Raw genomic sequence first — 57122 nt, forward strand, 5'->3', positions numbered from 1 at the left:
CACAGTCATCACCCGGAAGGCCTATGGTGGTGCCTATTGCGTCATGGCCTCCAAGCACATTCGCACCGATGTGAACTATGCCTGGCCCACCGCCGAAATCGCGGTCATGGGGCCCGAAGGCGCAGTCAACATCGTGTACAAGCGCGAGCTCGATAAGTCACAAAATTACGCGGAAAACCGTGCGGGGAAGGTCGAAGAGTTTCGCGAGCGCTTTGCCAATCCCTACATCGCGGCAGAACGGGGCTTTGTCGATGCCGTAATTCGTCCCCGCGACACGCGTAAAAAGTTGATCCAGGCGTTGGAGATGCTCGACACCAAACGCGACAAAAACCCCAGCAAAAAGCACGGCAACATCCCGCTGTAACCTATCTGAATTCGGGCTCTAGAACTTCGTAATCCGATGCAGGGTTGCCTCACATCTCTCGCGGTGCGAGGTGCGGATGTGTGCACCCGTGGCAACCTGCGCTTCATGGATCCGCTCCAACCGTTGAGCATCAACAGGGAGGATGTACCTATGCAATCTCTTCGAAAATCATGGCGCATGGCCCCGGCAATTGCTGCCATGGGAGCCATGTTCTTATTCGCTGGCGTCCCGCAGCTTCGTGCGGACGACGACCATCACGAGTGCCGCGAGCGTATTGAAAGGGCACAGTCAAAGCTCGACCGCGCCGTTTCCCGCCATGGCGAGGGCAGCCGGCAAGCCGAGCACGCACGGCGTGACTTAAACGCCCAGCGCGACCGTTGCTGGAGTCGCTACCACGGCTACTGGGGCCACGATGCGCGCTGGCACGATCAGCGTGATTGGGACGACCACGACCGTCACTAAACTGTGCTGAAGCAAGGTACGCTGGGCCGCCTGCGGGCGGCTCCGTCTTTTGCAGCGAGAATCCGGACCGCCGGCTATGGCGACGGGTTGCCCCCAATGATTGCGTGCTCACCAATTCAAGTGGCAACCGCCTCTCTGCCAGAACCACTCTAATATTCGAAACGCCATTGAGAGGAGCGTGTTATGACTTCACAGAGTAAAGCTCTGCGGGCGGCGCCTGCCTTGGTCGCCTTGGGTGCGATGTTCTTCTTCGCCACCCCCCACCTGCGGGCCCAGGATGACGAAGCTCGCCACGACTGTCACGAGCGGGTCGAACATGCACAAGCAAAATTGGATCAGGAAGTGGCCGAACACGGGGACGACAGCTTGCAGGCGCGTTACGCCCAGCACCAGTTGCATGAGGCGCGCGAGCACTGCACGAATGAACAGAACGGCTATTACGACAACCGCTCGTCCGATAACGGCGCTTATCGCGATCGCCGCGATCAGGATCAGTACGATAACCGTCAGAACAACCCTGATTACAACAATCCTAACTACAACAACAACCCTAATTACAACAACAATGATAACGGGCAGTACCAGCCGCCACCGGATGATCAGCGACCCCGTTAAGAGTTTCGGGGTGAATTGGAACGGGCCTCGCGCGTGGGTGGCCCGTTCATTTGCGCCAGGCACTTCAGCACATTGAACTCGTCGCCGCCCGATACTGATACCCTTCTTAGGTGATCTCCAGCGCACTGGTTGGCTATATTGCCGGGACGCTCACCACCGCGTCCTTCCTGCCGCAGGTGTGGCAGTCCTTCCGATCGCGCTCCTGTCGCGATCTCTCGTACCTCATGCTCTTCGTCATGGGCAGCGGCACAGCGCTATGGACGGTCTATGGCGTGATGCTGCGCCGTCTGCCGATCATCCTGCCCAACGCCATCAGCGTCTGTCTTATCCTGTCGCTGATCCTGATGAAATCTGCCTACCAGTCCCGGAGCAAGAAGCCGTGAAAGCGTCCCCCGCAGTTTGTGTCTTCAGTTCGTCGAGCGACGCCATCGACCGTGAGTTCTTCGGCCCTGCCCTGGAAGTTGGGATGGAAATCGGACTCCGAGCCGGAACCCTGGTTTTCGGAGGTACGAGTGTAGGCCTTATGGGCGCGGTGGCGCGCTCCACTCAAAAGCATGGCGGCCGCGTGGTGGGTGTGCTCCCGGGCTTTATGCGCGCCCGCGGCATTGCCTACACGAGCGCCGACGAGCTCATCATTACTGCCGATATGCGCGAACGCAAAGCCACCATGGAATCGCGCAGCGACGCATTTCTCGCGCTGCCCGGCGGCTTCGGCACGCTTGAAGAAATGATCGAGATCATTACCCTGAAGCAGTTGCGCCAGCACGCTAAGCCCATCGTCTTCCTCGACATCAACAACTTCTACCGGCCACTGCAGCGGCTGTTTGAGCACATGATCACCAACCACTTCGCCAAGGAAGCGATGCGGCAGATCTACCACTTTGCCGACGATGTGCCGGCGGCGTTTCGCTATCTCGACGAGTACGAACCGCCGAAGATCGATGAGAAGTGGACGCTATCGGCTGAGATGGGAGAGATCAGTACGGATCGGGAGTGAATGTGGGTGCCCCACCCTTCCCGCAGGGATGGGTGGGATTGTCGACTCAAATGGTCTCGATCTAGTTCGGCGTCATAAACGCAAACGCCCGCGCTACGTACGCCTTTAGATTCTTGCGATCCACCACCGCATCCAGCATGCCGTGCTTCAGCAAAAATTCCGAACGCTGGAAACCCTCGGGCAGCTTTTGCCGGATTGTCTGCTCAATCACGCGTGGGCCGGCAAAGCCGATCAGCGCGCCCGGCTCAGCGATGTTCAGGTCTCCCAGCATGGCAAATGAAGCGGTCACGCCGCCGGTCGTGGGGTCGGTTAGCAACGAAATGTACGGCACCTTGGCGGCTTCCATGCGCGCCAGCGCCGAGGAAATTTTTGCCAGCTGCATCAGGCTGATCACACCTTCCATCATGCGGGCTCCGCCCGACGCGGAGACGATCAATAGCGGAGTGCGCTCGTCCGTCGCACGTTCAACAGCACGGGTGATCACTTCACCCACCACCGATCCCATGCTGCCGCCGATGAAGTTGTACTCCATCACGCTGCTGATCACCGTCTGGCCGTAGATCTCGCCCTTCGCGTTGATGACGGCGTCCTTCAGTCCGGTGTCGTGCTGTGCGCGCTTCAGTCGCGTGGCGTAAGGCTTCAGGTCGGTGAACTTCAGCGGATCGGTCGACTGCAGGTTGTTATCGAAGGTCTCGTATTTGCCGTCATCGTAGAGATAACCGAGTCGGGTGCGTGCATCGATGCGGAAGTGTTTTTCGCACTTCGGGCAGACGTACAGGTTCTCTTCGAGGTCCTTCTTCCAGATGATCTGGCGGCACTGCTCGCACTTAACCCAGAGACCTTCGGTCTTAACCTTCTTCTCGCCCGATGTGTCGAGCTCAACGCTTTCCCGCTTGAACCAACTCATAGTTGCTTCCCATCCGCTCCCGCTGGAGCGAGTCGCATTCTAGTATTCGATGCCGCGTTGTGCCAGGATGCCCTTCTGATACGCGTGCTTTACCTCGCGCATTTCGGTCACTGTATCGGCGAGTTCCACGATTGTCGGATGCGCGTTGCGCCCCGTCAATATTACGTGCACCATCTCCGGTTTACGCTTCAGGACCTCGGCGACCTTCTCCGGATCGAGCATCTTGTAGCTGATGGCGTAATTGATCTCGTCGAGGACAACCAGGTCCCACGTGCCGGACAAAATGGCGTCGGCCGCTTCCTGCCAAGCCTCTTCCACCATCCGAATATCTTCCGGATCGGTCTCGGCGCCACCGACCTTCACGAACCCGCGGCCCATCTGCTTCATCACGAACTTGTCGCCGAAGGCCTGCACGGCATCGAGCTCGCCATAGTGCCACGAGCCCTTCAAAAACTGCAGCATCAAGACCTTCATTCCGTTGCCGACCGCGCGCAGTGCCGTGCCCATGGCGGCCGTGGTCTTGCCCTTGCCCGGGCCGGTGTTAACGATGATCAATCCCTTGCGAACGTCTGTCATATCCGTTTCCCACACGGGGCGAATGCTTGATTGTAATTCGCCCAGCTCTGTCGTGCCTACCGGACCCGCGCTACCATATCGGCATGGCACATCGCTTCATGACCTCCTACCTCGAAGATTCCATCGCCGTCTTCCGCCTCTACAAGCGACTCGGCGAAGGCGCGATCTCACAGGTGAACGACGAGCATCTCTGCACCGTGCTCGATCCGGAGATGAACTCGATCGCGCTCATCGTGAAGCACATGGCCGGCAACATGCGCTCTCGCTGGACCAACTTCCTCACCAGCGACGGCGAAAAACCCAATCGCAACCGCGATACCGAGTTTGAAGCGCCTCCCGAATCTCGCGAGGCATTGATGAAGCTTTGGGAGCAAGGGTGGGGATATGTGTTCGCAGCGCTGGAGCCGCTCAGCGACGCCGATCTAACTCGCGAAGTTACGATCCGCGGCGAGCCACACTCGGTAATGCAGGCCATCAATCGGCAGATCGCGCACTACTCCTATCACGTAGGCCAGATCGTCTTTCTAGCCAAGCACTTTCAGTCGGAGCAGTGGAAGTCGCTCACCGTGCCTAGAAAAGGCTCCGCGGAATTCAACGAGCGGGTGCGCAAGGGCGAAGCGAGCCAGCGCTGAACCCAAGGAAAAAGGCAGGGCGCACCCTGCCTTACTTCTGCTCTGTCATTCTTGCGTTTCGATTTATCTCGATTTATTCACGGCCTTCTTTAGTTCCACTCCCGGCGTGAACTTCGCCACTTTCCGTGCTGCAATCTTGATCACTGAACCGGTCTGCGGGTTCCGTCCATTACGTGCGCGGCGCTGCGAAACCGCGAAGGTTCCGAAGCCCACCAGCGTAACGCGCTCGCCCTTTTTTAATGCACCGGTGATGCCGTCGACCAAAGCGTCGATCGCTTCCGCCGCACTCGTCTTGCTGATGCTCGAAGCTGCCGAGATCTTGTCCACCAAGTCCGCTTTGTTCATGAAGCCTCCTTGCAGGCTATAGGTCGTCCACCCTGTCGAACCGGATGCGATCGCGAGGGACCTAGTCCCATGCCGTCAGGGACTGGCACGCAAGGGAAAGGTCGAAGCCATGCGCGGAGGGTTTTATCCCGCAGAGTTGGCGAAGTCAATAGCCCAACACTATTTTATTTTTCGGCGGACGTCCTGCACGGGATCTACGGCCGATTCCCCGGCTCAGGCCACCATTGGCTCTCCGTCCGGAGCGCCATTGTGCGCCAATGCCCCCCTGGAACACGCCCACATAGAGCCCGAGTCGTTCCCCAATCGAAGTCAGGTGATGTTGCGCCTCTTCGTTCTGGAACTCCTCAATTTGCGGCGCCCGCTGCAGCAGTTCGAAAAACAGGTTCTGCGTCCGCCACAAGTCCACTTCAAAAGGCAGCATCTTCAGCAAGCTGAGGGCATCATCAAAACGTGAAAGGTTCTTCAGACTCAAATCGCTCTCCAGCTCCTCGGCAATTCGATTGATCGATTTCTTCAGGACAAACGAAAGCCCCGCCGAATCGAGTTCAATGCCCTCGCGACGTACCGTGTTGAGCAGGTCCTGGATCTCGGGAATGTTCATGTTCTCGGCCGAGAACTCCGCCCGCAACCGTGAATTCAACACGAACTCGGCGGTCACGCGCAGGATGTGCGGCAACGGCGCACGAATGCTGGCCAGGAACTGCATCAGCGACGCATGGTGCTCGTAAATCTGGCGGTAGGCGGCATCCGCCTCGTTCAGTGTCGAGCGCAAAACCTGGTCAACAATGCGCCGCTGTTCGTCGCGGAACAGCGACTTCAGGTTGTAGGTCGTGTTGTCGAAGTGCTTATTGAAGACGCGCAGGATCTCGGCAATGTCGCCCGCCCCGGCTGCCTGCTCGGTTTCGCGTTGCAATTCGTCATAATCTTCCTGGCCGCGGAAGTACCGCACTCCCGCGTTCACATTGTGATCGCCAAAGTGCAAAACTCCGAATGTCATGTCAGCCTGCTCCAGCGTAATCCGCGAGCAGATCACGGCACGGCCTACGGCAGTCCTTGTGCGGCCCGCCGCCCGCTGTTCATGCTGCCGCAGGTTCACGTCGTAGCAATAAATTGAGCTTCGGTCCGTGTATCCATCGAACAATGACGCAATTGCATAGTGCGCGCCGACGCTGAGCAGGTTCACCTGCGCAGGTTTCACCCAGCGCTGGTAGATATCCGCCCCATTGCCAAGCTCTTTCAAATTGCTGTGCGCCTGCCTCAGACCATCGAGGAAGTGCTGCTCAAATCCATTGCCAAACAGGTCCTGTGCCAACTGTAGCGCCCGTCCGGCGTACATGATGACCTGCACCGTCTCGATCCCCGAGAGCTCATCGAAGAACCAGCCGCAACTGGTGTACATCAGCATGGCGTGCCGCTGCATCTCCAGCAGTTTCAGGGCCTGCACGCGTTCTTCGCGCCCAAGTTCGTGCTTCTGATGCGCGGCAAAGAAACTGTCGAGACTCTTCTTAGAGCGGTCAAGGATCACGTCGATATATCGATCGCGCGCCGCTCCTGGATCTTTCAAGAGCTTCGCTGCCGCCTCCTGGTATGGTTTCTCGAGTCCCTCGCGTAGCCGGTCCAGGCCAGTGCGCAGCGGCGCACGCCAATCCTGCGTCCAGCCCGGCTTCATACCAGAGTTGCAGCCGCAGTTGCTGCGCCAGCGCTCAATGCCATGTGCGCAACTCCATGACGTGTTATTGACGATCTCCACTTCGTGCGTGGGGGGATGCTTTTCCAGATACTCTCCGTAATTCGTGATCGTCGCCAGGTTGTTCTGTTCGATATAGTGCAGCGCGTACGCCAATGCCATTTCGCCATATCGATGATGGTGTCCGTATGTCTCACCATGGGTAGCGATGTGCATCAACTGCGGCCAGTTACGACCGTCGCTAAAGCCGCTAATCAAGCGCTTCGCAAAAGTCTCACCATTCGACAGCAGCCCTTCGAAAGCCACTGCGCGCGAGATTGGCCCGTCGTAGAAAAATAGATTGATGTGCTTTCCGCTTGGCAGTCGGCAGAGATATGCGCGTGTGGGATCGATCTGCCCGCCTGCAATATTTTTCCAGCGTCCGCCGGGGCCGAGTTTACGCACCTCGCCGGCCTGGTGCGGCGCGAGAATCGTGAACTTGATTCCCTGGTCAGCGAGCACTTCGAGGCTCTCAACATCGGCCGCTGCCTCCGGCAACCACATGCCTTCAGGCCGGCGCCGAAAGCGCTTCTCGAAGTCGCGTAGTCCCCAAATCACCTGCGTCTGCTTATCGCGGCGCGTCGCCAAGGGCAAGATCATGTGGTTGTAGGCCTGCGCAATGGCGTTGCCGTGTCCCGAAAACCGCTCAGCGCTTTGGCGATCGGAATCGAGAACGCGCTGATAAATGTTCGGCGCCTTCTCCTCCATCCACGACAGCAACGTGGGACCGAAGTTGAAGCTTATATGTGCGTAGTTACTGTAGATCTCGTGGATTCTGCCATTGGGACCGAGGATACGGGCCGCCGAATTCGGCGCATAACACTCCGCGGTAATCCTTTCGTTCCAGTCGTGAAAGGGATAAGCAGAATCTTGTTGTTCGATTGCTTCCAGCCACGGATTTTCACGGGGGGGCTGGTAAAAATGGGCATGAATACAGATATATCGTTCCATGGGAGGCGGAGCAGTACAGAGTTTTTGATGCAGTTTCTAAGGCCAGCAACTCTGGAAGATGTAAAAACTAGAATCGGCGGGGTTTGCGCCCCGCCGATCCAAGGTTTGTAGCTACCGTTAGTTTGCAGCCAGCGTTGATGTTGCCTCGCCACCGATCGTAGCTTCAGGCGACTGAAACTGTTCGGCTTCCGTGGAGTGCTCCAGCGCGGTGGTCGACGCCTGTCCGCTCGTCACCACGTTCTGCACCGCATCGAAATAGCCGGTGCCCACAAAACGCTGGTGCTTCACCGCTTCGTAACCTTCCTTCTCCAACCGGAACTCCTCTTCCTGCAGCGCCGAGTAGGCCGTCATGCCGGCGTGCTGATAGCCCTTTGCCAGTTCGTACATACTCAGGTTCAAAGCATGGAACCCGGCGAGCGTGATGAACTGGAACTTGTAGCCCATCTCTGCCAGTGCCGGCTGGAAGCGAGCGATGTCGGCGTCGCTCAGTTTCTTCTTCCAGTTGAAAGACGGCGAACAGTTGTAAGCCAGCAGCTTGCCCGGGAACTTCGCATGAATGGCATCGGCGAAACGTCGCGCCTCCTCAATGTTCGGCTCCGAAGTTTCGCACCAGATCATATCGGCATAGGGCGCGTAAGCAAGGCCGCGCGCGATTGCCGAATCGAGCCCACCCTGGATGCAGAAGAAGCCTTCGTTGGTGCGATTGCCGGTAAGGAACTGCCGATCGTACGGATCCACATCGCTGGTCAGCAAATGTGCACTGTTCGCGTCGGTGCGCGCCAGGATCAATGTCGGGACGCCGCAAATATCGGCCGCCAGACGTGCCGCCACCAGCTTCTGCACCGCTTCGGTTGTCGACACCAATACTTTGCCCCCGAGATGTCCGCACTTCTTCGCCGAAGAAAGCTGATCTTCGAAGTGCACGCAGGCGGCACCGGCATCGATCATTGCCTTCATCAGTTCGAAGGCATTGAGATTGCCACCGAAGCCCGCCTCAGCGTCCGCAATCATTGGGGCAAGGAAGTGGAATCCGTTGCGCCCTTCGGAATGATGGATCTGGTCGGCGCGCAGCAGAGCGTTGTTCAGACGACGCACCAGGTTCGGCACGCTGTCTGCCGGGTAAAGGCTCTGGTCCGGATACATTTGACCCGCGTCATTGGCGTCTCCTGCAACCTGCCAGCCGGAGACATAGACTGCCTTCAATCCGGCCTTCACCATCTGCACCGCTTGGTTACCGGTCAGGGCTCCGAGGGCGGGCACATATTTTTCTTCGTGCAGAAGCTTCCAAAGGCGCTCGGCGCCGAGACGAGCGAGGGTGTAGTCGATGCGTATGGTGCCGCGAAGACGCTCAACCTCTTCAGGGGTATAAGGCCGGGTTATGCCTTTCCAGCGCGGGTTGGAATTCCAGTCATGCAGCAGTTCTGCAGCGAATTGGTTCGTTGCCATGGGTGGTCCTCTCAGTACGAATTTGTATTCTGTGCATCCGCCTGCCCGGTTAGGCCTCGACGAACACGCACAACGTTCGGGTTATAGGGGTCGCACTCCGCATGACGGATGTACGCGCCCAAAGACTTAACGGCACGCCGGTCTTCGCCGCACCGTAAGTCACCGCAGGACCTTTCGCCTATTGAACGGTCGCAAGGTGTTTCCCGCGGTCCCCGCCAAATCCGCACCACCAGGGTCGAACGGAGGGGGGCTGTCACTGCATTCGGGTCGCCCTATGTTGGACGCCCTGTTGATTTAAAACGGATCGAACTCGCCGTTCTTTACCATCGCTTCCGCAATGCGTCTCGCCTCACGGAAGGTTTCGGGAGAACCCAGGTCTTTACCTGGATTCGCGATTAATTTGTCCAACTCTTCATTGAAAAGCTGGGTTATGAATTCAGGCGTGTGCTCAACAGATTTGCCCGTGTCGTCGGTAATCGGCACGGTCTTGGAATGCTTCATTCGCTGCGCAATCATCAGGCGATAAATACGGTCCGTCGCCAGATCTTCCATGTAGCCATCGAGCAGGCTCGCGCCTTTGCCGTTGAGGACACCGTTGCGGTAACGAATCACAGTGCGAACCGCCGCGCGCGTTCCCGTCAGCGTCTTCTTGCCCACTCCGGTCGGCGCCGGACGCAAATCCGGATACCGCGGCGCATTCGCGCGACGCGCATGCATCTGGTTGGGATTCGGGAATTGGTCCACCGCGATCTGGTTCTGATCGGGATGCCCGGTCCACGCTCCGTCCATCAGGCAATTGGCTTCGTTCTTCTTGTCTTTCGCCAGCACATCCAGCGCACGCGCATTCAGTTCGGCATCTTCGCGGCTCGGATACAGCGCGGTCATGCCGCCGATCGCCAGGCAGCCACGCTTGTGGCAGATCTCAGGAATCAACTCGCGCAGGTTCTGAAAGAACTGCACGTCGTGCGGGATCGTGTTGCGGTCGGGCAGCACCCACTCCGGATCGTCGAGATTGAAATGGATCAGACTGGCCATGTAATCCCAGCGGCTAAGGTTCAATCCCAGGATGTGATCGCGCAGGTTGTAGAGGAACTCTTCCATCTGGTAGGCCTCGGGATGCGACTCCACCAGCGCCATGCATTTGATGTAATCCTTCGGCCAGCCGCGCATTTCCGCGATCTTCTGGAAGAGATCTCGCCACCACAGCGCTTCTTCCGCGCTCTCGCTCTTTGGAATATAGATACAGAGATTGTGCTTTAATTTCGCAGGATCGACTTGGAACGCCAGAGAGCCTACATCGAACACCGAGGCCGACATCACCTCCGGCATCACCCCCGCCTGGTTCAAGTGCAGCCCGCGGGAGCGCGTCCAGATCACCGTGTTGCTGTCTTTGATATCAACTTCGCGATCACGCTTTTTGTCGAAGTACGTCAGCTCTCCAGCCAGCGCCTTGAGAACATTCTGCATTCCGAGCATCTCGTGGTCCCACTGGTTCACAATGGAATCTTCCAGGTCGAGCATCACTCCGGGCGCGCCGGAGTTGAGCATCTTCACCACCAGTTCCGCTTCGTCGGCCGGCCCGGTCATCTGGTTGCGCTGGTCTTCGCACCACTTCGGAAAAGCGATGCGCCACTCTCCCTGCGTCGCCTCCGACGGTCGCAGATGATCGGGACGGTCGCCTTCCAGCGACGCCTCCAGCACTCGCTTGCGCTTGGCCACGAGTTCCTGCTGACGCGGCGTGAACAACTGATGCAGCGTTTGCAGAAATTCGAAGAGCCCTGGGGCCAGGTCGCGTCGCGCATTGAATCCCGCCGGAGCGCTATTGAGTTGAAAGCCAGTTGCGGTTGGATAATTTGCCGTGCTGCTCATATGTCCTCTCAAAAACGATGCCCGCTCGAGGAATCGGATAACGAATCGGCTACGCCCGCTCGAGTCCATGGGCTGGATGCGCCTGGCGAGAGCAATTCTGATGCTTTCGCCTGAGTGACGGTTGTCCTAAGGGAGCTCAGCCCCCGCAGGGGTTTCCCTTCGGCGGTCCTATTTAGTACTCGTGGAGTACGCGGAAGCTCAAGCTTTAGCGGTTACTCCCGCTAAAGCAGAGAACAACTCTGGGTCCGTTTGGCGCAGTCTCAAAAGCAAGTCTGCCCACAACGGTTGCAAAAATGGGATTTTGGCAATTTCGCGTTTGGCGGTCAGTGCCGCTTCCATCGCGATTGGTTTCGGCTCGATTCCGAGAGCTCGGGCGCTAGCGGCTACCGACAAATTGCGCTGCACCATGCCTTCCAGCAACAGCATGGTCACCGTCGCCAGCTGCACGTTCGGCCCACGCGTGATGGCGCCATGGTTCGGGAGCAGGATCGCGTGGTGGTCACGCAGCGCGTCCGCCATGGGACGCACCCGCTCTTCGCTTGATGCCAGCCCGCTATATTCCTCTTCCACAATTGCCACATCACCAGCCAGAATGCAGCTCTCCTGGTCGTAAATCTCCGGTTGTTTGCGAAACGCACTGAACGTCACCGTTGCTGGCGGATGGGTATGTACCAGCGCCACAATGTCCGGCACGTGCTGGTGAATCACCCCGTGCAGCAGGATCGTGTCGTTGACCCAGCCTTCGCCATTTACGATCTTCCCTTCGAAATCGCAGGTGAGGATATCCGCCGGCTGCAAAGTCGCAAACGATGGCCCAAATCGGTTCACCAGCATTCGGTTCTCGCCTATCGCAATGCTGATGTGCCCCGCATTCGCCACACTGAGCCCGGCGCGATAGAGCACACGCGCGGCACAGCAAATGTCGAATTTGAGATTTTCGGGCAAGCGTTTCCTCAACCGGGGTGACGATAATAAGCAACTTTTGGGCGCACGCAAAGCAAAAAATGAATGGCGGTTCATTTATCTTGGTTGCGAATTTCTAGCTTGGGTTGTCGGTCCTGCGCCAACTGTGGTTTGAGATGTCCGAGCCTCAGGATTCGATGCAGATTGCGAGCCGGATCTCGCGCTGGAATTCCCGTTTTGGCAATTTGGCTGCTCGTTTACAGACTGCGAACAAGTGACTGACTACTGTAACCGCTCACCCGCCAGTAACTGCGCATAAGTAGTTTGGGATTGTATTCAGAGTAGCGCGAGGCTAGCTTTAGGTTTACTCCATTCGTGAGGCGATACTTTGAAAGGCCATTCTATAGTTCTCCTGGCATTCTTGAGCTCGTTGATGCTTTGTACCTTGGTCGCTGGCCAGGGAGACCCTCTGCCGCTGGGCGGCAATAATGATCAGAGCCTCGGGCAAGTGGCAAAGCAGAAGCCAAGCAGCGCAGTACATGCCAAGAAGGTGCTGACCGATGACGATCCGAGTATTCACCGCCTGGGGATTCCGCAGATTTCCTTGGATAACATTTCGAACGCCGAAGAGATCGCGCAAGCGATCCTTGCTCATTCCTCGCACCACACCCCACAGGAAACCGAGAGTGTGGTGAAAGACTGGTACGACGACGAGATGGATGAGATCGCGCATGCCCGGTCCGAAATCGGTCGGGCTACCTCGAAGCCCAAGCCTGTGATGATCGATAATCCTGACGATTACGAAAAATCGATGCGTCAGTACCGCGAGCAGCAGGAGGTTGAAGCCCAGAGAACGGCGACGCGGGAGCTGGTCGTGCGATCCCGAAATGATGTGATCCACAAAATTCACGACCGCCTCGCGGCGGTACGAACCAGTATTCAAACGCGCGGACTGTCCTACAAATGGTTCGATACCAATTTCCCTTACGTTATCTACTACGGTCCTGCGGAATAGAGAAAGTTTGGTGCGCAAAGCTAAGGGAGGCAGTGAGTCTGCCTCCCTCTTTGGGTTTGGTTGGCTTAGTTACTCCAGCGTCGGTTTCTTTTCGGCAATCAGCTTTTCAATGCGTTCGACGAACTGATCAAGCGGCACCGTTTCCGTCTTTTCGTTGCCGCGCGTGCGAACGTTGACCGAGTTTGCCTCGGCTTCCTTGTCGCCCACCACGAGGATGAACGGCACCTTTTGCAGAGCGTGCTCACGGATCTTGGCGTTCATCTTTTCGTTGCGACCGTCCACCTCGACGCGCACGCCCTTGGATTTCAGTACCTCGGCTACCTTATTTGCATAGTCGAGGTGCTTTTCGCCGATCGGCACGAGGACCGTCTGCACTGGCGAGAGCCACACCGGGAATGCTCCGGCGTAGTGCTCGATCAGCACGCCAAAGAAGCGTTCTACCGAACCATAGAGCGCGCGGTGCACCATCAGCGGCTGGTGACGCTTACCATCTTCGCCCACATACTCAAGTTCGAAGCGTTGCGGCAGCGTAAAGTCGAACTGCACCGTCGAAAGCTGCCACAGTCGCCCGATGGCATCGACCAGCTTGATATCGATCTTGGGCCCATAGAATGCCGCTTCGCCGGGGATGCGCTTATAAGGGATGCCGCGCCCATCGAGCACTTTCGTTAGAGTGCCTTGCGCGAGGTTCCACTGGTCATCGGTTCCGATGAAGCTCTTGCGATCGTTAGGGTCCCACTCGCTCAGTTCGACCTGAAACTTGTCGAAGCCAAACGTATGCAGAACCGAAATCGCGAAATCGATACACCCGCTGATCTCGCCTTCAATCTGCTCCGGAGTGCAGAAGATGTGCGCATCATCCTGGGTGAAGCCGCGCACGCGCAGCAGGCCATGCATCACGCCCGAGCGCTCGTAGCGATACACGGTGCCGAGTTCGCCCAACCGGACCGGCAGGTCGCGGTACGACCGCAGCGAGTCCTTATATATCAGGATGTGGAACGGACAGTTCATCGGCTTCATGCGATATTCCGCATCGTCCAGTTCCATGGTGTCGAACATGTTCTGCGCGTAGTAGCCCTCGTGGCCCGAGGTCTGCCACAACTGGCGTCGCGCCACGTGTGGCGTGTAGACGAGCGAGTAACCGCGCTTCAGATACTCGTCGCGCATCCAGTCTTCCATCAGCTTGCGCATCATTCCGCCCTTGGGATGCCAGAAGATCAGCCCCGGCCCGGCGAGTTCCTGGATGGAGAACAGATCGAGTTGCTTGCCCAGGAGGCGATGATCGCGCCGCTTCGCCTCTTCCACCTGCTTCAGCCACTCGTCCATGTCTTTCTTCGAGAAGAACGAGGTGCCGTAGATGCGCTGCAGCTGCGGATTCTTCTCGTCGCCGAGCCAGTATGCGCCGGCGATGTTCAGCAACTTGAACGCCTTGATCTTGCCCGTGGAAGGAATGTGCGGCCCGCGACAGAAGTCGACGAACTTCCCGGTCTTGTAAAGTGAGATTTTTTCATCGGGCTTGGTGAACTGCTCGATGAAGTGGCACTTCATGAAGTCGCCCTCGCCCTTGAACTTATCCAGGCCCTCGGTGCGGGGCAGCCATTCGCGCGCATAGGGCTCGTTTCGCTGCACGATCTCCTGCATCTTGGCTTCGATCTTCTGCAGGTCTTCGGGCGTGAACGGAGTCGGACGATAAAAATCGTAAAAGAAACCGCTCTCGGTTGCCGGGCCGTGACCGAGCTTGGTCTCGGGAAAGAGTTCGAGCACCGCCGCCGCCATCAGGTGCGCGGACGAGTGACGGAAGACTTCGAGCGACTCGGGATCTTTCTCGGTGAGAATACGGATCGAACTGTCGTGCTCAAGCGGCTTGGTGAGATCGACCAGTTGCCATCCGTTGCCGCCCTCGCCGTGACCGGAGGCGCAGCCGGATTCCTCGGAACCGTTCAGTGGACCGACCTTGGCGACCAGCGCGGCGTCAGCCAAACGAGGGCTGATCGATCGCGCCACGTCCAAAGCGGTAGAACCCTTCGGCAGTTCCTGCACGTTGCCGTCGGGAAGTTTGATCTTAATATTGTCTGCCATGACATACCCCTCGGAACCGATTGGTCGTGCGCACAAGTGCCCAATCCACATCGGTTCGGAAACTATCAGTGTAAAGAGAGCGGAAGAGGGAAGCAAACCCGCGCCGCACGAAAGCACCGAGTAGCGCCCGCGCGAGCTTGGTGCCCATATCTGCCGGAGTTAGCAGATGTGGGTTCAGCGCGGACGCGGTGCTGTTCGTCTCTCGAGGAAGAGTTGGTAGAGCAGGGCGCAGACACCAAAGCCGATAGCCACGTAGATAGCGATGTTGCGGTAGGCCAGCGCCATGTTCGGATGAACGCCTCGGACGGCGCCCCCAATTGCATACCACAGAATGCCAGTCATCAAACCGACTCCCATGCCGAGCATGGTGAAGATGAGCGTCACGAACAAGGTTCGAAACGTCTTCACGAAGAGTCGGCCGAGCCAGGTTGGTTGAGGTGCGCCTGCCATGGAAATAGGGTACAAGGTCCAAGGCACGAGGTTCAAGATGGGCAAAACGGCAGCCGGCCATTCTTTCACCTCGCACCTTGTTACAATAGCCCTTCGATGTCCACAACCCAAGCCATCACGCACTCGCCATCGGAAGTCCTGCGCATGGCGCCGGTTCAGCAAGGGCCGAATGGCATCTGCTTTGCCTTTACTGGCCAAGTCAGCGTGCCTCCGGCCGAACTGGAGCGAATGGTCGCCGCCGTCCCGCCCAGCATTGCCGCCGCGATGAGCCGCAAGGCTTTCTACTTCGTTCCGCTCACGGTGGTCGAGAACGACGAAGTGGTCATCGCCGACCGCTACGACGTCAGGCTCAGCGACAACGCTGTCTGCCACCGCAATCTCACGCTGGGCGATGCACAGTGCGTCTTCATCTCCACGCGCTTGATGGATGACCGCTTCGCCGTGGCGTTTGAGTTCTTCATCAACATCGGGCACGCGTTCGTGGAGTCGGTTGGCTTCTCGCAGGAGTTCGCCGAACTGGCCTGGAAGCAGGTGCAGGACAAGGTGAAGGGTGAAACCTCGCTCGACGCTTTCGAATTGCGCAAAGTAGCGACTTCGAACCTTCCGGACGCCGAGCGCGCCAAGACCGAGTACTTCGAGGCGGCCTTCAGCGACGCTATCGCCGTCTACATGCTTTCGCTCTATCTCGACGTGGACTACTACGATCTCCGCGAGCGCGATTACCCTCTGCTCGCCCCCGCAGCTCTGGCCGAGCGCCTGCGCAAGGTGGCTGAACTCTTCCCGGCGCCGCCCGGATTCGAGTTCGCCGTCTACTATCGCCGCAGGGCTTAAGCAGAGCGCCGAGCCAGGAAAGCCCTACGCCGCCCGAATTTCTTCGGCCCGCCCGGTCGCTTCCCAATCTGTCGCCGAGATCACCAGCGTCTCGATCATCGCTTGTGCTTCGAAGACTGTTGCCGCACCCTGGTTCGCGAATCCCATGATCACCGGGAGCCCCGAGGCCATGCTCGCCTGCGCCATGTCGATTTTCCCGTGCATGGGAAACGAGATCGGCCTTTTACCGTCGCCGTCGTAATCGGTCAGCAGGGTTGCGGCTAAAACCGCCGTGCCATTGATGAGCGCCGTTGCCGTCGCCCTCTTGTGTTTACCCCAGAATGCCCCCGCGATCATGAAGAACGCGGCGGTCGTCAGGAAATCCAGTGTCTTGTGCGTCTTCGGGTCGATCACCCGAGGAATCTTTTTTCCATACAGCAGCTTATCCATCAGCCAATTCATGCCAGTTTCTCCCCAACAGGAAAAGATGCTTGAGCTAGCTTCGGAGATGGTGGCCTGGTCAGTGTTGGTTCGGTGCGGGGAAGGAATTGACTCCGGGCGTGTCCGGATCTGTCATTGGCTTGTGAACCTGGTCCTTCTGTTCTGATTCCTGAACCGCCGAGAGAACCTGCTGGGCCATGTCGTCGTCCGGATTGTGCGCGTTCAGCCAAGCCCGGGCGCGGCGCTCGCCTTCGGCCTGCTGCGCGAGTGTGAGTTCCCGGTTCAGCACGATGATCGCCTGGGTGGCCGCACTGTCGCCATCGCGAGCAATGAGAAACCATTTGTAAGCTTCGACGGGATCGCGCTTTACACCCCTTCCTTCCAGGTAAATGATCGCGAGATTGCTCTGCGCGACCGAAGCGCCCTGGTCGGCAGCCCGCATCAGCCACAGAATGGCTTTCGAATAGTCCTGCTCCACGCCGTTTCCGTCGTAGTACATGCGGCCGAGATTGGTTTCCGCTTTGGAGAGCCCGGCGTCCGCCCCTTTTTGGAACAACCGCGCCGCCTCTTTCAAATCCTTCGGCACGCCGTTCCCCTCAAGGTACATAAGCCCAAGGTTCACGCTGACGGCGATGTTGCCGTCTTCGAGCGCCCGGCGATAAAATTCCGCCGCTTTGGGCGCGTCCATGGGCACGCCAATTCCCGCCTCATAGGTATGGGCAAGGAAGAACTCGCCATCCGAATTTCGCTGATCCGCTGCCTTCTGCATCCACTGAACGGCTGCCGCGGTGTCCTTAGCGACGCCTCGCCCTTCCTGGTACATGAGTCCCAGGTTGGCCATTGCGGGAGCGTAACCTGCATTGGCCGCCTTGCGCATCCATTGCGCCGCGCTCAGGTCGTTTCTCGGTACGGCCGCACCATAGGCGTACGCCAGCGCGACCTCAAATTGCGCTTCGGGATCCCCCTGCTCGGCGTGTACCTTCAGGCTCGCGACATCGGAATCGTTCAGGTCGCGAAGAAAACTGGGAGCGCCCTGCGCGACCGCGAACCCGGTCACAAGCAACGCCGCAAGGACGAGTTGGAGCGCGCGTTTCAACTGAAACAGTATAGGAGGAATGCAGCCGGCCTGTCGCTGCACAAAAGGACAACTACCAGCCCTAGTTCTTCAGTTCTTTGACTCTGCCGACCCGTGGGCCGGCGACCCTGCGCTAATACTCTCCGTAGTGTCCTCGAACCGCTTCGAGCAGTTTGGCCGGGTCATAACCGATACCGTCCTTGAAGACTACGTCGACGTTCTCAATATCGTCGATTTTCGTCGCCGGATCTCCCTTGACCACGACCATGTCGGCGTCTTTGCCCGTCGCGATGGAACCGATACGATCCTGCCGCCCCAGGTACACTGCGCCGTTCCACGTAGCGATTTTGATCGCCTCAACCGGAGTGAAGCCGGCCTCGACCAGCAGTTCGATCTCGCGCTGATCGCCAAATCCCGGCAGCGTGCCGCCGTTTCCCGTCGGGTCGGGGCCGGCGAGCAACATTCCGCCGGCGGCGACAAAAGCGCGCTCAAGGTCCATCTCGCGACGGAAAGCCGCGGCCGCCTTTTCCGGCGGCCGTTTTGCCGCAAGATTCCGTGCCAGCAGGAAGCGCTCCCGTGCCTGCGGTGTCATTGCGTCCAGCACTCGCTGCTGTAGCGGAGGCCTCCCGGGAACCATGTGTTCGAACACCGGCAACGTCGACGTGACCGCAACTTTCTTCTCGATCAGTTTGGCAAAAAGCTGCTTCGCGGCATCGCCTTTAGGGTCCATTGCCATCAGCGTTGCCATTCCCTGGTCCTTCGAACACTCGTCCTCCTTCTTGCCGGGATCGAGTTGCGTGTTGACGAAGAACCCGTGCTCGAGGTCGTCGATGCCCATATCCGCTGCTTCCGGATACGTGACCGAGCACAAGTGTCCGGTGATCTTCAGCCCGCGCTTGTGCGCCGCGTCTATAGCGGCCTTTAGTTCGGCGCGAGTGATGTTCATATACGCCTTGAACGAGGTTGCGCCTTCGTCCGCCCAGTAGTCCACGGTGCGCCGAGCATCGTCGGGCCCGGTCAGGAAGTGCATCTGGATGAAGTAGCTGTGGCTGCCCTCCAGGTAAGGCGCGGTGATATCCATGTGCGGGCCGGCGAGTTTCCCCTCCTCGATCATCTTTTCTTCGTTCAGATCGGCGTAGGGTTCCACACTGCCGGTTGTGCGCATTGTTGTGACTCCGTTCGCCAGGTAGAGCAGCGGCGAGCTGAACAACATCTCCGGGACCATTAGCGGTTGGTCGGATGTTCCATCGGCGCGCAGGTTGGGTCGCGCAATGTGGTACAGGTGATCGTGCATTCCCACGATGCCGGGGAAGACCGTGTACCCACGGAGGTTGAGCACGGTTTCGCCGCTGGCGGCGTTCACATCCGCGCCCGGCTGGATTGCCGCGATGCGCCCATTCTCGATGACAATGTTGCGGTCATCCTGTGCCGGCGCGCCAGTTCCATCGATAACCCGAACGTGTGTCAGCACGATCCGCGGAGCGTCGTACCTTATGTACTTCTGCACCTCCGGCCCGAACTTCGGGGCGCTTTGGGCGCAGGCCACAATCGCCGCGAGCAGGCAGAACACGACGCACGACAAACTCCGCAGATGACGCATGGATTCCTCCGGAAAATAGCGCACTATCATACCGCACGACGTGCTCGATGGCGTGACTCTTACCTCACTGCAATTTCGTCGCTTGTCGTACAATTCTCGCGATGATCGCCCACCTTCGCGGACGTCTCCTATCCAAGCATCCCAACCAGGCCATCGTGGAGTGCGCGGGCGTCGGTTACGACGTCGTGATCACCGTGCCGACTTTCGCAGACCTGCCCGAGGCAGGCAGCGACATCGCGCTGTTCATCCACACGCATGTTCGGGAAGATCAGATTGCGCTGTTTGGTTTCCTGCGCGCGGAAGAGAAGAGGCTCTTCGAGAAGCTCCTGATTGTGAGCGGCATCGGACCTAAGCTGGCGGTTACCATTCTGAGTGGGATGAAAACAAGCGACATGGTGGGTGCGATCCGCTCCGGAGATGTCGCGCGTCTCACCAAGATTCCCGGAATAGGAAGGAAGACCGCTGAGCGCATGGTGCTGGAGTTGAAGGATAAACTGGAGGAGTTCACTGCCGCGCCGCCACCGCCCGCGGTCTCGCCGCTGGAAGAGGATGTGCTTTCAGCGCTCGTCAATCTCGGCTATCAGCGACAGGCGGCCGAACGCGCGCTTGCCGTCGCTGCCCGCGGCGCAGGGTCCCAGAATTTCGACAAGCTTTTCCGCGAAGCCCTGGCGGTCTTATCGAAGTAGCAGCCTATTTCTTCCGCCCGTTTTTCTTATTGCCCTTCGCAATGGTCTTCTTCGCGATCCCCTGTTTGCTCGCCGCTCGCTTTCCGTCGAAGTCCAATTCGTCGAAACTCAGCACGCTCAAGACGACCCCATCGATCCGGTTGTCCGAGGTTCTGTATGGCGTGAGCCGGAGGTCGCACCACTCACCTTCCGCATCCTTCACCCGGTACTGCTGTGGCCGGACTTCCGCGATCACGTCCAGCATCATCTTCTCAAGGTCGGCAACCTCGATCTTCAGTTTCAGCCGCGTAATCGGCCGCCCGACATCGGTCGCCGTTAAGCCAAGCACCTTGGTCGCCTGTGGCGTGTAGCGCCGAATGCTCAGGTCCGGCCCAACCATCACCATCGGCAGGTTGACGCTGTTCAGCAAGTTGTTGAGATCGTTGTTGAGCTGCGTCAGCATCTCGTTGCGATGCTGCATCTCCTCGTTGACCGTGTGCAGTTCTTCGTTCGCCGACTCCAACTCTTCCTTCGAGGTCTGCAACTCCTCATTCGTACTCCGAAGCTCCTCATTGCCGGACTGGATCTCTTCGTTGGCCGACTGCAGCTCCTCGTTCGTCGATTCCAGCGCTTCGATGATCGATTGCAGGTACTCCTTGGTCGCCGCCAGTTCCTGTTTGAGCTGGGCAATCTGCTTGTCCTTGGCCGTGCGCTCGTCTTCGCTGAGTGGAGTAGCGGCGTCGCCCGCGGTCGAAGTTTCGTTTCCTGTCGGAGTTTCAAAAGCCACAAGGAAGCTGGTCCTGTCCTGGACTGGGGTACGGAAAGGTGTAACCCGGATAGTTGTGACCGTATTTGATCCGTTCCCTTCGACCTGAACATTCGGCCGAACCGCATCAACGCCGCTTTTGCGAGCCTCGTCGAGCGCATTCTGCAACTCGAACAGCAGTCCCGGGCGCGCCATCTTCAGCAGGTTCAGGCTGGCTTTCCCCGCCGGCAGTTCGAGGTAAGGTCCGGTTCTTCCCTTGATCTGGATGATATCGAGCTGATCGTTTACCGCGACCGATGGTGGCGCATAGCGCGCGAGCAGCAGACGTTCCGCCTCCCGCTGCAAATCCAGTGGTGCGCGAGCAGGCTCCGCCACTTTTGCCTCCTGGCTCTGGGACTCCCCCTGGTGGTGTGGTTCGTTCGCATGTACAGAAAAGCCAAATGTCACCGGGGTAGGCACCGATTTCTTTCGGTAGATTTTCTGTTTTTTGTCGGCCATGTCGAAAAGCTCCGCTCCTGAACCCAATAATCCTTCCGTGTTCCCGATCATCAGGAACCCGCCTGGGTTCAACGCATAGTGAAAGATCGGGATCACGCGCCGCTGTAAAGAGTGGCTGAGGTAAATCATGACGTTACGGCAACTCACCAGGTCAATCCGCGAAAATGGCGGGTCGCTGAACACGTTCTGCGTCGAGAAAATGCATAAATCTCGAATCGACTTGCTGATCTGGTATCCGCCGTCAACCTTATGAAAGAAGCGCCGCAGCCTGATCGGCGAAACGTCGGCCTCGACGTTGTCCTTGTAGACTCCGGCACGCGCGCGCTGAATCGCGCTCTCGCTCAGGTCGGTCCCGAAGATCTGGATGGGCATTTCCGTCCGTTCTTCACCCATGGACTCGAGCAGCGAGATCGCGTGCGAGTACGTCTCCTCGCCAGTCGAACAGCCTGGCACCCAGATTCGAATTGGCGTGGTACTGTCGTGGGACTGCCTCACCAACTCCGGGTAGACGACCGCCTTTAGTGACTCGAATGCGTCCGCATCACGGAAGAAACTCGTCACATTGATCAGCAGGTCCTGGTACAGCGCCATCACCTCGTTGCGGTTTCGCTGCAGCAGCGCAACATAGTCCCGCAGCTTTTCAATCTTATGCATCGTCATCCGGCGCGCCACGCGGCGCCCTATCGTCGGCGGCTTATATTCGGAGAAGTCAACCCGGGTCGCGCGCCGCAGCATCCGGAAAATCTGCGCCATCTGCGCCTCGACGGTCTCCCGGACGTGCTCGGGCTCAATGGCGGCTCCGCGAACGTAAGGATGTCGCGAAATTCGCTCCAGTTCCTTCCCGATGTCTGCCGGCGGAAGGACCAGGTCAACACATCCCGCCGCGATCGCGCTCGCCGGCATACCGTCGTACTTGGCAGACTCATCCTGCGCAAACGTGATACCACCCTCTGCCTTGATCGCCGCCAGTCCTGAGGTTCCGTCGGAAGCGGTGCCAGAGAGGATGATCCCGATCGCATTGTTCCCCTGGTCCAGTGCCAGCGATCGCATGAAAGTATCGATCGTGGTATTCACTGATCGTGGTTCTTCCCGGTGAGTTATTCGCAGCGCACCGTGCTGAATCGTCATGTCGCAATTTCGCGGAATCACATACACACTGTTCGGGGAGACCGGGGTCCCATCCTGTACCTCGACGACCTTCATTTTCGTCTCGCGCGCGAGGATTTCAGCGAAAGCACTTGTTCGGTTGGGATCAAGGTGAGGGATAAAAACAAACGCCATGCCCAGGTCGGGGGAAAGCGATTTCAGCAGGGTCGTGCACGCCTCTAAGCCACCTGCCGACGCACCCACCGCCACCACAGGGAAGTTCAACCGTGTGGGCCTGGTTTCCGCAGCCCTGGCTCTCGAATTGCGTACCTGTTCCGTATCGCTCATCGGCTCGCCTCTTCCAATGATGTCTTGATACGAACGGCCTATCACGATACAGCCGCTTCGACTTAATCGGCCTTTGCTTCGGTGCGAGCGGGGTATGGCGGCGCGTATTGGCTCTCGATGATCTCTGGACTGGACCTCAAAGCGAAGGTACCGCCTTGCCGCAACTCACGGTTGATACTTATATTGACGGCAAGGTCCTGACAATGATGTGCCAGTTGCTTCAGCGACTGCTGCAATTCCATTAAGAGCGCGCGATTCTGTTTTCGGAGTTCCTGCGCCGCCTCGAGGCCTGTCTTCACCGGCCGGCTCACGACAGGAGCATCAGGAAGATCGAACTTACCGGTTCTCGGCGACCAGCGCGTGGCAATCCACTGATCCAACTCTTCCCTGGTGGCGCGAACAATGCCTTTTGCGTGAGTATTGGGTCTTTGCACCGGAAGCCCGAATTGCGCCTCCCAGCGCTGAACAGTCCGCACACCTTTGCCGAGGTACGATGCTATCTCTTTCCAAGAGGTGAAAACGACTGAATCAGAAATCATGCCATCCGGCATAACTCACTCCCAAGCTGGATAATTATAGTTGATGCTTAACAACGCGGCGGCGTTGAATGGCGTTCAAAGGCAGAACTTTTCAGCACTAGCCGGCCTCGATTGCCAGGCAAATGTCGGCAATCCCCTCCACACGCGGCACATCTAGGCTGGCGAGGAGGGCTCGCGTGCCAAATCGAGAGTTATCGTGATCGGGGTCTCTGCATGTGGCATTGAAGCCCTGCAGCAGGTTTGTGCCGCATTGCCCCGAACCTCAACGCCGCTTCTGTAATTGTGATGCATGCCTCCCTGAATTCGGGTGGCCTACTCCCTAAGCTGTTAACCAGTGTGCGACGAGCACCCGCAATCCATCCCGGAAATGGCGAGCCGATCGAGAAGGGCATGATCTACGTCGCCCCACCCGACTACCACTTGATCTTTGAACCCGGGCTCAGACCTCGCACCCGAACTGCTCCAGCAACATGGCGCGAACGCCCAGGTTTTCTAGTTGATCGTCGACGCAAAGAATTTTTGGTTTCTTCGACATACACCTCAGACGAAGTGCTGGAGTCGACCTGTTTTCCAGGGACCCGTTCGGATATGGGTTCGTCGCACGTATAGCTGCGATGTTTCCGGGGAATTCTCGGGATGCTTCGACCCTGAAGGCACTCCGCTGAAAATTACACTAACGGTTACGAACATTCCATCTTCCCCCCTGAGGGAGAGCCCGCCTCATTGAGACGGGCTCGGCCGGCCACAACAGCGAAAGCTACCGTGCTGAGACCACTTCTCCGGATTCAGGATCGAGTACCAATCGCTCCGTACGCCGTTCGCCGCGGAAATCGAACATATTGAGCAACGTTCCCGCCTTGGCATCGAAGGACTGATTACCCAGGCGCCCGAGGCCCCAATTATCTTCGATGAAGCGCAGGATCGACGATTGATCGGTGGTGGTGTGGTCCACAAAGTTCCGCTTTGCCCAAGGTGAGATCACCATCAGCGGAAGCCGCGGACCATAGCCGCACCGTCCCTGGTATTCGCCCTGCCCTGCTGTGCCACACAAGCCTGGTCCGAGCAAGGTGTCGGCCGCCGTGTTCGACTGCTGTACCACCGGTCCCATCACGTGGTCATACCAGCCGTCCGAGTCATCGTACGAGATGATTACCGCCGTGCTGTTCCACTGCGGCAGGCGCTGGAGGTGGTTGATCGTCTCGACGATGAAGTTCTGCTCATCGAGTGGATCGGAGTATCCCGCGTGCCCGTCCTGGTAGGCGGGGGCCTTCAAATAGCTGACCGCCGGAAGATTTCCTGCATCCGCCGCCGCCCAGAAGTCGCTGAGATCGTACTGGTGGTTTGCCTGGTCGCTGTGACCGATCATCGCTACCGAGGTTGGTGGCAAATGGTGAGGATTCGCCGTCGAAGCAAAGTACTGGAACGGTTCGTGATGCGGAATGTAATCGATTGAGGATCCCGCGACGCCCGTGTGCGAGGTTCCGCAAACTGCCACGCCACTGCTGTACGATGTCGGCTTGAATCCGCCCTCAAACCAACCCCAGGTTACATTGCGCTCGTTCAGCAGATCGCCGACGTTTTTGAAGTTCGCATCGGTAACATCGATCTTTGTTCCCTTGCTGCAATCGTCGCGAACCGGATCAAGGTCGGAGATCAACGTGCTATCAATCACTCGGTTCGTGGGAGCCGTCGGCGTCACGCCGTGCGTCTGGCCGGCAACCAAGTTCAGCGCGCCCGGAGTTGATGGACCAAACGTGGTGCCGAACGAGTTGTCGCTCATGGCGAAATACTGCGCGTAGTTCCACAACGCGGTGACGGTGTTGCCGTCGTAGTAGTCCATCACGGTTCCGTTGTTGTCGCAGCCCAGCAGCGCAAAGCCATCCATCAGCCCGCCATGCTCTGCCGTCTGCTCGTCCGTGTAGCCGTGATCCATGTCGCAGGTTGCTGCCTGCGAGCGGTCGAGCCGTTGCGGTTTCATCGGATTCGGATTGAACGCAATCAACTCTGGCGTGAGCCCGTTCACCGCCGGCGTTCCTTTGAATGCATGGAACGCAGGTTCACCGTCGGGATTCGACGCGTAGGGATAAGTTGCGAAGTAGTGATCGAAAGAAACGTTCTCCTGGAAAATTACCACCACATGCTTGATCGGCGTAGCCGTTGCAGAGGTAGAACTCGGCGGCGCAGCCAGGACCGGAGTGGTTGCCATGGAACCGGAAAGCAGAAGGCCAAGAGCGGACTTGGCCGTGCGAATCAAAAATTCTTGTCGCACACAAACTCCTTTCATCATCATGCGCAGATTGGATTGAAGGCAATCCCTCAGGAAGGTCTCACCCACAGCGAATGAACCTACTCGGGATTTGTTAATCGCGGGTTGATGGAGGATGAAGGTCTCGTGAAACAGCACGAGTGGCACGCAGATCGCGCCACTCGTATAGAAAGTACGTAAAAATGGGGGCAGTATCTAAGCTACTTCTGGCACAAACCCGGCTCAATCATCTTCTCCGAAGTCATGCATGCCGAATGAAAATACTTTTGCCCGCCGTACTCCTCCAGGAAGAGGACGGTTCGCACAGAGTTCTCGGCGGGATCCGACACAATCCACGTCATCGGCGGTTTTCCCGCGTCTTTCTGCCCGGCCAGCGCTTCTTCGATCACGCGCCCACCCAGTTTCCCGTTGGACGGAATCTTGAGATCGAGAATCTTCGCCAGTGTCGGCGTAATATCAGCGTTCCCAACCGGCGCCGGGTCCACGCTTTGCTTCTTGAAGTCGGGACCGATCGCCGCCATGTTGTTCCAGGTACACTCGCGCCCAAAACCGCCATGGTTCCCCTGACCCTCTTGAAGACCACCGTCGGAGATTTGTATCCCCTGCATCAGGTCACCGGGGTTCATATAAAACGTCTTGAACGCAACCACCATGGCCGGGCGGGGCGTGACCGCCGAACCTACAAGGCTGATCGCGCTCAGCGGCAATGTGCCCGGCAGCTTTCCGTAACGGTCGTCGACAAAGATCGCGCCCACGTAATCGAACTCCAGGAGGGCTTTCAGGATGTGCTGCACGGTCCCGGTGTTATTGTCGGGAACGTAGATCAGGTCCGAGCCGCCATTTGCAACCACAATGGCCATCGCATCCGATCCATCGGCTTTGTAAACGGCTTGCCCGAGCAAGGCGCTTCCGGCTCTCGGGTGCTCCCAGCGCTCAACCGGCTTCGAGGTCTCATCCGTTGCAAGATGAACTTGCTTGTAAGGTGTTTTCGAACCCGCAGGCGCCGGGTTATCGGGGTCCCACAAATTCGTCTGCAGCGCCCACGCAAGGTCGATCGCGAGGAATCCGCTGGGCAGGAACTCTTTGTTAGTGACGAGCTTCCCATTCGCCCCATAGTAAAGGTGCTGTGCCGATTCAGCGCTTGTGACCTTTGCCGTGCGATCGATCTCGTGCCGGCTGATCGTGGCAAAACCGTGATCCGATGTCACGAATACGTCCGTACTTGCTTTCACCTCAGGATGTTTGTCGAGCCATGCGAGCAACTGACCCAGGCAGCGATCCGCGTTTTCAACCGCCGCTTTCGAGGTCGGCCCATTAATGCCCGGCGTCAACTTCTGGAAGCTGTCGCCCTGGTTGTGCTGCGTCGCATCCGGATCGCGCGACCAGAAGACCATTACGAAAGGCTTGCCGGAATCGACAAACATCGGCAGCACCGCCTTCGTCGTGACATCCACCATCCACTGCTGCTGCACGTCGTTCGCGCGCAACGTGCCGGGAGTCTGGGCGTCGCCATCGTTTCCGTTCGAATACGCGGAACTCTCCGCAAAGCCGTTGTTGCGCGCAGGTGCATCCAGCGGAATGCCAGCTTCCGTCATCCGAGCTATGAGTTCCGTGGGCAGTGGAATCGATTTTGGCTGAAGATCCATGCGGTTCCACGGCTTGTACGCTGTGAAGTCGTCAATAATGATGGTCGGCGGCGTTACGAAATGCTTCTCCTGTGGGTTGATGGCCGCGGCGTCCTGGATCGCCGTTGGGCCGCCCTTGCCGATCGCCGCGGTATTGAAGTCGTTCGCTCGCGCGGCCTGGAGCAATGTGGTCTCGTTCAGGTAATTGCCGCCGAAATGGCTATCGAGATCCGCAAGGACCTGATCGCTCTCGACAAACGGGGTGATTGTTCCCGGCGTACGATCAAAGTTACCGCTGTCGAAAATCCGGTATCCCGTATAAAGCGCGTTGGCGAAATCTCCCGTGTCGCCCAACCGGTGTCCTGTGGCAATGGCTGAGGCATTCGCCGTCGTCAGCGTCGGATAAAGCGAGTAACTGTTTTCGAAATTTACTCCCTGCGTCCGCACCATCCACAGCGCGGGCGTATCCTTCGCGTTCACCGAACCGTGCCGCAACCCATCGGCAACAAAGACAATGACATTGCGTTGTGTCGTTTTCCTGGGAGCTTGTTGAGAATTACCGGCAACAGGGAACACTAACAGGGCAGCAACAATACATAGAGAAATACGTTTCATTTCCGGAGAGAACTCCTCGTTTTTCGAGCAGAGTACGTGAGAAGAATATCCTACTCGGACGATATGAAAATGCCATAAAGCTTTTGCTCTATCGAGGAGACCGCAATCCGTCGCCTCTGGCACAATACTGAAGTGAACAGTAATCATTCGCTTCGCGCCGTTATCTTCGATTATGGCCGCGTTCTCTCGCTTCCGCCTTCCGACGCCGATTGGGCTGCACTCGCCGCTGCGACGAACCTGTCGCTCGATACCCTGCAATATCGTTACTGGGAGTATCGTGACGCCTATGACCGCAAGGAGATCTCCGCGTCCGAATACTGGGAGCGCGTTTCAGGCGAAGAGGTCGCAGGCGACAGGCTCGCAGAAATCATCGCGCTCGACGACGCACAGTGGACCGAGGTCAACCCGGAGATGCTGCGACGCGCCCTTCGCCTTAAAGACGCCGATATCAAGATCGCCATCCTGAGCAACATGCAGATCGATATGTTGCGCGCTATGCGCAGTAAGTTCGACTGGCTCGACGAATTTCACGTCCAGATGTACTCCTGCGAAGTCGGCCTCGTGAAACCCGACCGCGAGGTTTACCAGGAGTGCCTGCTCCGCCTCGACGTCCAACCCAAAGAAACCCTCTTTCTCGACGACAAGCAGAAGAACACGGCGGGAGCTGAAGCCGTCGGCATCCGAACGTTACTCTTCGATGGCGAGGTTGCCGCCTTCGACCGCAAACTGCGGGATCTGGGAGTAGAGGTGGATTGGGGGAGTCAAAAGTCGAATGTCGAAAGCTAAAGACTTAAGCTTTTGCTTTCGACTCTTAGTTTTTGACTTTTGACTTCCAATAAAAACCTCCGGCGGCCCCCCACAGGCACGCCGGAGTATCAGGCGATTTACACATCTTGCGATGCTAGCAAAGAGATGCAGCTACTCACGTGCTGGACGCAAGAAAATTCGAGCATAAAACAAAAGGGACCGGTCAGATAAATAAGGCGAAACACTAAGGGCAGAACGGAGGCGATTTCCAAAGTCGAGGTGTCTTTGGGTATTTCCGTTCTGCCCTTCTCTTACGGTTTAGGAATTTTCCATTTCTCCATGAACTTCGTGGTGTTCACAATTGTGCGCCGAATTGTTCCCACGCCAATGTCCTTGTCGCCATCCGTAACCTTCACGTCGAGCGTATAGAACCGACCGTCTATCGACCTCACAGTGGCCTCGGCTCGCACTACCGCGTTAACACCGACGGGAGCGCGGTGCTCCACGTTGATTGCGGTTCCAACCGAGATCTCGTCCTTCTCACAGAACGGCTGCAGCGCATGCGCGCCTGCCGTCTCCATCAGTCGGACCATGTCCGGGGTTGTGTAAACCGGCGGAAGTGTATGCAGGTGCGCTGTCAGCGTGTGATCGAACTGCACTCGCTCCTGCGCCGTTCCCTTCGCTCCGATAGGCACTGATTTAGGCATGCGCGAAAGCGTAGACGCATCCTCGGTTTTGCGCAAGCAGTTAGGACAGGACTTATTTCATTCTGTTCCAAATCTGGAGCGCGTGTACGAGAACTGGCGCGATTTGGCGTCGCACTTTACGCGGTGACCGTGATCTGCCGCTGAACTCCATCCAGCGCCTGCCACAGCATCTGCGCGGCGCTCTCGCCGGCGGCCAGCGCCGCATCGCGCCCTTCCGGATTCGAGGCCAGTTCGCGTTCCAACTCGTCACGCCAGACCGCGGAATGCTGCACGTCGGCGAACTGGTGCAGTGTGAAATACCCGCAAGTCTTCGCGTCAGCGTTGTAGCGCTCGCGCAGTCCTCGAGCCTTCTCCTTGGCGACGCGCGGAACCTGCGACTCGTAGGCGTAGAAGCTCGCCAGTACTTCGGCGCGCGTCCCTGTCGAGGCGACGCTGCGGAAATGCGCGACCAGCGCTTCGATCTCCGCAACCGGTTTGCGCGAACGGACTTCCTCCGGGGAAGCTCCCATTCCGGCGGCAAAGTCGAGCCAGAGATCGGCATGTGCGCGGCCTTCGATCTCCTCGTCGGCGAGGTTGCGCAGAACGGCGCGGCGCAACTCGCCGTCCTCGAGCCGCGCATGGAACGCGCTCAGGTAGGTGGGAAAGGCCGCGACATGGTGATAGTACTCGGCGGAATACTCGCGCAGGTCGTCGCGAGTGAGCTTGCCTTCGCTCCATGCCTGGTAAAACGGATGGCACGACAGGTCGAAACGCGCGACACGCGCGTTCAGTTCTTGCACAAATTCAGACATCGTTCTCACCCCTGGAGAGATGGCAAGAACTCTACGGCAGAAGAGGCGGAATGAGCAAGGCCCTTTGCGGCGGATTATAGACCTCCGTCGCCGGTAGTGAATCGCCCCCCAATTGTGAGTAGCCGCGATCATAATCATCTGTTACACAGGCCAGAGATCCTCGGAAGAGGATCGGGGGAGGAACGGTCTCATGCCGGAGCTCGTCGCATGGTTGGATCGGAAATTCGATTTTGATTTTCCGGTAGCGCTCTATCCTAATGTGATCGTCAGGATCCGGGGCACACCCGCGCGCCTGGAAGATGCCGTTCGCGGGTTGTCTCGCGAACAACTCATCGCGAAAACACAACGAAAGTGGTCGATTCAAGAGCATGCCGGGCACTTGCTCGACGAAGAGGATTTGTTCTGGCGGCGGCTGCAGGAATACCGTACGGGAGCGAAAACCTTGTCGCCTGCCGCGTACAAGAATGCCGAATTGAGGCATAACGAAAGCCAGATCGCCGAGATTCTGCGCGAGTTCCGCAAGGCTCGCGAGCGGCAAATTGAAACGCTTGCCACTCTCGTTCCTGAAGACTTCGCGCGCACGGCGTGGCACGCAAGGCTACAGGTTTCGATGCGATTGGTTGACCATCTGCTTTTCATCGCGGAACACGATGATCATCACCTCGCGCGAATTTGGGAGCTGTGGGAAGAGGTAGCTAAGCTGTGACCACGGGGCAGCGCGCCCAGTGGTGGGGAGCCACTTCGATCAGCGGGGGAAACTCTGTCGCACATGCCGGGACACGCAGGTCGCAGCGAGGCTCGAAGCGGCAGCCCTGCGGCTGCGATGCGAGGTTGGGCACGGTACCTTCGATCGTGCGAAGCGGCAGCGAGCGATCCGTGCGGAGCGACGGCACGGAGTTGAGCAGACCTCGGGTGTACGGATGCGCAGGCGAGTGAAAGATTTCGCGCGCGGGGCCGAGCTCGACAATGGAGCCGGCGTACATCACCGCCACGCGATCTGTTACCTGCGAGACAACGGCGAGGTCGTGCGAGATAAACAGCATCGACAGGTCGAACTTGTGCCGCAGTTCCGCGAGCAACTCGAGAATCTGCGCCTGGATGGTGACGTCGAGCGCGGTGGTGGGCTCGTCGGCAATGAGCAGTTGCGGCCGATTGGCGATCGCCATGGCAATCATCACGCGCTGCCTCTGACCACCCGAAAGTTGATGCGGGTAGTCGCGCGCCCGACGCTCGGGCTCGGGGATGCCGACGTCATGCAGGGCCTGAATGGCGCGTTGCTGGGCTTCCCGCTTAGGGTGACCGTGGGCGGTAACGGCTTCGGCGACCTGGTCTCCGACTCGCATGACCGGATTCAGTGCCGTCATGGGCTCCTGGAAGATCATGCTGACGCGGGCACCGCGAACGCGGCGCATCTCGTCGGGAGATTTCGCGAGCAGGTCTTCACCATTGAAATGGATGGAACCTTCGATCCGCGCCTCCGGCGGGAGGAGGCGAAGGATGGCGAGCGACGTAACGCTCTTTCCGGAGCCGGATTCGCCGACGAGGCCGAGCGATTCACCCGTGGCGATCTCGAGCGAGACGTCGCGGACGGCGGTGATCGCGCCGGTAGGCGACGGGAATCGGACGAAGAGCGACTGAATTGAGAGGAGAGGCATCAGGAATCGTGCCACCAGGCGATCGGGCCATCGTGCCGTCGGAGAACCCGTCGCTTCGAATATCGAATCACGAACAGGCTGTGCTCGGCAAATTCAGCAAGCCGGCTCCTTTCGATGGCTCGATGGCACGATCCACAATGGCTCGATTGGTTAGCTAAAGGCTGCGCCTAGTGCAGCGCCGCCGACCTTGAACAGCAGGAACAAGAGGAAGATAGCCAGGAAGGCCGTGCCTTTCTTGACTTTTGAGTTCGCCGACACTCCGAAAGCCATCAGGAAGATGACCCATATGCTGAAAACGTCAAAGGCGGACACAACACCGTATAAGATTTTGTGCTGCATCGGGTCCATGAAATAGGCGGGGTTGGTTGCAACAGGATTCTTGATGTTGAACGCCGCCGGATCGATGCCGGCGAAGATAACTATTATGCCGAGCAAGGTCGACAAAATATTCGGCAACGACGCATAAGCGACGATGGCCATAAGATTCATGTAACGAAGCTGGGCCCCAAACCCGAAGTTGAAGGTTACGAGCAGGACCGCCGCCACGATGAGGTACATCAAGAGCACGAACACCGGGTTCGCATATGCGAAGACTTTGGATACTTTCATCTGCGTTCGCAGAATGTTGTCACGCTGCTCGGGCGGCATTTTGTCAATGCGCTCCTGCGCAGCAGGACTCTTGGCGATCTCGTTCTGCATGATCTGATCCCAGCCGATCTTCTTGTCGATGGCGAAGATGAAGCCGAGCGAGACAACCGCCATTATGAGAAACGGAACCCACCAGCGTGCGTTTCGCTGAATGTCGGCGAACGTCTTGCTAGGCGCGACGAATGTATCGATGAGGCGTTCGGTCTCGCTGAGGCCCTTGGGTGCTTCGGCAATTGGAGGAACGGCAGAAGGAGTGCTCATGAATGGCTCCTGATAACGCGCGGATTCTACCATTTGCGGATACGGAGAGCACGGAAGAAAAGATGCAGGGAAGTTCTTCGTTAAAAGGTTAACGTCAGGGCTGATTTTGGGTGCAAGAAGATTCGCATCGTGCGTTCTAGTTTCGTGACGGTCAAAAGTCTCGCTTGATTGCGGGGAGGGAGGCATAATCCACCACACTATGGCTCTATTCACTGATGTTGATCGCAAGCTGGACCGCTGGACGGCAGCAGAAGTGATTGATGCCGTGACGGCGGAGCGGATTCGACGGTTCGAGGCGGAGTCGCGGCGCAATTCAGATTTCCTGGTTCGAATCGCGCTGGCGCTCGGCGGGATCATGCTCGCCGCCGGAGTCCTGCTTTTTGTCGCTGCGCACTGGGACGCTTTATCGCCATCGCAGCGCTTCACGTTGGTTCTCAGCCTGACGGCCGTATTCCACGTTGCCGGCGCGTTCTTCGCGGAACGTATGCGGACGCTGTCGGTCGCGATGCACGCGATCGGGACTTGCGCGCTCGGCGCAGGGATATTTTTGGCGGGACAGATTTTCAATCTGCAGGAGCACTGGCCCGGCGGCTTCATGCTGTGGTCGATCGGCGCGATGGCAGCCTGGTATGTTCTGCGGCACTCGGTGCAGGCCGTAATGGCAGCCCTGCTGGTCCCGATCTGGCTCGGCGGCGAGTGGATCGTTCGCGCCGGCGAAAGACCGGCGGCAGGAACGGTGCTGGCGGGATTCACCGCCATGCTGGCGCTGACCTACCTCACACTTCCGCAGACCGGGTTCCGCGACGGCTTCCGGCGATCCTTGCACCTCATTGGCGGAGTCGCGCTCATCCCGGCGTGCATCTCTCTGATTTTCATGCGTGGCCAGGAACGCTACTGGAGCACTTGGGCGCCATCCTTGAGCACGGTCATGCTCGTTTCGGGATGGCTGCTCGCGCTCGGATTGCCGCTGCTGTTTTCGGTCCTCTTGAGACGCTGGGGAGCAATCTATAACGTCGTTGGAGCCGCGTGGCTCCTGGCGATCAGCCAGATGGATTACCACGACAACACGACTGAACTTGTGATCTACGGGTTCTGCGGTTTGGCCGCGGTCGGACTGATTGCCTGGGGTATCCGCGAAGCACAAAAGAATTACATCAATGTCGGCGTGGTTGGTTTCGCCCTCACGGTGATCTTCTTCTACTTCTCCAACGTCATCGACAAGCTCGGGCGCTCGCTCGCACTGATTACCGGCGGCGCGCTCTTCCTCATCGGCGGATATCTGCTTGAGAAAGTGCGGCGAAAACTCGTTGGTCAGCTCGCTGTTTCCGGAGGTGCCGCATGAAAACGATGAAAAAAGGGTTGCTGGTTGGCCTGATTCACGTGCTGCTGGTGAGTTCTCTTGGCGCGAAGTTACTCATCGACCGGGCGACGCGGCCGCGCATCTGGCTGCAATCGGTTTCTTACGATCCGAACCTGCCAATTCGCGGACGCTACGTTGCCCTGAGAGCGGTCGTCGAAACCGACGTTCCGGCTGCGCGAAATCAATTCTCTTATCCGCAGGGCCTTTATCGGCTGGAAGTTCGTGATGGGAAGCTGTGGGCGATCAAGGATCCCCGAGGCACGCAGAGATTGGTGTGGACGGGGACCAGAGATGGCAAGGGCGTCACCGCGCTTGCCGAGCCCTCGCTCTTTTTCATCCCGGATAACGCGAGCGATCCGTCGATCCGGAAAGCGGGCGAGCAGTTGTGGTTCGAGGCAACGATTCCGACGAAAGGCCCGCCGCGGCCGATTCGCCTGGCCGTCAGCAAGCCCGACGGAACGTTTGCGCCGATAGAGATGAAATGAGTTCCGTCCCCGGACGAGTTGAGCCCTATTCTTCGCATCAATGGGGAGATGTGAGATGCGGAGAATAGGGCTTTGTTAGTTGGCTGAGTTACTGCATTGAGGTTTTCGTTTTTCCGTTCTGTGGGAACTTCAGCGAGAAATTGGAACGATCTATGGCCGTCAGGACTCGCGAACCGTTTTCCTTTGAAGTCTCGAAAGCGTTGTTGTATGGGTTTTTCTGGTCAACGATTTTTGCGGATGCAGTTGCGACAGTTTTGCCGTCTTTCACGAACTTTGTTTGCACCGCAGGACCATTTCCCGACCACCTGACGTCATAATGTCCGGCCGGAACCTTCTGACCGGCGACCATCAGTGCGTGATCGAAATTCACCTTCGCTGAATCTGTTTTGGCGAACACTGCAACGGGAAGCATCATGACGACGGTGAGCAAGCCCGCATAAACTACCTTCATAACAACCATCCTCCTTGTTACGAGAAACATTTAGTGGGATGGCATTACTCGGGATGCCCGTTGGATGGGAATACGTTCAAGGCGCTTCGGTGCCCGGGAAGAAAGTGGCGCAGCGAACAAGCCAGCCAAACTTGGAACCTATTCACCACAGAGACACAGAAGCATCGAGTGACCATCTGAAACCACAACAATCCTGAAGGGCTTGGCTTTTTTGAATGAGATTCTCTGTGTCTCAGTTTTTCTGTGCTGAGAGGTTCCACTTGAATTTATCGAGCGACAATCACGCGGCCAACACCACCCGCTCCGCAGTTGCAGTTCCTCAGCGACCCCGGCATCCTTGCGTTAATCTTCTCCACCGCAACGACGCAGGTGGTAGAATCCTGCCGCCCAAATTTGGGCAGGAGGACTTCATGATTCGCCGCGTGTCCCTGTTCCTGACCCTCGCAGTCGCAATTTGCCTGGCGTTCACCGTCGTTGCGCAGCAACACGAACACGAAGCCAAAGCTGAAGCCGGTTTTGACAAGACGATCATGCAGCAGGTGTGGGACGCCTGGGGAACGCTCGATCCAGCTAACCCGGCGAAGTTCTACAGCCACGAACCGAACCACACGTTCTATGACGTTGCGCCGTTGCAGTATCACAGCTGGGCGGAATACGAAAACGGAGTAAAGCCGCTACTTGCGGGATGGAAATCCATGAAGCCGACCGTCAACTACGACGGCATGATCCATTCCGAGTCGCCGACAATGACTTGGACAACGAGTACCGTCGACATGGACGTTGTCACCGAAGACGGCAAAGACCAGCACATGAAAGTGCGGTGGACGGCCATCTGGCACAAGCACGGAAACCAGTGGCTTATTGCGCATGAGCACGTCTCCGCTCCGATGCAATGACGCAATCCGTTTCGGATTAGTAGCAAGCAAAGCCGCCCGTTGTTCAGGCGGCTTTCTATTGTTCTGCAGACCGGCGGCTATCTCTGGTAGCGGATTTTCATGCTGATGATGAATCCCTGCAGCGCGAGGGTTATGGAGTTGGCGAGAATCATCGGCCACGAATGCAGGTAAACGCCGTAGATAAACCAGAGCAAGAGGCCACAACTGAAGCAGATCAGCATCTTCCAGGAAAGATCGCCCGCCGATTTTACGCGATACGTATGCAGCACCTGGGGAAAGAAAGCGATTGTGGTCAGTACTCCAGCCATGTAGCCAATGGAAGTGAAAACGGCGTCCATGGAGAAAGTTTATCAATGAGAGCCGCGGGTTTCATAAACGAATGACGAATGTCGACGATCAAAACGACGAATGAAGAACCCCGACTTCTCTATTCGTCGTTTCCAGATTTGTCATTATCCCGATGCACGGTCTCGATCGAAAACGCCGGCAGGCAAACCGCGATGTACTCGGCGCCTTCTTCCCGAGGGGTTGAGTACTGTACCCATTCGCCCGCATGCGCGATTACGGCCTGGCCGGCGTGGATGTCGAGTGAACCGCCCTTGTGCGTGACCCGCAACATGCCCTTCAGTACGACCGTGAACTCGTCGAATGCAGGAGTTTGTCCGGGCTCGATCCATCCACCGCGGGAGCGCATGTGCGCGACGCTCAGAGCGGTCGTGGAAGAATTCACGCGTCCGATGTACTCGTCGATCAGTTTGGGCTTGTTACCCGCGGCGGTGATGCGCGTCGGCTGTGCTATGAGCGTGGGCATTGCGTGCGCTCCTTTCAGAATCCCTGTTTGTAGAAGAAATACAGTGACATGCCGGCCCCGATTGCAATGACCACCCAGCGCACGTGGCGGGGGTTCATCTTCTGCGCGAAGTAGGCCCCGAAATATCCTCCCAGCGCGGCTCCGATGAGCATCACCAGCGCCTGGGGAAGGTAGACCGCGCGAGCAATGAAGAATGGTATCAGCGCGATCCCGTTGCACAGTGTAGCCAGGAGCGTTTTGTAGGCATTCATGGTGTGGATACTTTTCACGCCCATGATCGCGAACATCGCGAGCATCAGGATTCCTGCGCCCGCCCCAAAGAAACCGATGTAAACCGCAATGCAAAGCTGGATGAAGACCGCGCCCGCGACTGCCAACCGGGTCTGATTGCGCATGTGAGCGCTGCGCTCGCGAACCCAGGCGGTGATGCGTCCGCTGGCCGCGAACAGCAGGGTGGCACCACCCAGCAAGTAAGGAATCAGGCGGAGAAAAGTTGCTTGCGGAGTCTGCAACAGCACCTTGGCCCCGATCAGAGCCCCAACCAATCCCACGATCATCAATGGGATCAGCATGCGTCGGTTCTCGCCCCGAAATTCACCGCGATAGGCACCGACACTGGCTAGCGTTCCCGGCCACAGCGCCGCCGTGTTGGTCGCATTCGCCTGCACGGGCGGAACTCCGGTCAGCAGAAGAGTCGGAAAACTTACGAACGAGCCGCCACCCGCAACCGAGTTGAGGGTTCCGGCCGCAATTGCTGCGAGAAAGAGCAGGACGGAGTCGTGGATGGTCATCGTGCCGACTCCATCCACAGTTCTTTGGTTCCCGCTACGCTGCGTAATTCACAGTTCATCCGGCTTCACTAGAATACAGAAGCCCACGTGAGAACTCACGAATTCGCAACAACCAAAAGGTAAGGGAAGCTTGTTCCCGCTCGCGGTATTAAACGCTGGGTAATTCCACGCGCGTGCGCTCGTTGCGCACGTTGCCAGTGTTCAACGTTGTCTTTGGTTCGACCATGACCAGGTGAACTTCGTCATCTGCAATCGGCAAATGCTCAATCCCGCGAGGAATGACCACGTATTCGCCGGGGCCGATTGTTACTTCGCGCTCGCCACCGTTTTCGCGAATGCGGATTCGCAGCTCGCCCTTCACTACCAGGAACATCTCGTCTTCGTGCTCGTGGTGATGCCACACGAACTCGCCCTTAAGCTTGGCGAGCTTCACATAGTTTTCGTTCAGCTCTCCGGCAATGCGAGGCGACCAATACTCATCGAAGCTTGAAAATTTTTCGGCGAAATTTACGACTTGAATCGGCATAGCTCAAAGATGATGCCATGCCGCTGGCGGATTCACGGCAAAAATACAACCGCGGTTCAACAGGTCCGGCTTATCTGACCCGGTGAATCCGCGGTTGATCGTGCCTCCCCCTGGGCAACAATTTCAGTGAACGTAGAGATTCTGGTAGGACTCGTATATCTTCCCGGCGGTATCCCAGGCCATGATGACCATGCGATGCGTGCTGTTGGCGGGAAGCGTGAACGATGCGGCAATTCCCGGCCCGCCAGAGCTGGCCTTCACGACGCCGTCGATATAGATCTTCGTTGCGGAGATCGGTGCCGGATTGTTCTGCACATCGGCCTGCACGGTGAACGTCGTCGGCACATCCTCGGTCCCTGGCTTGTTGATCACGATTCCCGGCGAGCACACCCCGCTCTTAGGATTGCATTCATAGCTGTAGAACGTCTTGAAAGTGCTGCTGGCTTTGAAGACGTGCCCGGCATAGTCCACTGCGCGTGCTGTTACGGTATGCATTCCGGCACTCAAGCCGGCACCGGTAACAATGGAATTCCCACTCTGACCAACCAGGAACTTGCCATCGACGTAGATGTTCACGTACTTGATCCTGGAGTTCTGGCCCGTAGCCGAAGCGGCGATCCCGACCGCTTCGTTCGGTTGCAAGCTGTTTGCCCTCGGCCAGCAGAGGTTGACGCCGGCGCTGCTGGGGGTCGAGCACCTGTTAACGCCATAGCCGGTTACATAAAAGGAACGCGTTGCCTGGTAGAGATTGCCGTTCGTGTCCCATGCTTTGACGGTAACGTGGTTCCAACCGTTTGTCATCGAACCGTCGTAGAGTGTGCCGGGGAGGAAGCCGAAACTGTCGCGCTTGGTGCCATTGACCCAGACCTCGGAGCGCGCGACGGCACCGCTCGCGGTAGTCGCGGCCATTTCAATCCCGGCTGTATACATCACTACCGAGTTCTGGTTCGGAAAACAGATACGCAATCCGGGCGATCCCGGAGCGGCGCAGTCGGCGTGGGCAGCCGCCGAAAAGATGAGAACCATGGAGAAGAGTGAGAAGGCGATAACTTTCTGTATGAGCACTTAGAGCCCCTTGTGAAGCCGAAGGTCTACCGTGCCAAACAAAGAAGCAATCGCAATGCCAACAAAGAGCGTCAACTTGGCCCGAAAAACCTCGCGGGAAAGGAAATCCCGAGAAGAACAATGCTCAACAGAAGAAAGTGGCTGCCCAATATTGAGCAGCTTACAACTGCGGTAACCAGATATTCATTGGCGCGGCGTCGTCCCGCCGCATCCTAAGAAGATCCTGCCCCGGAGTTACAATTCACGGGTGAACTACGGAATTAGTAACGAAAGAAAGACATCAAGGATGGGAAAGCTCGGAATCCTTCTTATCGCCGGTCTTGTACTGCCGGTGCTCTCTCTCGGTCAGCAATCGGTGCCCCCACAGTCAACTGCACCCGCATCCGGCACAGCGTCGTCCAGGGCCGCGACAGGACAGGACAAGGGTCTGGCCGCCATTGCTACTCAAGACCCCAACACGAAAAAGGCCAAAGACCTGTTGCAGAAAATGATCGCCGCCATGGGTGGGCAGGCTTTCTTGAACTACCAGACGATGACGCAGGAGGGGCGCGCCTATACGTTCTACCAGGGACAGCCGAACTCCCTCGGCATCCTTTTCTGGCGATTCTGGAAGTATCCCGACAAGGACCGCGTCGAACTGACGAAGGACCGTGACGTAGCCTACATCTATAGCGGCGACAAGGGATACGAGATCACCTACAAGGGAACCGCCGCCATTGAGCCCAAGGAACTATCGGATTACCTTCTGCATCGGAGGTACTCAATCGAACAGGTTCTGCGCGTGTGGTTGCCGGATCCCGGCACGCTCGTCCTTTACGACGGCTCTGCCCTCGCCGATCAGCAGTTTGTAGAGCAGGTGACTCTCGTCAATAAGAAGAACCAGTCCGTTACTCTGGGAATCGATCCCAACAGCAATCTGCTTATTAAGAAGAGCTTTACCTATCGCGATTACGATGGATTGAAATCAACCGACGACGAGGTCTATGCCAACTACCGCGCCGAGGACGGGATTCAGACCCCGCACACGATCGTCCGCTACCACAACGGCCAGCAGACGGGGCAGCGCTTCGTCACCACTGTCAGCTACAACGTCCCAATCGATGCCCGCAAGTTCGAGGCTAAGATAACTTACGATTTAAACCAATCCAGGAAAAAGTAACAGAGATCCTTGTCATCTTTGTAAGTGACTCAAAACAGTAAACTTGAACGGGGTCATATTCGCGTAAAAGCCACGTACTGTGGTCAGGCAGCCACAGCGAACCGAATGGAATCACTTGTAATCTAGATTACGGTTCCTGTGAGCTACGAACAGACAATCCGCGAGTCCGTGGAGTTTTCCGGCCTCGGTTTGCATAGCGGCGCTCCCGTCACCATGCGACTCCTTCCGGCGCCGGCCGGAACCGGCGTCATCTTCCGCCGCGTCGATCTCGACAATTTCCTCATCGAGGCTACGGGACACAACGTCGCCAAGGTCAGCTACGCCACCAGTTTAATGAAGAAAGGCGTGCTCATTTCAACGACCGAGCACCTGCTCTCCGCGCTGGTTGGCCTCGGCGTCGATAACGTCATCATCGAAATCGACAACCTCGAGTTGCCGATCCTCGACGGCAGCGCGCTCCCGATCGTCGAGGCCATTCTGAAAGCCGGTGTCCGCAAGCAACGCCGCAAGCGCCACTACCTCCGCATCCTCAAACAGGTTGAATTCCGCGATGGCGACAAGTTCATCGCCGTTTATCCCTGGGACGGCTTCTCGGTTTCTTACAGCATCAACTTCCCCCACCCGCTAATCGGACGAGAGCACTTCCAGATCGAACTGACGAACGGGAGCTACCTGCGGGAGATCGCCGGCGCGCGCACCTTCGGGTTTCTCCACGAAGCGCCCATGCTGAAGAATATGGGACTGATCCGCGGCGCCTCCGAAGACAATGCCATTGTTCTCACTCGCGACGGAATAAAGAATGGCCCACTGCGCTACCCGGATGAATTCGTCCGGCACAAGGTGCTCGACCTCATTGGCGACCTCGCCCTCATTGGCCACCAGGTGCTGGGCCGCGTCGAAGCCGACCGCGCCGGGCACGCCATGCACACCGCGCTGGTCAGCCGCCTACTGCGCGATCCATCGCTATGGGAAATGACGACCGTGGACGGCGAATCGCTCCAGCGTTCCGAACAGATGCAGGCACTCCTCCAACCTTCTGCCGAACGCTAGAGCGCCTGGCTCGCGATTAAATTCGACAAATACTCACCCATCCGCCTTGGTGTATCTTTTCCAGTTCAGCAAAACTATGCAGCCGGGACGACGCAACTCAGAGGAGGAGTATGTCGAAATCGCGCAGAGAATTCCTCACCGAAACCTCGCTCGTCGTGATTGGAGCGGCCGCCGCAACCTTCAGCCACGCGCAAGAGCCGTCGCAGCAACAACAACCGCCAACGCCGGGCGCGCCACCGGCGTTCGGCACCGCGCCGCCGGTCGGACCTGAAGTTTCAGCCGGCACCTTCACCGAGGCTGAAAAACTCGTTCAGGTGGAGTACACGCAACCGCATCTCGAGGAAGCCGCCGGTAATTGGAGAAAATCGATGGCGCCCCTCTATGAGCGCCGTACCGGCCCGCGCAAAACTCCGCTGGAAGACACGCTGCCGCCCGCGACCACTTGGAATCCGCTGATCCCGGGCGCGCCCTCTGGCCCCCCGTCGAATCATTTTGTGCGCAGCCAGATCGACCCCGGCCCTCTGCCGCAGAACGAAGAAGACATCGCCTTCGCTCCTGTAACGCATCTCTCGCGCTGGATCGAGCAGCGCAAACTCACCTCGGAACGCCTCACACGCATTTATCTTTCGCGCCTCGAAAAATTCAATCCGAAGCTGCGCTGCGTCATTACTCTCACAACCGACCTCGCCCTTCAGCAAGCGAAACAGGCCGACCGCGAGATTGCTGCCGGAAAGTATCGCGGCCCCTTGCACGGAATTCCGTGGGGCGCGAAAGACCTGCTCGACACGGCGGACATTCCCACCACCTACGGCGCCGAACCCTATCGGAACCGAGTGCCCAAGGACAATGCTGTCGTTGTTCAGCGTCTGCATGACGCCGGTGCCGTCCTCGTCGCCAAACTCAGTCTCGGTGCGCTCGCGTTGAATGACATCTGGTTCGGCGGTCAGACCATGAATCCGTGGCTATTGGAAGAAGGCGCGTCAGGCTCGAGCGCCGGCCCGGGCGCAGCCAACGCCGCCGGGCTTGTCGGCTTCGCCATTGGCAGCGAAACCGGAGGCAGCATCGTCGCACCATCAATGCGCTGCGGCGTCAACGGTCTGCGGCCCACTTTCGGCCGCGTTGCGCGCACCGGCGCCATGACTCTCTGCTGGTCGCTCGACAAGCTAGGCCCCATGGCGCGCAGCGTCGAAGACACCATCCTCGTGCTCCACGCCATCACCGGGCCCGACCACGCCGACAGCTACAGCCTTCCCAGCAAGCTCGACTACGACGCCACCCGAAGCGTGAAAGGTCTGCGCGTCGGCTATTTCCCCACTTGGATGAAAGAGCCGCCCGCGACCGATGTCGATCGTGCTGCGCTTGAGACGATCCAAAAGCTCGGCATGGTGCCGGTCGAAGTCTCGCTGCCTGACTGGAATTACGACTGCCTGGAAGTCGTTCTCTTCGCGGAAAGCGCCGCCGCTTTCGAAGAACTCACGCTCAGCGGTGCCGTCGATGAGCTCAAAATGCAGGTGCCCGACGCTTGGCCGAATACGTTCCGGCAGTCGCGCTTCCTTTCCGCAGTTGACTTCGTACAGGCCGACCGCATGCGCCGTAAGGTCGCGATGGAAATGTCGCGCGTAATGTCGCAAGTCGACCTGCTGCTCGTGCCGTCCCTGCGCGATGAAATGCTCACGCTGACGAACTTCACCGGCCACCCATCGCTCACGTTGCGCGCCGGCTTCGTCGAAGTTTCCGAAGCCCGCAGCGACTGGGCGCCTGACCCGGCGCATCCGCTTCCGAAATTCAATCCGCCGCGTCGCGTCCCGCACGGCGTCACGCTCATCGGCCGCCTCTTCGACGAAGGCACCGTCGTCCGCGCCGGACTGGCAATGGAGAAGAGCTTCAACGTGGCGGGAGAGAGGCCGCCGGGATTCTAGGAATTTTGTGCAAGTGGGTGGTTCTACACGGGCCATTCGCAGCTCATGTGGTTATGATTCAAATCCTCTGTGTGCTCTGTGCCTTTGTGAAGACGCTCTTGAGGATGAACAAATCCGTCCAGGCAAGAAGCTCATTCTCCCGGATGATATGTCCGCTCCGTATGCCCCTGTAGCTGTGAGCGATAGTAATAAACCTCTCGCAGGTCGCCGGTAGCGTACCGCTTCGCCTCGTCGTTGAAGTGGCGCGACAGGGGATTGCCGCTCTCGCCGCCGGCCGTCACCGCCCTCGCCCGAACCTTCGGACCGAACTCGATGACAGCGACGAAGCTGTTTCCGCTCGTCCCATACCATTTCTTCGTATTCGGATACTGCTTCGCTCCGAACGACGCCAGCGATCCCCATAACGAAGAAGTGAAGGCGACCGGCATGCTCCACTCCGAATCACTGAAGTGCGGATCGATGTCGTCATCGACGCGCTGGAAACGGTTGATTTTGCGCCACGGCGTTTTCCAGGTTCCGAAATCCGCCGTCAGCCGATCCGACGCCGCCGCGAGCGCCGGCAGCAACTTCTCACTCGGCAACTTGCTTATATAGTCGTACGGAGTTTCGCCGCTCGCCAGAATCGCCTCGCGGTTCTGTCGAAACACCTGGTCTCCCCAGAACACGGCCAGCGAGGTCGGAACGGAGTCCAGGCCCCAGCGGTAATCCCACCGACGCAACTCAGCGACCTGGTCCTTCAGTTTCGCTTTGAGCGGATCTGAGTCCGGGGCTTCATCCCAAGACTTGACGAGACTCGGAACTGTCTTGGCGAACCATGGCAGATACGAATCGAATGCCGCACCAATCAGCCCATCGATCGAAAAGTTTTTATTGTCTTCGAGTACGCGAACCGCATGCAATCCGCGCGCCGTCTCGCCACCCATTTCGACATACGCCGGGTAATCGGACTTCTTCAAACTCCCGGGCCCGCCGGCCGACCACGGCGCATCATTCGAGTTATAAATCCATCCGCTCTTCGGATCGAGCAGATGCGGCGCTTCGTCAACCGTGAGGTGGCCATTCCAATCCGTCGCCGGAATGCTGCCATCCACCGGCTTGGTGAAATCGAAACGGTTGTCACGCCGCGGAATGTAGTTTCCCTGGAAGTACGCGATGTCGCCGTCGGAATCCGCGAAAATGGTATTGTTCGACGAGTTCGCGTACATCTCCATCACCTTCAGGTACGACTTGTAGTCCTTCGTCTTCGTCCGCAGGAACGACTGTTCGAGCTGCTGGATCGGCAACTGCATCAGCTTGATCGAAACCCACTTGTCGCCAATCTTGCGAACGACCGGCCCATGGGTCGTGTAGTACACGGTGAACTTTCTCTCGGCCATGCCGTTGTAGGTTCGGTACGGCACCGTGATCACCTTCTCGGTCACCGGACGCTCTTCGTCGCCGTATTTGTAGAAGTACTTGTCGCCCTTTCTCGAGATCGTCTCCAGGTATTCATCCACCGCATCGACGCCGCTCGACGTGTGCATCCAGCCGGTATGCTCGTTGAATCCCTGGTAGATGAAGAACTGTCCCCAGGTGGAAGCGCCATAGGCATCGAGGCCTTCGTCGCTCACCATCTGCAGCTCCGAGCGGAAGAAGAACGACGTATGCGGATTGATCAGCAGCAGCGCGTGGTGGTCAGTCGTATTTGACGGAGCAATCGCCATTCCGTTCGACCCACGCGGCTCGCCATCCTGTGGTCCTTCGTCGGTTTCTCTCGCGGCCGCGCTCGGCGTCCCACTGCCATAGAACGCCTGCAACTCGCGCAGATTCACCCTCTCGATGTCGCCGCCAATGCTGCCTTCCGTGAAGCTCAACGCCATCCACGGCTCAAAGTGGTGGATCACCCGGGGCTTCACATCCGGATGCATATAGAGGTAATAGTTCAGGCCATCGGCGAAAGCATCCATTAGCTTCTTCAGCCACGCCGGGCTCTCCGCGTACTTCTGCTTGAGATCGACAGGATCGATAAACAGCTTCATACGCAGATCCTGGTAGATCGCCGACTCGCCCTGCGTTTGCGCCAGCAGCCCCATGGCGTTGATGTAGTTGGTTTCCACGCGATTGAAATCATCTTCCGCCTGGGCATACTCAGCGCCAAAGACCGCGTCGGCATCGCTCTTGCCGTACACGTGCGCGATACCCCAATCATCGCGAATGATGGTCACGTTAGTGGCTTCCTGCTTCCAGCGTGCAATCTCCTGCTGCGTCGCCGCCTGCGCGGCCAGCGAAAGGAAAACGACTACAAGGACAAAAAGAATTCTCTTCATGAGACCTCTACAGGGGATGGTGTAGGGAACACAAAAACGCCGTTCCGGTTAACCCGACATGGTAACGCATGCGCGTAGCTGAAACGGGTAGAAGTCATCAAGACGGAGTCGCCTAAGCCACACTGCAGCCCTGACGCTCGTCAGCGACCGAACCTCGCTGCTGAAAAGTGAAAGATGCGGTGAGAACTCTGGAGGGGGCAGCGATTACGGCAGGCCGACTGCCGCTTGCACCCGGGCTTGCAAGCAGCAGGGCCTGCCAGGAACCTCTACGCGGTTTTCCCGGCGGCGATTGCGTGGACGTCGCCCGTGGTGAGCGTCTTCCCTCCGATACCCCAGTCCCCGCTCCTCGTTTCTTCCAGAACAACAACGGTATAGGGCCGCAAGGCCTCGCCCTCGATGGATACCATGGCGTCCGTTAGTTTGGTGATGATCTCTTTCTTCTTCGCCGTGGTGAATACGCCTTCAATCATTTTCACTTCGATCAGTGGCATTGCTATCTCTCCTCTTCTACGATATTGGGCTCCTGGTGAAGCCGAGATTGACTATGCGCGAAGAGATGGATGCCGTCTTGATTTTGAGTCTTATGTTTTTGCCTGCGCATCCATAACCGAAACTTCAGTTTTCCTTTCGTCCGGCCCACTTTGCAGTACGTCTATTCAGGTGAAACGATGGATGCTCTTTCCGAAGTATTGCGGGTGGTGAAACTGGAGAGCGCGTTCTTCTACAACGGTGAATTCAGCGCGCCTTGGCGTTTTCGCTCGCCAGAGTCCTGCAAGTTGGCGGCTTTCATTCGTGACGGGGCCGGACACGTGGTTGTCTATCACCTCCTACTCGAAGGCCGGGTCTATGCCGAAGCACAAGATGTGCGACTGCAGCTTCGACCGGGGGACATCGTCATCTTTCCACACGGTGATCCGCACGTAATCGAAAGCGGCCCCTCGCCTTACACCATTGACGGTGAAACCGAACTGCAACGCATCTTCTCCTGTGGGCTGAAACAGTCGCGCATGGGAGGCGGTGGCGAGATCAGCCGCTTTGTGTGCGGGTTTCTAATGTGCGAACCGCGGATGAGCCAGGTATTCCTTGCCGGACTACCCTCCGTGTTTAAAGTCAACATTCGTGATGGCGCAGCTGGCGAGTGGCTGGAGAAATCCATCCAGTATTCGATCTCGCAGGCGGGCAGCACTCAATCGGGCAGCGAGGCCGTACTGGCGAAGTTATCCGAAACACTCTTCGTCGAGACCTTGCGTCGTTACGTCGCGGAACTGCCCGAGCACCAAACTGGTTGGCTTGCGGGAGCGCGCAATCCGGAGGTCGGAAAGGCACTCGCGCTCATGCATAGCCGGCCAGAGGAACCGTGGACGATTGAGGGACTTGCACGCGAAGTCGGACTCTCGCGTTCCGTTCTGGCACAGCGGTTTCGGCAATATCTTGGTGAGCCCCCGCTCGCTTATCTCACTCGATGGCGGCTGCAACTTGGTATGCAAATGATGGCTTCCACGAACCAGAGTGTGGCTCAGATCGCGTCGACCGTCGGATATGAATCCGAGTCCGCCTTCAATCGAGCTTTCAAGCGAGAGTTTGGCGATCCGCCCGCACGTTATCGCAGCAAGGCGAGGCAGCTAGTCGGCAGGGCATCTGCGCCTTCAAGATAGATTCAACAGAGAATGGCAGCGGTTGGTTTTGAAACGTTCGTCGTTAGGCGATTGCAACTCCCTCGAACGGCTTCTCCAGCGACTCGCTCTGTGGCGTCATCGGTTCAGCACCGCGCTCCGTGATCACCATATCGTCTTCCAGTCGAATGCCGAACTCGTCGGGGATATAGATTCCTGGCTCATCGCTGAATGTCATGCCAGCCTCGAGCGGCAGTTCGTTGCCGTGAACCAGGTAGGGCCACTCGTGCCCATCCAATCCGATACCGTGTCCCAGGCGGTGCCCGAAGAACTTATACCCCGGACCGTAACCCGCATCGGCGATCAACTTTCTCGCAGCATCGTCCACGCTGCCGCACGGACGCCCGACTTGCGCGGCCTTGAGCGCCGCCTGTTGTGCCCGGTGAATGATGTCAAACGCGGAATTCATTTTGTCGGTCGCCTTGCCGAGCACAAACGACCGCGTGATGTCCGATTGATAGCCTTCAACCGTGCAACCGCCGTCAATCCACACAACCGCGCCTTCTCGAATCACCTGCTCCTCAATTGCGCCGTGAGGATTCGCTGTGTACTTCCCGACCATCACGAATACATCGGCATTCGGGAACCCGAGTTGCCGGTGAGCGGCCCTGACGAGTTCTTCGAACTGCCGCCCAGTCATGCCGGGCTTGAGGGAAGTATGCGCCGCGGCGTAGGCGGTCAGAGTGACCTTATTTGCCAGTCGCATTAATTCGAGCTCATGCGAACTCTTGACCATCCGGCAACCGGCAGTGACGGCTGTCGCGCTGACGAACTTCAGGGCCGGGGCAGCCTTCGCCAGGCCATCGCTGAAGACAAACGGAACCGTCTCCTCAATGCCTATGGGTCCGGTCGCTACGCGTCGATCTCGGAGTGCGGCGGCGAGCAGCGCATAAGGATTATCGTCCTCCTCCCACGTGAGAACCGGCGCGGACTTCCCGAACGGCCCGGCGGAGATTTGCCCAACGGCTCGCGCTTCCTCGAACTTCGGGCAGACGAAGAACCCGTCTCCGCGCCCTGGCAGCACCATGGCAAAGAAGCGTTCGCTCGGCCACCATCTCACCCCCGAGAAGTAAGTCAACGAAGTGCCGGAGCTGACGACCATCGCATCGATGTGCCCCTTCGCCATCAACTGCCGGGCCTTATCAAGTCGCTCGTGCCGTTCCGCACCGGTGATAGGCTTCGCTTGCGCTTTCCGCGATTTCAGGCGGGCAATCGCGCTCGGCAGCTTTTCCGTATCGGGCTGAATCTCGGCAACTGTTCTTCCGGCACCGAGAACCACTCCCGTCGATGCGGCGCATTGTAGAAACCGGCGTCGGCTGAACACTTTTCCCCCGTGGTTGCTGGTAGCGAGCCATCATAAATCAGAGCGCCGGCAGCAGGACCACAGAATCGAAGTTGCAATCCACGAACGTGCGCGGCTGCCAGCGGATTTTCGGGTTAATTCGCTTGGGAAAGAAGTAATTCTCGTGCGAGGATATCGGAACCATGAGTGGGGCGCAGGCGGGGGAATCAACCGGTAACAACCAGCACAGTCTGAAGCGCCAACTAGGTCTACGCGACCTGGTCTTGACGCAGATTTTGTACGTGGTCGGCACCACTTGGGTGGGCGTGGCCGCCGGTTTGGGCCATGCCCAGGTGGTGATGTGGATAGCCGCCATGATCCTGTTCAATGTGCCAATGGCTGCCTCGGTCATCGCGTTGAACCGCATCATGCCGCTGGAAGGCGGATTGTATGTGTGGGCCCGTGAAGCCTTCGGCGATATCGGCGGCTTTGTCACCGCATGGAACATCTGGGTGTACGGAATTGCGGTCACGGCGACGATTCTCTACGAGACGCCGTCGGCAATTGCGTACTTGCTGGGCCCGCGGGCGCAGTGGCTTCCGAATAGCCACTGGGCGAGCACGGCTCTTATCAGTGTGCTTGTTTTGGCGGTAATGTCGGCGGCGTTGCGCGGGCTCGGTGTGGGCAAGTGGATTCACGATATCGGCGGGGCCGCGATGCTGACGGTTTTCGCAATGCTGATCCTGCTGCCGCTATGGGGATGGGCGCGACACGTGCCCATGCATTGGGATCCGCTACGAGTCACCGCACCCCCGGCCGATCTCCGCACCCTCGCTCTATTCGGGCAAATGATGTTCGGCGCATTATGCGGACTTGAGTACGTGGCAATCCTGGCCGGCGAGTGTAAGGAGCCTGAGCGAACGATCGGCCAGTCGGTGTGGATTGCCGCGCCGGTCATCTGTCTCATGTTTGTTCTGGGCACCGGGTCGGTGGAGGCGTTTGTGCCGAAGGGCCAGATTAATTTCATCGCGCCCATCCCGCAGACGCTGCGCGCAGCGCTGGGAAATGCGGGATTGGGAAATCTACTCGCAATTGTGGCAATTGCGCTGGTGGAAGTGCGCCTGCTCAGCGCCGCGAGCCTGGTTTTTACCGGCGTGACGCGGCTGCCGATGACCGCCGGATGGGACAGGCTGGTGCCGAGCTGGTTTTCGCGGCTGCATCCCAGGTGGCGGACCCCTGTGAATTCAATCGTATTTACAGGGGTGCTGGTTCTGTTAATGCTGCTGGCCGCGAGCGCGGGCGTGCATGCCCAGGAGGCGTTCCAACTGCTCGAGAACGCCAGTCTGACGCACTACGCCGTGGCGTACCTGGCGATGTTCGCGATCCCGATCGTCGGCATGGGGACTCTGCGACGACGTTTGCCGCGTTGGTTGAAGTGGACGTCCGCGGTGGGACTCTTGTCGACGTCGTTCAGCCTGCTGATTGTCGTCTATCCCTTCGTGCACGTCGTGAATGCGCGCGTATACGCGCTGAAAATTGGCGGGACGGTGGTCGTGAGCAACCTGATCGCGCTCGCGTTCTATGCGGTGCGACGGCGAATGATCACACGTGAGGAGCGCGAGGCAGCCAGGGCATAGAACGCATTCCCGAATAAGGGGAGCCCACACTGTCTACACGCCCGTCATTGCGACCATCAAAAAGATGATTACGTCCTGAATGAAATGGAGTGACCACGCCCATCCCAGGCCGCGAGTATCCACCATGCTTCGGGCCACTATCCATGCAAAGAAGGCGGCCATTGCCACCCCGGAAAATCCGGAAGGATGTCCGCCAAAGTGGGCAAGCCCAAACAGTACCGACGTCGCCGTGATCGCCTGCGCCACTCCCATGAAACGAGAACCGTACGCCAGCAGCAGGCATCGAAACCTGAACTCCTCGCTGAATGCATTCAAAGCAGCGAATACGACCGCCGGGGCGAGCGCGGCGAGCAGCATCCCCGGTCGAAAGTGGTTCGAGGCGTTTGAGACAATCCATAGCTGCACCAGGAGAGTCGAGGAAATCGCGATCAACAGAATCGGTGCCACGACATTCCATCGTGTTCCTCGCAGGAAGGGCAGCCGAGTCGATGCGCGTAAATCTCCCGTCGCGAGGAAGACGTCTTTCCGGGTGAAACCACTTCGAAACAGCGTTAATGCGGCGATGATCGCGGGGATGAAACTCAGGAAGACGCCAGCGAACATGCGCTGTGCATGGGAAGCAGTCTGAAACCAGCCAACGTGCGCCTGGATCCTGCCCGCAACGGAGTCCCCGGCCACGAGTGCCGCCAAGACCCAGATGAACCGGTCTAGATATGATGGCGTCGATGCCAAAACCCTGACCGAAAGTGCCATCACGCAGAGCACTACGGCCTTTGCAATAGAGAAGTGCCAGGTCGGGGCCGACGTTCCCAGCAGATGCGCGGCGATGCTGTCGAAATCACTGGCGACAACAATTGCTGCCCACGCAATCAGCGCCTGGCGCGCTGAGACCCATCCGACAGACGAAGTTTGGGTCGGGGTTGCTTCGTCTGCTATCGCAGATCCCATTGGAACCTCTTCCGATTGACAGTACGTGAAAATGGTTTGTACGTGTCACGGAGCAGGAAGGTTCCCGCGATGCCGCTTCTGACGATTCCGACTGCTGCCAGACCCGCTCTGGGCGTCCTCTATTTTCTCGTCGCTGCACATCTCAATATGCCCTTGCGAAGACAGCGATCGTATCCGCCTCTTTGCCCGTGTAGACGCATTTCCCCGTGCCACCCGGTTGGTCATTCGGAATCACACGGATGGTCGCCTTTGTTTCTTCCTGGATCGTCTCTTCGTCCTCGCGTGTGCCGGCCCACCAGCAGCGCACGAACCCCAGTTCCACGCGCTCTTTCAATTCGTCGTAGTTGGTCGCCTCGAACGTGTGCTCCTCCCGGAACTTAAGCGCGCGCTGATAAAGGCCCTGTTGGATCTCGTCCATCAGTTTCGTCACATGCTCGGTCAGACCCGCCTGCGGAACAAAGCTCTTCGGTTTCTTCCCTTCGGGCGCGGAGCCGTCGAGCACAACCCGCTGCGCCAGCGCGACGCTCTGCTTCTGGACATCCTTCGGCCCGACCTCCATCCGCAACGGCACGCCCTTCAGTTCCCACTCGTTGAATTTGAACCCGGGCGTCAGATGCTCGCGCGTATCGATGTGGAACCGGATCTTGCCTCGCCATTCGGCCGTGATCTTGCCGATCGCCTCCATTACGCTCGCCTTTTCGGCGTCGTTCTTGTAAATCGGCACGATCACCACCTGTATTGGCGCAAGCCTCGGCGGCAGCACCAGCCCGTCGTCATCGGAGTGTCCCATAATCGTGGCGCCAATAAGGCGCGTCGAGACGCCCCATGATGTCGTCCACGCGTGCTGCACCTGGTTGTTCTTGTCGGCGTAGGTGATGCCAAACGCTTTCGCGAAATTCTGCCCGAGATTGTGCGAAGTGCCCGCCTGGAGCGCGCGGCCATCCTGCATCATGGCCTCAATCGCATACGACCGCAGCGCCCCGGCGAACTTCTCTTTTTCCGTCTTGATCCCGCGCAGCACCGGCAATGCCATGTCCTTCTCGACAAAATCGGCATAGACGTCGTTGAGGATCATCAGCGTTTCACGCTCGGCGTCGTCGTGGTCGACATGCACCGTGTGGCCTTCCTGCCAAAGGAATTCCGTCGTGCGTAGGAATGGACGCGTACGCATCTCCCAGCGCATCACGTTTGCCCACTGGTTGATCAGCAGCGGCAGATCGCGCCACGAACGCACCCATTTGGCATAGAAATATCCGATGATCGTCTCGCTTGTAGGCCGAATCACGTACGGCTCCGAAAGTTCCTCGCCGCCGGCGCGTGTCACCTCCGCGACTTCGGGGGCGAATCCCTCCACGTGCTCGGCTTCCTTCATCAGGAACGACTTCGGGATCAGCAGCGGAAAGTAAGCGTTGACATGGCCGGTGGCCTTGATGCGCTCGTCCAGTCCACGTTGAATTGCCTCCCAGATCGCGTAGCCGGTCGGCTTGAACACAATGCAGCCACGTACCACCTCGGCATAATCCGCCAGGTCGGCGCCACGAACGATATCCAAATACCACTGCGCATAATCCTTCGCGCGTGGAGTGATCCCCTCTTTCGCCATTCGAAAACTGTGCCCCTTCTCTTTGGATCAGAGTTCACCGGCAGAAGCAGTGCATCCATGATAATCGCCAGCGAAACAGAAATTTTAACTGTTCGAGTGCTACAACGGCGTTCGTGCCGGATATGACCGGCCAAATGACTCCGTGCGGAAGCTGATGACGGCCGGAGACTCCAGCGTTATTGCTGAAGGTTGTCACTGCTACTCTCCGGCCACTAGGGCAGTATTCGTTGGATAATTTTGGGGCCACTTCCCTGGACGCATGGCAATCAAAGGGGCATGGCTAATCCCTTCAATGGAGGAACAGCATGAGCGCAAAGAACGAATCCAAAGAATCCAGGCCTGCTTCCAAAAGCGGGACGTTTGCGATCGGTGGTGAACTTCCGGTGCACCGGTTGGGTTTCGGTACCATGCGACTCACTGGGCCCGGCATCTGGGGCGAACCGGCGGATTGCAAAGAGGCTATCGCTGTTTTGCGCCGAGCGCTCGACCTCGGAATCAATTTGCTCGATACCGCCGATTCCTACGGACCTTATGTCGCAGAGGAACTTATCCGTGAGGCTCTTCATCCTTATCCAGCCGGGTTGGTCATTGCGACCAAGGCAGGACTGCTTCGAACCGGGCCAAATTCCTGGACTCCGCTTGGCCGCCCCGAATACCTTCGGCAGGAATGCGAAATGAGCCTCCGTCGGTTGAAGCTCGACCGCATCGACTTGTTTCAACTTCATCGAATCGACCCTAACGTACCCGCGGACGATCAATTCGGCCTCCTGCGCGATCTTCAGAAGGAGGGCAAGATACGTTTCGTCGGGCTTTCCGAGGCTAGTGTCGCTGAAATCCAGGCAGCGCGTCGCGTCGTCTCCATCGTAACCGTACAAAACCTCTACAACCTCACAGAACGGAAATACGAGGACGTGCTGCAGTACTGCACGCGTGAAAATCTCGGATTCATCCCTTGGTTCCCGCTCGCCACCGGCAACCTCGCTGCAACAGGCAGCCCGGTTCAACGCGCCGCCGAGCGCGCCGGAGCGCAACCCTCGCAGGTGGCACTGGCCTGGCTGCTCAGGAAATCCCCCGTTATGCTCCCGATCCCCGGGACATCGAAAGTGAAGCACCTCGAGGAGAACACCAAGGCGGCGCTTCTGCAGTTGGATGATGCGTTCATGGACGAGTTGGAAAACGTAAAGTCACCCGGCAAGGCCGCTTGAACATCCATGGCCTCCGGGAGTTGTTATCAGATGAATGAGAAATCGGGACATATCGCGCTAGTCACCGGCGCAAACCGAGGCATCGGATTCGAAGTCTGCCGTCAGCTCGCAACCCGTGGCTTCACCGTCCTGCTCACAGCGCGGGACGCCACGAAGGCTCAGGTTGCCGCGAGAAAGTTGTACGAACCAGGCACAATCGAACCGCTTGCTCTCAATGTCGCCGACCCAGGCAGCGTCGAGTGAAGCCGCTGCTGAGGTGAAGCGCCGATTCGGCCATCTCGATGTGCTGATCAATAACGCCGGCATTAATTACGACACATGGGAGAACGTTGAGAACGCTGACATTCATGGCACGGTAATGGACACGATCATCACGAACTTGGTAGGCCCTTGGCGTGTCTGCCAAGCGTTCCTGCCGCTCCTGCGAAAAAGCCGTTCAGCACGCATCGTGAATGTTTCATCGGAATCAGGATCGCTCGCGAGCATGGGCGCCGGACCACCTGCTTATCAGGTCACCAAGGCTGGCTTGAACGCAATGACGCGTACTCTCGCGGCCGAGCTTCGCAGTGCTCACATCCTTGTCAACGCAGTCTGCCCGGGATGGGTCGCAACGGAGATGGGCGGCCCTGGTGCTCCGCGCAACGTTGCCGAGGGTGCCGCCAGCATCATCTGGGCAGCGACGCTGCCCGACGACGGCCCGACAGGCGGTTTCTTCCGCGATGGCAAACCCCTGCCGTGGTAATGCACAATCCCGTGCCTCGAGATCAAAATGTTGTGCGATGGTCGGAGAGTGTGTTTTTGCAAAGGGAACGCAATGACCAACCCGGCTGGATAAGGATGAAGAGCCTCCGTTCCATCGGATGTTGTTGATTTGATTGGTGGCGGCGGCTGGACTCGAACCAGCGACCTACGGATTATGAGACCGTCGCTCTAACCACCTGAGCTACACCGCCATTGCTGAAAAACGCGGCAGGAACCTGCCAAAAGGTGGGGCGTGGATGACCCAACCTCATTGATTCTAAGGAGCAACTTGGGGCGTGTCAAACCAACGACATCGTGCCATCGAGCGATCGTGCTATCGAGCCAAAGTACAGCATCCAGGGCACGCGAGAGAGTTTTCCCGGAGAGGATTGGAGAGTTCGCATTTCCGGCGGCCCGCGCACGATAACCCGATCGCACGATTCCCTGATTTCTCGATTCCTTCGTCCTTGGTCCTCCGTCTAACCAGTATCCTGTCCATCACCCGAATTAGGTGCTTCGACTGGGGAACTCTCGGCATCAAACCGGGTATAATCGACGGAATGGCTGCGGCGCCTGTCGCGGCGGAGAAGTATTTTAATGTCCAGAGTCACGAAAACAGTTTTGCTGGTCATCTCGCTGGCGTTGGTGTCATTCACGATAGCGGGCGGACTGGGAGTGAAGGCCTCCACCGGCGACGGCGCCTACCGTCAACTCGGGGTCTACAGTGAAGTTCTCTCGCGCATCCGCAGCGACTACGTCGAAGAGCCGAACATCGCGCTCGTCACTGACGGCGCGTTGCACGGTTTGCTGGAGTCGCTCGACGCTAACTCCAGCTACCTGAATCCCGAGCAATACAAACAGTACAAGGCGCTCAACGAGTCCAAGGGCACCATCGGCGCTGCCATCAGCAAGCGCTTTGGCTATGCCGCTGTCGTCTCCGTGGTTCCAGGCGGACCGGCGGATAAGGCGAACATCGAGGCGGGAGACATCTTCGAGGCAATCGAAGGCAAGAGTTCGCGCGACATGTCGCTGGCCGAGATCCATGGCATCCTCAGCGGCACGCCGGGTTCCGCCGTCAACGTCTCCGTCGTGCGTCCGCGTAAGGCTCAGCCTGACAAGGTTTCCATTGTTCGCGAGATCGTGAAGGAGCCTGCGGTCAGCGCCAAGATGATGGACGACGGCGTTGGCTACATCCGGCCTGACGGTTTCCCCAAGGGCCGCGCGCAGGAAATCGCTGCCAAGATCAAGGAACTGCAGAAGGAAGGCGCGAAGAAGTTCGTACTCGACCTGCGCAACTCCGGCAACGGTGACGAGCAGGAAGGCATTGCGACCGCGAACCTGTTCATCAACCACGGCCTCATAACCTATGTGCAGGGCCAGAAGTATCCGCGCCAGAACTTCGATGCCGATCCGGCAAAGGCAGTCACGACCGCGCCGCTTGTCGTGGTCGTGAACCGCAGCACCGCCGGTCCGGCCGAGATTATTGCCAGCTCGATTCTCGAGACCGCTCGCGGCGACGTTGTCGGTGATAAAACCTTCGGCACCGGTTCGATCCAGAAGCTGATCGAACTGCCTGATAGCTCAGCCTTGATTCTCTCGGTCGCGAAATACTACACCCCGTCAGGCAAGGCCATCCAGGATACGGCCGTTACGCCCAACATCCTGGTCGCCGACAACTTCGACGACTTGAACGGCCCCGATGACGAGACCGACAACAATCAACCGGAAGTAAAGAAAACCAACCAGCCCGACGAGCAACTGCGCCGCGCCATCGAAGTCCTGAAGAGCAAGGACCAGAAGACCGCCACGGCAGCAGCCGCCGCTCACGCCGCTTAACTTCGCGACAAGAATCGCTTACGACCGCGAACCCTCGGGTTCGCGGTTTTGCTTTGCACAGAAAAACTCGGTGCCCCGCATCTGCAGTAGTTAGCGGATGTGGGTCTTTTGTACCTGATGCATTCCTCTCCACCCGTGCTATTCTGGCCTCGATCATCTCCGAAAACCGATGAAGGTGTTGTACGAAGAGGTCCCGCCACCGCCGTTCGTTCCGGCGGACAAGCGCCACTTGGCGCGCCAGGTGATCTATGCGCTCATGCTGATCGCCGCCGCCGTGATCGGTTCCCTCGCCGGACTTCTCATCGTCTATTCCACCGATCTTCCCGAAGCCAACGAACTCGAACGCTATCAACCCAGCTCCATAACTGAACTCTACGACGACAAGGGCCGCGTCATCGGCTCGTTCGCCTTGCAGCGCCGCGTCATCGCCAAGTACGACGACTATCCCAAGGTCCTCCGCGACGCCATCATCTCAATCGAAGACAAGGATTTCGAGAAGCATCTCGGCGTCGACTGGTGGCGCGTCATCGGTGCCGCCTATCGCGACATAACTTCGGGCAGCAAGGCGCAGGGCGCCTCCACGCTTACCATGCAGCTCTCGCGCAACCTCTTCTTGAACGCCGACCGCAACTTCGGCCGCAAGCTCCAGGAGACGATGCTCGCGATGTCCATCGAGCGCCGCTTCACCAAGCAGCAGATCTTCACCATGTACGCCAACCAGATATTCCTCGGTCACGGCGTCTACGGCTTTGAAGCCGGCTCGGAATTCTATTTCAGCAAGAAGGCGAAAGACCTCACGCTCGAAGAAGCGGCACTGCTCGCCGGACTTCCCAAGGCTCCGAACTACTATTCGCCCATCCTCAATCCCGAACGCGCTCTTCGCCGGCGCAATCTCATC

Annotated in this window: 53 protein-coding genes, 1 tRNA gene and 1 pseudogene (1 of these 55 running past the window's edge); 23 read left to right on the forward strand and 32 right to left on the reverse strand. The window is 58.2% G+C overall.

Annotated elements, in window-relative coordinates:
* From ROO76_15870 to ROO76_15890, 5 genes are all read left to right on the forward strand, one after another.
* Positions 1-364: carboxyl transferase domain-containing protein (locus tag ROO76_15870; protein ID MDT8069643.1), on the forward strand; the 364-nt coding region annotated here is incomplete at its 5' end.
* Positions 365-514: 150 nt separating this feature from the next.
* Entirely contained in the window at positions 515-826 is a 312-nt protein-coding gene (locus tag ROO76_15875; GenBank protein MDT8069644.1) for a hypothetical protein, read from the forward strand.
* Positions 827-1009: 183 nt separating this feature from the next.
* Complete coding sequence (locus ROO76_15880) at positions 1010-1441, forward strand: hypothetical protein (protein ID MDT8069645.1); 432 nt, start codon at positions 1010-1012, stop codon at positions 1439-1441.
* 110 nt (positions 1442-1551) lie between these two features.
* Entirely contained in the window at positions 1552-1824 is a 273-nt protein-coding gene (locus ROO76_15885) for a SemiSWEET transporter (protein MDT8069646.1), read from the forward strand.
* Complete coding sequence (locus tag ROO76_15890) at positions 1821-2438, forward strand: TIGR00730 family Rossman fold protein (protein ID MDT8069647.1); 618 nt, start codon at positions 1821-1823, stop codon at positions 2436-2438. Before ROO76_15885 ends, ROO76_15890 begins: the two co-directional genes overlap by 4 nt.
* Positions 2439-2499: 61 nt before the next feature.
* Here ROO76_15890 and accD read toward each other — a convergent pair whose 3' ends face one another.
* The gene (gene accD / locus ROO76_15895; protein ID MDT8069648.1) at positions 2500-3345 is read right to left on the reverse strand and encodes an acetyl-CoA carboxylase, carboxyltransferase subunit beta; all 846 of its coding nucleotides are present in this window, start codon (positions 3343-3345) and stop codon (positions 2500-2502) included.
* Between the two features lie 39 nt (positions 3346-3384).
* Positions 3385-3921, reverse strand: a complete 537-nt coding sequence (gene cobO, locus ROO76_15900; GenBank protein ID MDT8069649.1) for a cob(I)yrinic acid a,c-diamide adenosyltransferase — start codon at positions 3919-3921, stop codon at positions 3385-3387.
* Between the two features lie 83 nt (positions 3922-4004).
* Between cobO and ROO76_15905 the strand changes: the two genes are divergently transcribed.
* On the forward strand, positions 4005-4553 hold the full coding sequence (locus ROO76_15905) for a DUF1572 domain-containing protein (GenBank protein ID MDT8069650.1): 549 nt from the start codon (positions 4005-4007) through the stop codon (positions 4551-4553).
* A gap of 63 nt (positions 4554-4616) precedes the next feature.
* Here the strand turns inward: ROO76_15905 and ROO76_15910 are convergent, their stop codons facing one another.
* From ROO76_15910 to ROO76_15930, 5 genes are all read right to left on the reverse strand, one after another.
* Positions 4617-4898, reverse strand: a complete 282-nt coding sequence (locus tag ROO76_15910; GenBank protein MDT8069651.1) for an HU family DNA-binding protein — start codon at positions 4896-4898, stop codon at positions 4617-4619.
* 145 nt (positions 4899-5043) lie between these two features.
* A complete protein-coding gene (locus ROO76_15915; protein MDT8069652.1) occupies positions 5044-7575 on the reverse strand; it encodes a DUF3536 domain-containing protein in 2532 nt (843 codons plus the stop codon).
* A 117-nt stretch (positions 7576-7692) separates the two neighbouring features.
* Positions 7693-9021 carry an isocitrate lyase gene (gene aceA, locus ROO76_15920; GenBank protein ID MDT8069653.1) on the reverse strand — a complete coding sequence of 443 codons (1329 nt, stop codon included), beginning with the start codon at positions 9019-9021 and terminating at the stop codon, positions 7693-7695.
* A 294-nt stretch (positions 9022-9315) separates the two neighbouring features.
* On the reverse strand, positions 9316-10890 hold the full coding sequence (locus ROO76_15925) for a hypothetical protein (protein ID MDT8069654.1): 1575 nt from the start codon (positions 10888-10890) through the stop codon (positions 9316-9318).
* Between the two features lie 198 nt (positions 10891-11088).
* Positions 11089-11835, reverse strand: a complete 747-nt coding sequence (locus ROO76_15930; GenBank protein MDT8069655.1) for a class II aldolase/adducin family protein — start codon at positions 11833-11835, stop codon at positions 11089-11091.
* Positions 11836-12226: 391 nt separating this feature from the next.
* On the opposite strand from ROO76_15930, the gene ROO76_15935 reads away from it, so the two are divergent.
* Positions 12227-12808, forward strand: coding sequence for a hypothetical protein (locus ROO76_15935; protein ID MDT8069656.1), 582 nt, complete (start codon positions 12227-12229; stop codon positions 12806-12808).
* 69 nt (positions 12809-12877) lie between these two features.
* Here the strand turns inward: ROO76_15935 and thrS are convergent, their stop codons facing one another.
* Both thrS and ROO76_15945 read right to left on the reverse strand, forming a co-directional pair.
* Entirely contained in the window at positions 12878-14887 is a 2010-nt protein-coding gene (thrS, locus tag ROO76_15940; protein MDT8069657.1) for a threonine--tRNA ligase, read from the reverse strand.
* A 174-nt stretch (positions 14888-15061) separates the two neighbouring features.
* Positions 15062-15337 carry a hypothetical protein gene (locus ROO76_15945; protein ID MDT8069658.1) on the reverse strand — a complete coding sequence of 92 codons (276 nt, stop codon included), beginning with the start codon at positions 15335-15337 and terminating at the stop codon, positions 15062-15064.
* A gap of 96 nt (positions 15338-15433) precedes the next feature.
* Here ROO76_15945 and ROO76_15950 point away from each other — a divergent pair, with 96 nt between their 5' ends.
* Positions 15434-16168, forward strand: a complete 735-nt coding sequence (locus ROO76_15950; GenBank protein MDT8069659.1) for a hypothetical protein — start codon at positions 15434-15436, stop codon at positions 16166-16168.
* Between the two features lie 24 nt (positions 16169-16192).
* Here the strand turns inward: ROO76_15950 and ROO76_15955 are convergent, their stop codons facing one another.
* From ROO76_15955 to ROO76_15965, 3 genes are all read right to left on the reverse strand, one after another.
* On the reverse strand, positions 16193-16609 hold the full coding sequence (locus ROO76_15955; protein ID MDT8069660.1) for a hypothetical protein: 417 nt from the start codon (positions 16607-16609) through the stop codon (positions 16193-16195).
* A gap of 58 nt (positions 16610-16667) precedes the next feature.
* Complete coding sequence (locus ROO76_15960; protein ID MDT8069661.1) at positions 16668-17684, reverse strand: tetratricopeptide repeat protein; 1017 nt, start codon at positions 17682-17684, stop codon at positions 16668-16670.
* 112 nt (positions 17685-17796) lie between these two features.
* Complete coding sequence (locus ROO76_15965; protein ID MDT8069662.1) at positions 17797-19263, reverse strand: amidohydrolase family protein; 1467 nt, start codon at positions 19261-19263, stop codon at positions 17797-17799.
* 101 nt (positions 19264-19364) lie between these two features.
* Between ROO76_15965 and ruvA the strand changes: the two genes are divergently transcribed.
* Positions 19365-19949: a Holliday junction branch migration protein RuvA gene (ruvA, locus tag ROO76_15970; protein MDT8069663.1), complete on the forward strand. Its 585-nt coding sequence runs from the start codon at positions 19365-19367 to the stop codon at positions 19947-19949.
* A 4-nt stretch (positions 19950-19953) separates the two neighbouring features.
* Here the strand turns inward: ruvA and ROO76_15975 are convergent, their stop codons facing one another.
* The 4 genes from ROO76_15975 to ROO76_15990 form a co-directional block, all read right to left on the reverse strand.
* Complete coding sequence (locus ROO76_15975) at positions 19954-22626, reverse strand: chemotaxis protein CheB (protein ID MDT8069664.1); 2673 nt, start codon at positions 22624-22626, stop codon at positions 19954-19956.
* A 62-nt stretch (positions 22627-22688) separates the two neighbouring features.
* Positions 22689-23177, reverse strand: a complete 489-nt coding sequence (locus ROO76_15980; GenBank protein ID MDT8069665.1) for a hypothetical protein — start codon at positions 23175-23177, stop codon at positions 22689-22691.
* Between the two features lie 745 nt (positions 23178-23922).
* Positions 23923-25371: an alkaline phosphatase family protein gene (locus tag ROO76_15985; GenBank protein ID MDT8069666.1), complete on the reverse strand. Its 1449-nt coding sequence runs from the start codon at positions 25369-25371 to the stop codon at positions 23923-23925.
* Between the two features lie 260 nt (positions 25372-25631).
* Positions 25632-27671: an alkaline phosphatase family protein gene (locus tag ROO76_15990; GenBank protein MDT8069667.1), complete on the reverse strand. Its 2040-nt coding sequence runs from the start codon at positions 27669-27671 to the stop codon at positions 25632-25634.
* 132 nt (positions 27672-27803) lie between these two features.
* Between ROO76_15990 and ROO76_15995 the strand changes: the two genes are divergently transcribed.
* Entirely contained in the window at positions 27804-28457 is a 654-nt protein-coding gene (locus ROO76_15995) for an HAD family phosphatase (GenBank protein MDT8069668.1), read from the forward strand.
* 272 nt (positions 28458-28729) lie between these two features.
* Here the strand turns inward: ROO76_15995 and ROO76_16000 are convergent, their stop codons facing one another.
* On the reverse strand, positions 28730-29125 hold the full coding sequence (locus ROO76_16000) for a hotdog domain-containing protein (GenBank protein ID MDT8069669.1): 396 nt from the start codon (positions 29123-29125) through the stop codon (positions 28730-28732).
* 116 nt (positions 29126-29241) lie between these two features.
* Positions 29242-29916: a CADD family putative folate metabolism protein gene (locus ROO76_16005; protein ID MDT8069670.1), complete on the reverse strand. Its 675-nt coding sequence runs from the start codon at positions 29914-29916 to the stop codon at positions 29242-29244.
* Positions 29917-30106: 190 nt separating this feature from the next.
* On the opposite strand from ROO76_16005, the gene ROO76_16010 reads away from it, so the two are divergent.
* Positions 30107-30622, forward strand: a complete 516-nt coding sequence (locus tag ROO76_16010) for a DinB family protein (protein ID MDT8069671.1) — start codon at positions 30107-30109, stop codon at positions 30620-30622.
* Here the strand turns inward: ROO76_16010 and ROO76_16015 are convergent.
* Both ROO76_16015 and ROO76_16020 read right to left on the reverse strand, forming a co-directional pair.
* The gene (locus ROO76_16015) at positions 30612-31571 is read right to left on the reverse strand and encodes an ABC transporter ATP-binding protein (GenBank protein ID MDT8069672.1); all 960 of its coding nucleotides are present in this window, start codon (positions 31569-31571) and stop codon (positions 30612-30614) included. The two genes, ROO76_16010 and ROO76_16015, sit on opposite strands and share 11 nt — an antisense overlap.
* A 150-nt stretch (positions 31572-31721) precedes the next feature.
* The gene (locus ROO76_16020) at positions 31722-32480 is read right to left on the reverse strand and encodes a YIP1 family protein (GenBank protein MDT8069673.1); all 759 of its coding nucleotides are present in this window, start codon (positions 32478-32480) and stop codon (positions 31722-31724) included.
* Positions 32481-32679: 199 nt separating this feature from the next.
* Between ROO76_16020 and ROO76_16025 the strand changes: the two genes are divergently transcribed.
* Together ROO76_16025 and ROO76_16030 are read left to right on the forward strand one after the other, a co-directional pair.
* A complete protein-coding gene (locus ROO76_16025; protein MDT8069674.1) occupies positions 32680-33822 on the forward strand; it encodes a DUF2157 domain-containing protein in 1143 nt (380 codons plus the stop codon).
* Positions 33819-34325 carry a hypothetical protein gene (locus ROO76_16030; protein ID MDT8069675.1) on the forward strand — a complete coding sequence of 169 codons (507 nt, stop codon included), beginning with the start codon at positions 33819-33821 and terminating at the stop codon, positions 34323-34325. The genes ROO76_16025 and ROO76_16030 overlap by 4 nt, the downstream gene beginning before the upstream one ends.
* Positions 34326-34413: 88 nt before the next feature.
* Here the strand turns inward: ROO76_16030 and ROO76_16035 are convergent, their stop codons facing one another.
* Positions 34414-34776 (reverse strand): hypothetical protein, encoded by a 363-nt coding sequence (locus tag ROO76_16035; protein ID MDT8069676.1) that lies wholly within the window; start codon positions 34774-34776, stop codon positions 34414-34416.
* A 410-nt stretch (positions 34777-35186) separates the two neighbouring features.
* On the opposite strand from ROO76_16035, the gene ROO76_16040 reads away from it, so the two are divergent.
* Positions 35187-35672, forward strand: coding sequence for a nuclear transport factor 2 family protein (locus ROO76_16040; protein ID MDT8069677.1), 486 nt, complete (start codon positions 35187-35189; stop codon positions 35670-35672).
* 77 nt (positions 35673-35749) lie between these two features.
* Here ROO76_16040 and ROO76_16045 read toward each other — a convergent pair whose 3' ends face one another.
* The 5 genes from ROO76_16045 to ROO76_16065 all read right to left on the reverse strand — a co-directional run bounded on the left by ROO76_16045 (position 35750) and on the right by ROO76_16065 (position 38865).
* Positions 35750-36010 carry a SemiSWEET transporter gene (locus ROO76_16045; protein MDT8069678.1) on the reverse strand — a complete coding sequence of 87 codons (261 nt, stop codon included), beginning with the start codon at positions 36008-36010 and terminating at the stop codon, positions 35750-35752.
* Between the two features lie 89 nt (positions 36011-36099).
* Positions 36100-36483 (reverse strand): cupin, encoded by a 384-nt coding sequence (locus ROO76_16050; GenBank protein ID MDT8069679.1) that lies wholly within the window; start codon positions 36481-36483, stop codon positions 36100-36102.
* Between the two features lie 14 nt (positions 36484-36497).
* Complete coding sequence (locus ROO76_16055) at positions 36498-37274, reverse strand: sulfite exporter TauE/SafE family protein (GenBank protein MDT8069680.1); 777 nt, start codon at positions 37272-37274, stop codon at positions 36498-36500.
* A 148-nt stretch (positions 37275-37422) separates the two neighbouring features.
* Positions 37423-37800: a cupin domain-containing protein gene (locus ROO76_16060; GenBank protein ID MDT8069681.1), complete on the reverse strand. Its 378-nt coding sequence runs from the start codon at positions 37798-37800 to the stop codon at positions 37423-37425.
* Positions 37801-37923: 123 nt separating this feature from the next.
* Complete coding sequence (locus tag ROO76_16065; GenBank protein ID MDT8069682.1) at positions 37924-38865, reverse strand: hypothetical protein; 942 nt, start codon at positions 38863-38865, stop codon at positions 37924-37926.
* A 286-nt stretch (positions 38866-39151) separates the two neighbouring features.
* Here ROO76_16065 and ROO76_16070 point away from each other — a divergent pair, with 286 nt between their 5' ends.
* The 3 genes from ROO76_16070 to ROO76_16080 all read left to right on the forward strand — a co-directional run bounded on the left by ROO76_16070 (position 39152) and on the right by ROO76_16080 (position 42993).
* The gene (locus tag ROO76_16070; GenBank protein ID MDT8069683.1) at positions 39152-40024 is read left to right on the forward strand and encodes a hypothetical protein; all 873 of its coding nucleotides are present in this window, start codon (positions 39152-39154) and stop codon (positions 40022-40024) included.
* A 138-nt stretch (positions 40025-40162) separates the two neighbouring features.
* Positions 40163-41074, forward strand: a complete 912-nt coding sequence (gene lpxC / locus ROO76_16075; protein ID MDT8069684.1) for a UDP-3-O-acyl-N-acetylglucosamine deacetylase — start codon at positions 40163-40165, stop codon at positions 41072-41074.
* A 110-nt stretch (positions 41075-41184) separates the two neighbouring features.
* Positions 41185-42993: an amidase gene (locus ROO76_16080; GenBank protein MDT8069685.1), complete on the forward strand. Its 1809-nt coding sequence runs from the start codon at positions 41185-41187 to the stop codon at positions 42991-42993.
* Between the two features lie 131 nt (positions 42994-43124).
* On the opposite strand, the gene ROO76_16085 is transcribed toward ROO76_16080, so the two are convergent.
* The gene (locus ROO76_16085) at positions 43125-45299 is read right to left on the reverse strand and encodes a penicillin acylase family protein (GenBank protein ID MDT8069686.1); all 2175 of its coding nucleotides are present in this window, start codon (positions 45297-45299) and stop codon (positions 43125-43127) included.
* Positions 45300-45565: 266 nt separating this feature from the next.
* A complete protein-coding gene (locus ROO76_16090; protein ID MDT8069687.1) occupies positions 45566-45790 on the reverse strand; it encodes a tautomerase family protein in 225 nt (74 codons plus the stop codon).
* Positions 45791-45967: 177 nt separating this feature from the next.
* On the opposite strand from ROO76_16090, the gene ROO76_16095 reads away from it, so the two are divergent.
* Positions 45968-46954, forward strand: a complete 987-nt coding sequence (locus ROO76_16095; GenBank protein MDT8069688.1) for an AraC family transcriptional regulator — start codon at positions 45968-45970, stop codon at positions 46952-46954.
* A gap of 43 nt (positions 46955-46997) precedes the next feature.
* Here the strand turns inward: ROO76_16095 and ROO76_16100 are convergent, their stop codons facing one another.
* Entirely contained in the window at positions 46998-48296 is a 1299-nt protein-coding gene (locus ROO76_16100; GenBank protein ID MDT8069689.1) for a Xaa-Pro peptidase family protein, read from the reverse strand.
* A gap of 161 nt (positions 48297-48457) precedes the next feature.
* Between ROO76_16100 and ROO76_16105 the strand changes: the two genes are divergently transcribed.
* Positions 48458-49891, forward strand: a complete 1434-nt coding sequence (locus ROO76_16105; GenBank protein ID MDT8069690.1) for an APC family permease — start codon at positions 48458-48460, stop codon at positions 49889-49891.
* A gap of 33 nt (positions 49892-49924) precedes the next feature.
* On the opposite strand, the gene ROO76_16110 is transcribed toward ROO76_16105, so the two are convergent.
* Together ROO76_16110 and proS are read right to left on the reverse strand one after the other, a co-directional pair.
* Positions 49925-50839: a CPBP family intramembrane glutamic endopeptidase gene (locus tag ROO76_16110; GenBank protein MDT8069691.1), complete on the reverse strand. Its 915-nt coding sequence runs from the start codon at positions 50837-50839 to the stop codon at positions 49925-49927.
* A gap of 142 nt (positions 50840-50981) precedes the next feature.
* Entirely contained in the window at positions 50982-52442 is a 1461-nt protein-coding gene (gene proS, locus ROO76_16115; protein ID MDT8069692.1) for a proline--tRNA ligase, read from the reverse strand.
* A 305-nt stretch (positions 52443-52747) separates the two neighbouring features.
* Between proS and ROO76_16120 the strand changes: the two genes are divergently transcribed.
* Positions 52748-53647, forward strand: a complete 900-nt coding sequence (locus ROO76_16120; protein ID MDT8069693.1) for an aldo/keto reductase — start codon at positions 52748-52750, stop codon at positions 53645-53647.
* 30 nt (positions 53648-53677) lie between these two features.
* A pseudogene (locus tag ROO76_16125) lies at positions 53678-54389 on the forward strand (SDR family oxidoreductase).
* Between the two features lie 134 nt (positions 54390-54523).
* On the opposite strand, the gene ROO76_16130 reads toward ROO76_16125, so the two are convergent.
* Positions 54524-54600 (reverse strand) — tRNA-Met (locus ROO76_16130).
* Positions 54601-54985: 385 nt separating this feature from the next.
* Here ROO76_16130 and ROO76_16135 point away from each other — a divergent pair.
* A complete protein-coding gene (locus ROO76_16135) occupies positions 54986-56224 on the forward strand; it encodes a S41 family peptidase (protein MDT8069694.1) in 1239 nt (412 codons plus the stop codon).
* Between the two features lie 169 nt (positions 56225-56393).
* Positions 56394-57122 carry the 5' portion of a PBP1A family penicillin-binding protein gene (locus ROO76_16140; GenBank protein MDT8069695.1) on the forward strand. It continues 1515 nt past the right edge of the window, so only the first 729 of its 2244 coding nucleotides appear in the window; the start codon lies at positions 56394-56396; the stop codon falls past the right edge of the window.

The sequence above is a fragment of the Terriglobia bacterium genome, from assembly GCA_032252755.1.
Taxonomy (GTDB): domain Bacteria; phylum Acidobacteriota; class Terriglobia; order Terriglobales; family Acidobacteriaceae; genus JAVUPY01.

Excerpts from the sequence above, each read along its gene's own strand:
- ROO76_15875 (MDT8069644.1), top strand. The coding sequence starts at position 515 with ATGCAATCTCTTCGAAAATCATGGCGCATGGCCCCGGCAATTGCTGCC.
- ROO76_15880 (MDT8069645.1), top strand. The coding sequence starts at position 1,010 with ATGACTTCACAGAGTAAAGCTCTGCGGGCGGCGCCTGCCTTGGTCGCC.
- accD (MDT8069648.1), bottom strand. The coding sequence starts at position 3,345 with ATGAGTTGGTTCAAGCGGGAAAGCGTTGAGCTCGACACATCGGGCGAG.
- cobO (MDT8069649.1), bottom strand. The coding sequence starts at position 3,921 with ATGACAGACGTTCGCAAGGGATTGATCATCGTTAACACCGGCCCGGGC.
- ROO76_15905 (MDT8069650.1), top strand. The coding sequence starts at position 4,005 with ATGGCACATCGCTTCATGACCTCCTACCTCGAAGATTCCATCGCCGTC.
- ROO76_15910 (MDT8069651.1), bottom strand. The coding sequence starts at position 4,898 with ATGAACAAAGCGGACTTGGTGGACAAGATCTCGGCAGCTTCGAGCATC.
- ROO76_15915 (MDT8069652.1), bottom strand. The coding sequence starts at position 7,575 with ATGGAACGATATATCTGTATTCATGCCCATTTTTACCAGCCCCCCCGT.
- aceA (MDT8069653.1), bottom strand. The coding sequence starts at position 9,021 with ATGGCAACGAACCAATTCGCTGCAGAACTGCTGCATGACTGGAATTCC.
- ROO76_15925 (MDT8069654.1), bottom strand. The coding sequence starts at position 10,890 with ATGAGCAGCACGGCAAATTATCCAACCGCAACTGGCTTTCAACTCAAT.
- ROO76_15935 (MDT8069656.1), top strand. The coding sequence starts at position 12,227 with ATGCTTTGTACCTTGGTCGCTGGCCAGGGAGACCCTCTGCCGCTGGGC.
- thrS (MDT8069657.1), bottom strand. The coding sequence starts at position 14,887 with ATGGCAGACAATATTAAGATCAAACTTCCCGACGGCAACGTGCAGGAA.
- ROO76_15945 (MDT8069658.1), bottom strand. The coding sequence starts at position 15,337 with ATGGCAGGCGCACCTCAACCAACCTGGCTCGGCCGACTCTTCGTGAAG.
- ROO76_15950 (MDT8069659.1), top strand. The coding sequence starts at position 15,434 with ATGTCCACAACCCAAGCCATCACGCACTCGCCATCGGAAGTCCTGCGC.
- ROO76_15955 (MDT8069660.1), bottom strand. The coding sequence starts at position 16,609 with ATGAATTGGCTGATGGATAAGCTGCTGTATGGAAAAAAGATTCCTCGG.
- ROO76_15965 (MDT8069662.1), bottom strand. The coding sequence starts at position 19,263 with ATGCGTCATCTGCGGAGTTTGTCGTGCGTCGTGTTCTGCCTGCTCGCG.
- ruvA (MDT8069663.1), top strand. The coding sequence starts at position 19,365 with ATGATCGCCCACCTTCGCGGACGTCTCCTATCCAAGCATCCCAACCAG.
- ROO76_15975 (MDT8069664.1), bottom strand. The coding sequence starts at position 22,626 with ATGAGCGATACGGAACAGGTACGCAATTCGAGAGCCAGGGCTGCGGAA.
- ROO76_15980 (MDT8069665.1), bottom strand. The coding sequence starts at position 23,177 with ATGCCGGATGGCATGATTTCTGATTCAGTCGTTTTCACCTCTTGGAAA.
- ROO76_15985 (MDT8069666.1), bottom strand. The coding sequence starts at position 25,371 with ATGGCAACCACTCCGGTCCTGGCTGCGCCGCCGAGTTCTACCTCTGCA.
- ROO76_15990 (MDT8069667.1), bottom strand. The coding sequence starts at position 27,671 with ATGAAACGTATTTCTCTATGTATTGTTGCTGCCCTGTTAGTGTTCCCT.
- ROO76_16000 (MDT8069669.1), bottom strand. The coding sequence starts at position 29,125 with ATGCCTAAATCAGTGCCTATCGGAGCGAAGGGAACGGCGCAGGAGCGA.
- ROO76_16005 (MDT8069670.1), bottom strand. The coding sequence starts at position 29,916 with ATGTCTGAATTTGTGCAAGAACTGAACGCGCGTGTCGCGCGTTTCGAC.
- ROO76_16010 (MDT8069671.1), top strand. The coding sequence starts at position 30,107 with ATGCCGGAGCTCGTCGCATGGTTGGATCGGAAATTCGATTTTGATTTT.
- ROO76_16015 (MDT8069672.1), bottom strand. The coding sequence starts at position 31,571 with ATGCCTCTCCTCTCAATTCAGTCGCTCTTCGTCCGATTCCCGTCGCCT.
- ROO76_16020 (MDT8069673.1), bottom strand. The coding sequence starts at position 32,480 with ATGAGCACTCCTTCTGCCGTTCCTCCAATTGCCGAAGCACCCAAGGGC.
- ROO76_16025 (MDT8069674.1), top strand. The coding sequence starts at position 32,680 with ATGGCTCTATTCACTGATGTTGATCGCAAGCTGGACCGCTGGACGGCA.
- ROO76_16030 (MDT8069675.1), top strand. The coding sequence starts at position 33,819 with ATGAAAACGATGAAAAAAGGGTTGCTGGTTGGCCTGATTCACGTGCTG.
- ROO76_16035 (MDT8069676.1), bottom strand. The coding sequence starts at position 34,776 with ATGAAGGTAGTTTATGCGGGCTTGCTCACCGTCGTCATGATGCTTCCC.
- ROO76_16040 (MDT8069677.1), top strand. The coding sequence starts at position 35,187 with ATGATTCGCCGCGTGTCCCTGTTCCTGACCCTCGCAGTCGCAATTTGC.
- ROO76_16045 (MDT8069678.1), bottom strand. The coding sequence starts at position 36,010 with ATGGACGCCGTTTTCACTTCCATTGGCTACATGGCTGGAGTACTGACC.
- ROO76_16050 (MDT8069679.1), bottom strand. The coding sequence starts at position 36,483 with ATGCCCACGCTCATAGCACAGCCGACGCGCATCACCGCCGCGGGTAAC.
- ROO76_16055 (MDT8069680.1), bottom strand. The coding sequence starts at position 37,274 with ATGACCATCCACGACTCCGTCCTGCTCTTTCTCGCAGCAATTGCGGCC.
- ROO76_16060 (MDT8069681.1), bottom strand. The coding sequence starts at position 37,800 with ATGCCGATTCAAGTCGTAAATTTCGCCGAAAAATTTTCAAGCTTCGAT.
- ROO76_16070 (MDT8069683.1), top strand. The coding sequence starts at position 39,152 with ATGGGAAAGCTCGGAATCCTTCTTATCGCCGGTCTTGTACTGCCGGTG.
- ROO76_16080 (MDT8069685.1), top strand. The coding sequence starts at position 41,185 with ATGTCGAAATCGCGCAGAGAATTCCTCACCGAAACCTCGCTCGTCGTG.
- ROO76_16085 (MDT8069686.1), bottom strand. The coding sequence starts at position 45,299 with ATGAAGAGAATTCTTTTTGTCCTTGTAGTCGTTTTCCTTTCGCTGGCC.
- ROO76_16090 (MDT8069687.1), bottom strand. The coding sequence starts at position 45,790 with ATGCCACTGATCGAAGTGAAAATGATTGAAGGCGTATTCACCACGGCG.
- ROO76_16095 (MDT8069688.1), top strand. The coding sequence starts at position 45,968 with ATGGATGCTCTTTCCGAAGTATTGCGGGTGGTGAAACTGGAGAGCGCG.
- ROO76_16105 (MDT8069690.1), top strand. The coding sequence starts at position 48,458 with ATGAGTGGGGCGCAGGCGGGGGAATCAACCGGTAACAACCAGCACAGT.
- ROO76_16110 (MDT8069691.1), bottom strand. The coding sequence starts at position 50,839 with ATGGGATCTGCGATAGCAGACGAAGCAACCCCGACCCAAACTTCGTCT.
- proS (MDT8069692.1), bottom strand. The coding sequence starts at position 52,442 with ATGGCGAAAGAGGGGATCACTCCACGCGCGAAGGATTATGCGCAGTGG.
- ROO76_16120 (MDT8069693.1), top strand. The coding sequence starts at position 52,748 with ATGAGCGCAAAGAACGAATCCAAAGAATCCAGGCCTGCTTCCAAAAGC.
- ROO76_16135 (MDT8069694.1), top strand. The coding sequence starts at position 54,986 with ATGTCCAGAGTCACGAAAACAGTTTTGCTGGTCATCTCGCTGGCGTTG.